Origin of the sequence: Paraburkholderia nodosa, assembly GCF_001718195.1 — a bacterium.
GTDB classification, from domain to species: Bacteria; Pseudomonadota; Gammaproteobacteria; order Burkholderiales; family Burkholderiaceae; genus Paraburkholderia; species Paraburkholderia nodosa_A.
Map to the genome: position 1 here is coordinate 1 of NZ_MCNV01000036.1, position 56,305 is coordinate 56,305.

Below are 56,305 nucleotides of genomic sequence, written 5' to 3' on the forward strand. Positions count from 1 at the left end.
GCGCGCACGGCCGCGATCACGTCTTCGCCCGTGTCGTCGCGGCGCGCAAACACGTCGATCCAGTCAGCGAAGATGCTGCCCGTGCTGTAGTACTTCTCTCCGTTCACCACCCAGCGTGCGCCATCACGTGACACGCGCGTGATCACGTCGCCGATCGCCACGCTGCCGACTTCGGTCCAGGCGTTTCCCACCAGTTCGCCGTCGACAAATCGCCTGAACCAGACGTCGCGCGCCGGGCCTGGCTCCGCGTTGAGCCGGTCCTCGACGAACGCGAAGTGGCCGCGCAGTGCCTGCGGCAGATTCGAATCCGCCTCGGCCAGTTCGATCAGCAGCTGAATCAGTTGCGGCAGCGAAGCCCCCGCACCGCCGTGCTCGACCGGCACGCGAACGGCGCCGAATCCGGCGGCCTTGAGCCATTCGATCTGCTCATAAGGCAGACTGCGATCGCGCTCACGCTCGAGCACGCCCTCTGCGATGCGGGCGAAAACGGGCCGAAAACGTGAAGCGAGACGCTCGTAATCCGTACCGGGAGAAAGAACGGGAGCAAGTGCCACCGTGCTGGCGAGATTCAATGCGGTCATAGGGGCTCCAGGTACCGGCTTGATGGGCGGCCCATGTTCGGGCCTCGTTCCTTACCGATAAAGCAGAAGCCATGCCAATCGTTGGCCGGGGATCAGGTGTGCGCAGGTCGGGAAAACCGCATGCGTGTTGCTGGTTCAGCAACAGCATGCTGCTGATTCACTGCTGGATTTGCAGCGATGCCTGAGCGATCTTGTGATGCCCGGACTGGTCACTGGCGTCATCGCTGCCCCCCTGTTTCGCGACAGTGCGCTGCCGTGCAATCGGCCATCACACATTTATCCAGTCGAGAGTGGCGTGGCGTTCAGGTCAGCCGTATCTTCGGCTGCACGAGGCCGTTGATCTGCTCGGCGGTCCACAGCATCATGGCCTTGCCAAAACCGTGCAAAGCCTGCTGATGTTGCCGGTAGAGCATGGCATGACTGAGCTGCGCGAATCGGCCCTTAATGAATCCGCCTCGGAAGAACCCGAACTGCCCGAGCGTCCCAAAGGCGTTGTAGTCGCTCAGCGATACCAGCGCGCCGAAGTCGTGAAATGCAAAGTCGGGCAACGAGCCGCCGCCGAGCCAGCCCGGCAAGTGCCTGGCGAGATGTTGTGCCTGCTGCGTGGCGACTTGCGCCGTGGGTACGAGAGGACGTTCATTGCCGGCGAGCGTCAACGTGGAGCAATCGCCGAGCGCGAATAGTGTGTCGTCGTCCTGCGCCTGCAGGGTTGGCCTGACGGCGATCTGATTGGAACGATTGATCTCGATCCCATCCAGTTTGCCTGGAAAATCAGGGGCCTTCACGCCCGCCGCCCACACCATCAAATCCGCCGGTTGGTGGCTGCCATCGCCCAACCGGAGTCCATCGGGTTCGGCGGCGATCACTCGCGTGCCCGTTCGCACCTTGAAACCAATATGCCGTAACTGTGCCTCACTGGACTCCGACACCGCCGGCGGAAACGCCGCCAGTACCCGCGGTGCGCTTTCATAAAGGGTGAGGTTCAGACGTGAGCGGATGCCGGGGTCGCCGTAACTCGACGCCACTTCGAGCAAGCGGCTCAATTCTGCTGCCAGTTCGACGCCAGTCGCTCCAGCGCCGACGATCGACACGCGCAACGCGCTATTCGTCACAACACTCTGGAATATGCGGATTCGCAATGCTTCGTTGAAGATTTCAGCCTGAGCCTGGCTGTCAATGAAATGACAATGATCGAGGACGCCTGGGGTGCCGAAGTCGTTGGCGCGACTGCCCAGCGCAAGAATCAGTACGTCGTATTCGACGGTGCGCGGACCGATCACAATTTCACCCGACTTCGAACGCAGCGCAGCCAGCTTTATGATGCGCGCATTGCGGTCCAGGCCTTCCATCTCGCCTGGCTGATAGTTGAAGCCGTGGTCGCGAGCGTGGGCGAGATAGATGACCTGCTGTTGCTGGACATCGCGCGTGCCGGCCGCGATCGTGTGCAGCATGGGCTTCCAGATGTGGGTTGCGCTTTTGTCGATCAACGTGACCTGAGCGCGGCCGCTGCGCCCAAGCGTGTTGCCCAGCCTGGTCGCAAGCAGAAGTCCAGCGATACCGCCACCGACGATGACGATCCGGGTGGTCTGGCGCATGATTAAATATTCTACGAGTGATGAATAAATGCGATACTAAGATTTCGAAGGGTTCATGTCAAACCGGTGCCGCTGCTATTCGCGGTGCGGCACCCGCTAAAATTCTGAGCTTTCCTTGAACACGACCTGTCGTCGCCGATGAAACACGCTCACGATCAAACCCCGTCCGCCACGACGACTTCCACGCCCCGTCGGTCGCGCGGCCGTCCAGCGTGCAGCGACGCGGGCGGCGCCGACGCATTGCTTCGCAGCGCCCGAGGGGCATTCGCGAGGAGCGGCTATGAGGCGACTAGCGTGCGGGAAATCGCCAGGGCATCGGGTGTCGACCCCGCGCTGGTCGCGCATCACTACGGCTCGAAGGAAGCGCTTTGGATTGCCGTGGTGGACCAGATTGCCGACGAAGTGGCTCCCATGGTCGCGAAGACCGCCGCATTGCGGGAGATAACAGGTCCAGGACCGCGAGCGCGCGTCGAGGGTGCCGTGTCGATCCTGATCGATCAGGTGTTTCTGACGCCAGACGTTGGCATGTTTTTTTCGACTGCCGCAACTGAAACTGGAGAGCGCCTTAACCTGCTGATCGAACGGGTGGTGCGGCCGTTTCATGACGTGTTCGTGCCGTTGCTCATCGATGCGATCGACGCAGGTGAGATTTCGCGGCAAGATCCCGACATCCTGTTTACGATGCTCGCCAATGGCATCAGCAAGACTGTCGCCTATAGCCATGTACTGAGTCCGTTCTCTTCCTTACCGCGGCGTCCCAAGGCATTCAAACGCGCCGTTCTGACGACGGCTTTAGCCATGCTTGGCTGAACCGCTGCGCCCGTGACGCTCCGCTCACAAATCTGCCGCAAAGCGATCCTTCAGATATTGTGGGTGAGCGACCGGGTTGGGACGGCGAATTTGGGAAAAGCCAACGGGGTCGAGATTTGCCCTAAGTGCGATTATGCGTATGTCGTTCTAATATTACAATATCGCAAATCCGCTCAAACCAGGTGCAGAATGGCCGGGTTGCTTAACCGGTTACATCATTGCGGTTGGAATATGCGTACCGTCATTGGAATTCATTCAGATCGACTTGTCGGAGGTTGTTGCCCACGGCCAATTGCCAACGGAGCAAGCCGATTCACTTCCCGCTCCTTTTACAAGACTGATAACTTGTGGCAATGACCAAGAGTCGAGGGCGTTCCGGAACAGCGACTGGCTATGTATGCGGCAATGAAACGCGATCTCGAATCATTGCTGCAGCACTCACGCTTTTCGGTTTGCGCGGATTTGAAGGAGCCTCGACGCGAGACATAGCGGAGCTAGCAGGTGTCAATCCACCCGCATTGCGCTACTACTTTTCGAACAAGGAAGGCGTGTATCTGGCGTGTGTCGATCACATCGCCACCACGATTTCTGATCATCTCGCCAGCCCCGTCGACGCGGCACGGGCCGTACTTGATAAAGACGGGGACGACGATCAATTAATCCGCGCGTTCCGTGAAATCCAGAAACATCTTGCTCAATACCTGTTCACCTCGGCTGAGCCCGATAGCTGGAGGCTCTTCATGGCGCGGGAACAGGCGGGCCTGGGACCCCAGTTTCCCGAGGCTCAATTGCGGGATCGTCTTCAGACGCGCCTGATACCTGTGTGCAGCGAAATAGTTGCCCGCCTGATGGGCAGAGATGCCGGCGACGAGGAGGCTTTATTGCGCGCCCTAACCATTACCGGCCAACTCATAGCAATTCACCTCACACGGCGATCGATGATGCTTTCTCTAGGGTGGGAATCCATCGATACACATCGGCTCGGCTGGATCACATCGATCGTTGACCGGCAAACGGCTCTGCTGCTCGAAGAAGTAGTGAGAGAACGGCCCGCCAGGATTGTCAGAGCAGGGGCGAAAGCGCCCTTCCCACAACAGCCGACGCAAGGGCTTGCTCCGCGCCCTGATGCGATGACATAAGCAAACTCAGGTGAAAGCAACCCGTCAATAGTGAGTGAATGTATATCGCTTCCACAGCGTAGTCGACATGATCAGTCGCCACACGATTTGCCGCTGCGAGCCTTAGCGCAGACTCGATAGATGACTGCGCGATTCGCGCAGCTTCCCCCAGCGTCGATGTGGAAACAACGGTATCTCCTTCAGATTTTGCTGTGGAGAATGCGATGGAGTACAGGCGCCGTTGTGTGCCGGAGTGAAGGACGTCGGCCAATCTCCTCTCAAGTTTTGAACGCAAGGCGCCAAGCGTTGCCCCATTAGACTTCTCGGGCGGAATTGTGAACGGGTCCAGAGGCAAAGCTGATCGCTCGAACAAAGCCGTCACGAGGGCCCATTTGTTTGAGAAGTGACCATAGATTGCGCCTCTGGTCATACCAGCCGCGTGAGCGATGTCTTCAAGAGACGTAGCACTGACGCCACGTTCAAAAAATAAAATCTCCGCGCTGTCGAGGATCTTTTCGCGCGTTACGAGTCCCTGTACTTTTCGCTTCATCATGTCCCCTCGGCCTTCCACGCGTTCTCTTGTCGCGCTGCACCTGATCCGCCCTGTTCGCCGCGAGATGTGAGGTCTTGTCCCGCGCGCCTACCCAATATTCGCGAACATCACGTCGCGCTGGCTGGATACAAGATGTTGACCTCCGTCGACGACCAAGGTCGTCCCGGTCACTCCACGTGCCTCGGCAAGATAGACGGCTGCATCGACGATGTCTTCAAGCCGCGACCCGCGCCGAAGCGGGGTCATTCGGTGAGCCGCCTCAAACTGCTCTTGCGTTTGATCGCCGGAGACAAGCGTAAGTCCGGGAGCCAGGCCGAGCACTCTGACCTTTGGCGCTAGCGCCTGCGCAAGCGCTATCGTTGCATTCGCCAACGCTGCTTTCGTTAAGGTATAGGAGATGTAGTCTGGATTCATGTTGTAAAGCTTCTGGTCCAGAACGTTGACAACAACGCCTCGCTGCGCCTCGTCGGCAACTGCACAGTCCGGTATCGCGTCGTAGAGGCCGCGTGCCAAAGCCAGCGGCGCAGCGACGTTGATCTTCATGAGCGCCAGCAGGAGATCGTAGGTAAAAGTCTGTGCCGTATCTTCCTCGAACCGCGACGCGCAATTCAGGACGCAATCGAGACGTCCGAATGCTTGCACACACGCGGGTACAAGCTGCCTCACCTGTTCCTCTTTCGAAAGATCCGCGCAAAGGGAAATTGCCCTTCCGCCTCGCACCGCGATCTGATCGACAACCTCTTGCGCTTCGCGTTTCGACTCGTGATAGTGCAAGGCAACGTCCCATCCTCGCGCGGCAAAGCCAAGGGCGAGCGCGCGACCGATTCGCCGGCCCGCTCCGGTCACAAGCACCGATCGCCTACGAGAGCCGCCGTCGTGAATTGCTGGTTCAGTCATAACGAAACGCCAATGTCAGGCAGGCGCAGTGTGCGCCTTTGAGTTGCGCTCTCGCCCTACCCTCCAGTCACCGTGGCAAGGCATAGCATCAAGGGTTCAAATCTCAAGATTGTCAATAAGGCGTGTACTGCCGAGGCGCGCTGCCGCCAGCACGACCAGCTTTCGATCGACGACATCCTGCTCCATTGGAGAGCGCAAGTCCGCCTGCTTTCGAACCGAGATGTAGTCGGGTTTCCAGCCGCGATCGACCAGCGTTGAGAACACGCGCCGTTCGATTCGCTGGATATCCTGTCGACCGCTCAAAATGTCCTCGCGCGCGCCGTTGAGGAGCCGATATAGCGTGGGGGCCTCCACGCGTTGCTCCGGCGTCAGGAAGCGATTGCGAGAGGACAGCGCAAGTCCGTCGATGTCGCGGATGGTGTCGCCGGCCACGACCTCCGTGGGCATTGCGAACTGTTTGCACATTTCCCGAACTATCATCAATTGTTGATAGTCCTTTTTTCCAAACACTGTCACGCGCGGCTGCGCGCATAACAGCAACTTCATTACGACCGTGCAAACGCCTTGAAAGAAGCCCGGCCGGAACTCCCCCTCTAGCATGTCGCCAAGCCCACCTGGAGGCTGCACGCGATATTCTTGCGGCTGCGGATAGAGGTCCCGTTCCGTAGGGGCGAAGACGACGTAGACACTCTCCTTCTGAAGCTTCTCCAGGTCCGCCTCAAGCGTTCTCGGATAACGCTCGAAATCCTCACCCGGTCCAAACTGCAGCGGATTCACGAAAATGCTGGTAATGACGGGATCTCCATGCTGTCGTGCGAGACGAATCAGCGACAGATGTCCTTCGTGCAGATTGCCCATTGTCGGCACGAATGCCGTGCGGTTTTGCCCGCGCAATTGAGCTCGCAGTTCCTCGACAGACCGAATCAGTTTCATGCTGGATCTTGCCTCTGAGACTTAACCACGTACTGCTTACATGTTCGGATAGTTCGGGCCGCCGCCGCCTTCGGGCGTGACCCACACGATGTTCTGCGTCGGGTCCTTGATATCGCAGGTCTTGCAGTGCACGCAGTTCTGCGCGTTGATCTGCAGACGATCTTCTTCCTGATCGTCTTTTACGAACTCGTACACGCCTGCGGGACAGAAGCGCGCCTCTGGGCCTGCATACGTCGCGAGGTTGATGCCGACCGGCACCGTCATGTCCTTGAGCGTGAGGTGCGCGGGCTGGTTCTCTTCGTGGTTCGTGTTCGAGATGAACACCGAGGAGAGCCGGTCGAACGTGAGCTTGCCATCGGGCTTCGGATACTCGATCGGCTTGCACTGCGAAGCGGGCTTGAGCATCTCGTGGTCGCGATGCTGGTGATGCAGCGTCCACGGCACGTTGCCGCCCAGCAGCTTCTGCTCGATGCCCACCATCAGCGTGCCCAGGTACAGGCCCTTGCTCATCCACTGCTTGAAGTTGCGCGCCCTGTACAGCTCCGTGTGGAGCCACGACTGCTTGAACGCTTCCGGATACGCCGCGAGTTCATCGTTCTGGCGGCCCGCCTGCACGGCTTCGAACGCCGCATCCGCAGCCAGCATGCCGGTCTTGATCGCCGCGTGGCTGCCCTTGATGCGCGAGGCGTTCAGGAAGCCCGCGTCGTCGCCCACGAGCGCGCCGCCCGGGAACACGAGCTTGGGCAGCGACATCAGGCCGCCCGCCGTGATCGCGCGTGCGCCATACGACACGCGCTTGCCGCCTTCGAGGTACTTGCGGATTTCCGGGTGCGTCTTGTAACGCTGGAACTCCTCGAACGGCGAGAGATACGGGTTCTGGTACGCAAGACCGACGACAAAGCCCACCATCACCTGGTTGTTGTCGATGTGGTACAGGAACGAGCCGCCGTACGTATCGGATTCGAGCGGCCAGCCGGCGGTGTGGATCACGAGGCCGGGCTGGTGCTTCGAGGGATCGATCTCCCACAGTTCCTTGATGCCGATGCCGTAGACCTGCGGGTCCGAGTCCTTGCCCAGCTTGAACTTCTCGTTCAGTTGACGGCCCAGGTGCCCGCGGCAGCCTTCGCAGAACAGCGTGTACTTGGCGTGCAGCTCCATGCCGAGCTGGAAGTTTTCGGTGGGCTCGCCGTCCTTGCCCACACCCATGTTGCCGGTGGCGACGCCCTTGACCGAGCCGTCGTCGTTGTAGAGCACCTCGGCAGCCGGAAAGCCGGGGAAGATTTCGACGCCCAGGGCTTCGGCCTGCTGGCCCAGCCAGCGCGTGACGTTGGCGAGGCTGATGACGTAGTTGCCGTGGTTCTTGAAGTTGTCGGGCAGCGCCCAGTTCGGCACAGCCGTAGCCCCCGTTTCGGAAAGAAAAAGGAACTTGTCCTCGGTCACGGGCACGTTCAGCGGTGCGCCTTGCTCTTTCCAGTCTGGCATCAGCTCGTTCAGCGCGCGCGGATCCATGACCGCGCCCGAGAGGATATGCGCCCCGATTTCCGAGCCTTTCTCCAGCACGCAGACGCCGATCTCAGCGCCTTTCTCCGCGGCCAGCTGCTTCAGGCGGATCGCGGCAGACAGCCCGGCTGGGCCGCCACCGACGATCACCACGTCGTATTCCATCGACTCGCGTGGGCCATGCACTTGCTGATTCCCCTCCCCCATCCCCGCTCTCTCCCTGGCCTCGTAACGTCGCCATGCTCGTTGGACTCTCGCCCGTCGAGGGCGCCATCAACACGGGAATCGCTTCCAGCATCTCCCGTAGGTGACAGCGAGGAGTATATATAAATGAATGTCGTATAACAATATGAACGATGGCGAGGGTGAATGCGGCTCAGAGCGGCGACCACTGAAACATCTCAAGGGGACCCGATGTGTGGAGAATGTTCTCCAGGAATTTGCGCGCTCGCGGCTTTATTCGCACGAGAACTCGGCGTCCGTCCGCAGGTCCGGCGTTCGCTTCACAAGGCCCAACTGCTCCGACGTTTGCGCGCTTCGCGATGCCGCCAAGTGTCGTTGTCAGAGGCGTCTGAAGCTGCGTCGGCGACTGTATATACGTGGCCCTGAAACCACCGGTTGGTCCGGCAGCGACAACTCGGCAGCCAGAACGCCCTGGCTTGCAGCTGCCTCTTTGAGCGCCCGGTCGATGTGCGTCGACAGTCGAAGCAGTCGTTGCCCGATAAGATAGACGCTCGCGTCTTCGGCTGGCCGCTCGCGCGCCCACGCGGTGGCCTGTGCGTCGTCTGCTTCAGGGATCGCCGGTGTATGCAACGCGGTGCACCCCGCGAGGAATTGCGCTTCGGCATGCACGCGCTTCGAACAGTGCGCCTCCCCGTTGCCGTCCTGAACCACATCGACCCAGCGTGCCTCATCAAGTGCACTCAGGTGCCTGAGCAAACTCGCGCGATATGTTCAATTCGCGCGCGCAGCACAATAAACGGCGCACGCGCCGAGCGAGTGTGTCCCAACTACTGTCCAACGAGATCGTAAGCAGCAAGTGCCGCAATCTCCGTCACTCCGCCGTCCACCGGCAGGCATGTGCCGGTAATAAACCGCGACTCGTCGCTGGCGAGAAACAGCGCGGCAGACGCAACATCCCACGCGTCTCCTTCCAGCGGAAGTGGTGCGATCTTGCGGCGCCGCTCGCGCGCCTTCTCATTGAGCATGCTCTGCACCATGGGTGTAAAGATGTGCCCCGGCGCGATGGCGTTGGCACGCACATGTTCACGGCCGTACATCACCGCTAATTCGCGCGTGAACGCAACCATGCCTGCCTTCGATGAACCGTACGCGGCTGACCCGTGACTGCGTATGCCGGCAACCGAACTGATATTGACGATTGCCCCGCCTCCGCGCGCCACGATCTTTGGCACGGCACTGCGACTCATCAGGAATGTGCTCTTCAGGTTCACGTCCATCACGCGGTCCCACGACGCCTCGTCGATATCCTGCAACCGTCCCGGTGCGCCTGAAATTCCGACGTTATTCACGAGTATGTCCAGGCCACCATATCGCTCAACGGTCTCTTCGACGATTCGCGCGCACACGGCTGCGTCCGTGATGTCACCCGTACAGACGAACCCCTGACCGCCGGATTCGGTAATCAATGCGAGTGTCTCGGCAGCCCTTTCGTATTGCTGATCGACGAGGCATACGGATGCGCCCTCAGCCGCAAAAAGACAGGCAATAGCCTTTCCCGTGCCGTAACCTTGCCCGAGCGACCCCGCGCCAGTGACGATCGCGATCTTGCCGCTCAAACGCTGATAAAAAACTTTTGGAGAAGGCATGCTGTAGTCGAATGATGTAGTTGCTCGCCACTCAAAGTATTCGCGCGCTCCTGTGCCCTGTGCGGCTGTCCGTACGCGCGCTGGCGTCGGCATTTTCGACCAAGCTTAGTCTCACGAGGCCAATAATGCAACACATAGTTGCATTATTGGCCTTTGCGATCACCCGACCCTACTCTTGCGTGATCCACCAATGCCGCGCCAAAGCGCGCCGCGTAGGCTGTGTTCACCGCCTCCGTCTGGAAGCGAGTCTCGTTGATGGCGAAGATGAAATAGCCGTATGCGAGATCGCGTCGATAGTCTTCCCACGCTTCGTCGAACGAGGGTGCCTCGACTCCGCCAGTTGCCAATTGCGACAAGTAGTGCTCGAGCAGCGGCCGCTCCCACGCGCGACGGTCTTCGATATCGAGCGCGCAGCCTATGTGGTAGGCAACCTCCAGGCTCCACGGCGCCCGGCTTACCTGAGCATCGAAAAAGCCTGGTGTTCCGTCTGGCTCGACGAACAGGTTGCCCAGATGCGTGTCGCCATGAATGAGACACACGGGCTTTCCTTTGTGCTGGCTCGCAATGTCTGCGAGCGCTGCCACCATCCATTCACGATCGTGCAGGTACCGGCTCACGGCGGCCCCTCGCGGAAGCGAGACGTAGTGGGCCCACACATCCGGTTCCAGATAGCGATTCTGATATTCCAGCGACCAGTCGGAAAAACGCTCACCCACCCAATCAAAGCGGCCGCCCATTTCAAATTCGGCGCTGTTCCAGGTTTGCGCGTGATAGCGCGCCATGGCACTCAACCGCCGCTCCACCTCTTCGTAGCGTTGCGATCGCTGCGCCCTGCAAAAGCGAGCCTCGCGCTGCTCCAGGTCTTCCATCACGACGACAGATTGCCATCGATCGGGATCCGCGCCCGCATAAAAGCAGTTCGGCGCGTTCATATTTATGAATGGCAAAACGTCACGATAGAACCGCATTTCATTGCGGTACATGTCCTGCATTAACTCGCTGTGATCCTGAAAGCCACCTTTTACGATCATGCGCGAAGGCAGCGCCATCTCCCTGCCCACATCGTTGTACTCGAGCGCCACGCGCACTTTCGTCGACGTTCCAGGCAGCACGGCCAGGTGGTTGCACGAAGTCACTTCCACGCCCGCGAAGCGAAACGCGAGTGCCGACGTGAGCCACTCTGCGGTCACGCCTTCCACCGTGACCGGCAACGACATGTCACTCACCACAGCTAATGCAGACAAGATTTCCCCCTGGCGATTGAGATAGGCAAGCCGCGTGCGCATCGTCGCGCACAGAGTCGTTCGACCGCAACATGGGGAAAACCACACCTCGTCGAGCGTTGCATATTTTGAATGCCGTGCATATAGTTGCCTCCAGATGCAGATACTTTTTTGGCAGGCACCTGATGAATCTCCTTGACTCACCCACACTGGCCGATGACTTCGCCGGTGCCGCACCAGCAAGAATGCTCGCCCCGGAGGAATACCGAACCGAAGAGAGCGTGGCGTTCAAGATGAATCTGGTTCACCTTCTGCTGGGCAACGAAATCGACCGGAAGCTTGCCGCCAGCGGACTTTCCGCTCTCCAGTGGGGCATCCTGAAAGCGCTCTACGACGAGCGCGCACGCACGCCCACCGCTCTCTGCCGCATCCTTCTCGCGGACAGCAGCGCAATGACCCGGAAGCTCGATTCACTCGAAAAGCGCGGATTGATCGAGCGAATCCGAAGCATTTCCGATAGACGCAGCGTCGAACTCGCATTGACGGCAGACGGCCGTGGATTGCTGCGCGAGACCCTGCCGCACATCGTGGAAACGAGCAACCGCCAGCTTCACGGCTTCACGATGGACGAAGTCGCAACCGTCAAACGTCTTCTCGAGCGAATGATCGTCAACCTGAGCTGAACGGCTAGGTCCATGCCCGAATCGAGCGACGAGTCCGCAAAAGCTCAGTGCTTGACTCAATTGAAAAAGGAGCAGTTCATGGAGCACACCGAAACAACCACACGACCGGCCGAGACATCGACGCAAGCGTCGGATTTTGCGCCGCTGCCGGTTGCGCATGTCTATCGCGGCCGTATGATCACCGGAAACGCGATCAAGCACGTATCGCGAGATCTCGGTCAGGGTTTCTGCACGCCCAAAATCGAACTCGATGATCTCGTCTGGCCGCGTGCGGAGTCGGGTCCTGCGTTCGATGTGCCTGTCGCGCAGATTATTGATTTTCTCGTCGAGCTCGGTCCCCGCCTGCATCTCGACGTCAATCCGCTCATGCAGGCCGCACTCGAATCGATGATCAAGGTTAGTCCCCTGGGACGCCGGATCCTCGAAAACTGCTATCGGGACATACCTAACCTGTTTTTGCGCGAGGTAATCGAAGACGAGTTGCGTGTGAGCCTTGGCGACGCGAGGCTCGTCGACGGCTGGGTAGAACGCACGCTGCGCGGCCGCCCTAGCCGTCTGCGCGCCTTCCCGCCGAGGCTCGTTCATATTCTGGCGGGCAACTCACCGATGGTCGCGGCTATGACCGTCATGCGCGCCGCGCTGACGAAAGGTGTGCATCTGCTCAAGCTGCCGTCGAACGACCTGTTTACGGCCACCGCGATTCTGCGCACGATGGCCGAAATCGATCCGAACCATCCCGTCACGCAGTCCTTTTCCGCTGCCTACTGGCGCGGAGGCGACGAGAACGTCGAGTCCATTCTTTATCGCCCGCAGTACTTCGACAAGATCGTCGTTTGGGGCGGCGAGAGCGCGGTACGCCACGTCATGCGCTACGCCGGGCCGGGTCTGGAACTGGTTGCTTTTGATCCCAAGGTGTCGATCTCCCTGATCGGCCGCGAGGCCTTCAGCTCGAACGAGGTTCTGCGCGAGGTCGCGCGTGCGGGCGCCGCCGATGTGCTGTCGTTCAACCAGGATGCGTGCAACGCAAGCCGCTATCAGTTCATCGAAGGCGACGAAGACGACGCCGACCGCTACTGCGAGCAACTCGCGCTCGCACTCGGCGAGGACTACCGTTATGGCGATGGCCAGGGTCCGCTGGTGCCGAGCGACATTCGCGAAGCCGTCGACGTGCTGCGTGAAATGGAGCCGCTTTATCGCGTGTTCGGTGGCTACGACGGCAAGGGTCTCGTCGTGCGCTCGGACGAAATGGTTGACTTCCATCCGATCTGCAAGACGGTCAACGTCATTCCCGTGGGCAGCTTGCGCGACGGAGCGCGCTACGCGACTGTCGCGACGCAGACCGTCGGTATCTATCCGCCGCATCGGGTAATCGAGGTGCGCGACGCCCTTGCGTGCGCAGGCGTGCAGCGCATGGTCGCTTTGGGCGAATCGATTTCGGATGGCGTTGGCGGCTACCCCCATGACGGCATGTTTCCGATCCACCGATTCATGAAATGGATCTCGGAGGAATCGGGTCCGAACCAGCAGGAGACGCGATAATGCATGCCCTTTCCTCCCTCCTGCAATTCACGGATCTGCAGGACCCCTTTCGCAACGCGCCCGAGAACCTCCATACCGTGCAGCTGCAAGCCGTACGGGAGCGCTTCGCGCAGCGCCGTCAACAAATTCGCATTCTCGACAAACGGGCCAGCGAAGCCGGCGTCACGGAACTTCGCACGCTGGACGACGCTGTTCCGCTGTTATTCGCGGACGCCGTCTACAAGAGCTATCCCGATTCGTTCATCGAAAACGGCAAATGGCGTCACCTCACAGCATGGCTTCAGACCCTTACGACGAACAGGATCGATGGGCTCGACTACAGTAAGGTCGCCAATCTCGACGACTGGATCAACGAGTTGCGCCGCAACGGCCACTATGTGATGAGTTCGAGCGGCACCTCGGGGAAGCAGTCATTCATCTACCAGAGTGAAACCGACCGTGAGCTCGGCTGGCGCCTGCTCGACCAGGGTATTCGCTGGGCGGCAAGCGCCATGCGCGATCGGTCGCGCCGTTATCCCGCGTACCTTTTGACGCCCTCTTCCGGGTCCTACACCGGCACCGAGCGCATGGCGAAGTTCGCCGAGTCGATTGCGCTGCCTGGCGACATTCACTACATGTCGGACGTGCCACAAAGCGCCGCCCAGACCACACGCATGGCGCGCATGCGTCGAGCGATTGCGGACGGCACCGCGTTGCCCAGCGAAATCGAAGCCTTCCAGAACGAAAATCGTGAACGCACCGAGCGTGTGCAAGCCGACTTCCGGCACTTCATCGACGAGTTGCTCGAGCGGCGCCACGAACCGATGTTCATCATGGGCATGATGGGCATGCTCTACCAGATCGTAGCCACGGCGCGCGAACGAGGCATTCCCGACGGCGACTTCCACCCCGACACGATCATCAGTATCGGCGGCGGCAAGAAGGGTGCAAATTTGCCGGGAGATTTCCAGCAGCAGTGCGAACGCTTCTTCAATTTCAACGCGACCAATTTCAACGATGGATACGGCATGGGCGAAGTATCGGGGTTCTGCCCGTGGTTCCATGAAGCGAAGGCGTGGACGGTACCGCCGTGGCTCGTTCCTCTAGTGCTCGATTCCGCCGGCGAGCAGTTGCTGAATCCGCGTGACGGAAAAGGTGTCGTCGAAGGACGGCTTGCGATGATCGATCTGCTCGCCGACGGCCGCTGGGGCGGTGTCATCAGCGGGGACAAGGTCACCATGGAGTTCGGCCATGGCATCGACGGCGTGCGAACGCCCATCATACGCGACGTGGTGCGCTACAAGGATCTGCCCGGCGGCGACGACAAGCTTTCGTGTGCCGGAACGATCGACGCCTATGTCCGCGGAGAAATTGCGGATATGACCGAAGCCCGTATTGCCAATTGAGGCAATTCTTTTCAATATTACGTAGACCTACTCCACAATGACTGAGCAAACGACAAATCCGCCCGTGTGGTTCATCACGGGAGTCTCGTCCGGCTTCGGCCGGTCCCTGGCGGAAGCGGTCCTCGCACGCGGTGACAAGGTGGTGGGCACCGTGCGTAACGACACGCAGATAGCGCCGTTCGAGAATCTCGCGCCCGGGCGCGCCTACGGCGTGTTGCTCGACGTCACCGACGCCGCTTCGGTGCCCCGCGCCGTCGAGCAGGCCATTGGCCGGGCGGGCGCCATCGACGTTCTCGTGAACAATGCCGGCTACGGTCTGTTCGGCGCATTCGAAGAGGTTTCCGACAAGGAAGCGCGTCAGCTCTTCGATACCAACGTGTTCGGCACGGTCAACGTGATCCGCGCCGCACTGCCCCATTTTCGCGAGCGAAAGCGCGGGCATATCGTGAACTTTTCCTCGGTGGCCGGCGTGATCGGCATCGCGGGTTGCAGTTTCTATTGCGCGTCGAAACACGCGATCGAAGGGCTGTCCGAATCGCTCGCGCGAGAACTGAAGCCGTTTGGAATTCACGTGACCATCGTCGAACCCGGCGGTTTTCGCACGAATTTCGCGGGTGGCTCGCTGAAATGGAGCGAGATCGAATCGCCTTCCTACGCTGAAACGGTGGGCAAGATGCGCCAGATGATGGGTGGCTACCACGGCACACAGGCGGGAGATCCAGCCAAGGCCGCCGCCGCCGTCGTGCGCGCGGTGTCTGCGGAGGACCCGCCGTTGCGGTTGCCGCTCGGCCCGGATGCCGTCGACGTCGTCCGAAAGAAGCTCGCGTCCGTACAGGACAATCTTGAAGCGTGGCTCGACGTGTCGAGTTCCACTGACTTTGATCGCTAACGCTGCAGAAGCTCGTTGCCTGGGAGACGACATGTCCGCACTGGACTCATTTTATGCAATGCTTCGCGATAACGCCGATCCGTTCCGCAATCACCCTGAAAACCTTCGCGAGCTTCAACTCGCCGCCATGAAGGAGCGTTTCGCCGGGCGCCGCAACCAGATCAGGCTGCTGCGCCGCCGCGCGGACGATCTGGGCGTTGAAACCATCAACCGCCATGAGGACATGGTTCCTCTCCTGTTCGCGCATCAGATTTACAAGAGCTACCCCGAGCAATTCATCGACAACGGCCGCTGGAAGCATCTGGCGGCCTGGCTGCAGACGCTTTCCAGCACCCCGGTGAGCGAAGTGGATATGACGGGCGTGGAAGACGTCGACGCGTGGATGGGCCGGTTGCGCGAAGCGGGACACTACGTGTTCAGCTCGAGCGGCACATCAGGGAAATGCAGCTTCATCAACCAGACGCAAGCCGATCTCGAGAACGTCACCGAGTCGTGTGTGAAACTCGGCGTTCACGGTAACGAACTGATCCGCCGAGATTTTGGCAAGCGCCCGGTATTCCTGATGATGCCGCCTGCCGGCGCGCACCGTCACATTGAACCGGTACTCGGCGCTGCGAAACGACTTGGCGCCGAAAGCACGCTGATGTTCGACGAACCGGTGCTTGCTTCCGCCACGATCTCGATGGGCCGCATGCGTCGTGCAATCGCCGACGGCTCCGCCAAACCCAGTGAAGTCGCGGCTTTTCAGGAACATGCGGTGGCGCGCCAGCGCCATACTGGCGCGATGATCGACAGATTTCTCGACAAGCTGGTCACACAGCGCGACGTCCCCGTTCTCGTACAGGGCAACTGGTCGCTACACTGGACGCTCGTTGAGCGCGCCCGCCAGCGCGGCATCGCCGATGGAATCTGCCACCCCGACACGGTGATCACGACCGGCGGCGGATTGAAGGGCACCTCGGCACCCACCGACTATCGGGAGCAGATCATACGCTTCTATGGCATTCGCCCGGAGAACGTCCAGAACAGCTATGGCATGTCCGAAATGATCGGGACCGGCCCCTGGTCGGAGGTGGCACAGGGCTACGCAATCTGCCCCTGGATCGTTCCGTTCGTGCTCGACAAAGCCGGTGAGCAGCTACTGAATCCGTCGGATGGGCGCGGCATTGCCGAGGGCCGTTTCGCGTTTTTCGACCTGCTTGCCGAGGGATACTGGGGCGGCTTCATCACCGGCGACAAAGTCACGGTGGACTTCTCGCCGGCGGGGAACACCGACGGCCTCCAGGGACCACTGGTCAGGCGGGTCGGCCGCTATGCCGACCTCGAAGAAGGCGAAGACAAGCTCTCTTGCGCGGGCACGATGGAGTCGTATGTGCGTGGGATGATCAACGTTTGATTTCGGCCGCGAGCAACTGCGGGGCCCAGGGGGCCAGTATTGGCACCCTCTGGCGCTCGTGAGTATACTGATGCCCTAATTCCGTCATCAAAAGCTCAACGATGTCCAAACCTATGGCAGTTCAGGCTCCCGACGGAGCCTCGCGGCTCGCTGCGGCGGGCAAACCTCGAACGGCCGGCCGGCCCACCCACGACGACGCGGTCCAGCTGCGCGAGCGCCTGCTCGACGCCGCCAAAACGGTCTTCATGAGGGAAGGTTTCGGTGCCGCCAGGGTCGATGAAATCGCGTCACTGGCCGGCGTCAGCAAAACTACCGTTTACCGCCAGTTCGGCACGAAGGAAGAGCTTTTTCGCTCTATCGTCTGGCGCGGCATGTCCGACCTGCGCGGCAAGATCGATCAGCACCTGGTGCCCGGCCGCGATTTTTCGACCAGCCTGGCATCCCTGATCGATGCGCTCGTCGAACACATGGCGATACCGGACAGCATTCACACTTCACGCATGGTCATTGGCGAGGCGATACGTTTTCCGGATGTCGCAAGGCAGTTTCTGCAGTTCGTGGTGACGATGCTGGAGCCGCTTACGGCCGTTCTGGAAGCGGCAGCGGCCAATGGAATGATCGACATCGACGATCCTGCGAACGCGGCACGTGATCTTCTCACGCTGGTCACTGGGGCCCCCGAAGTGCACCTTGCGATCCAGACTACGCGCGCTGAACGCAAGCGTAGGGCCGAGAGGATTCATCGGATCCTGTTGACCGCCTGGAAGTATCGCGCAACGCTCGATAAGGCTCGAGCGAGAGCAATGCAGTAACGTTCGCCGCGCGCCTGCCTCGCCCGCAGACTAGCCGCCGACTTCCCCCATCACCTGAAACTGCCCGGATGCCTGGGCAATGCACTTCGCATTGGCCCAGATCCGGCAGTCCGAGAAAATCACCCGTTTCCCAGAACGCAGAACGTCGACATGGGCTTCCACCCAGTCGCCCGGTTCAGCGTTGCCCATGAAGTTGACCGTCAGGCCCGTCGTCAACACCCTTACGGCCGGTTGACGCGAATACTTGCTCGCCCACGTAATGGCCGTATCCGCCAGCATGCAAACGGCGCCGCCGTGCATCATCTGGCCGAGATTCCGATGCGCTTCGCGCACGTACATACCGACGACGTGTCCACGCTCGCTCTTGCGAAAATAAGTAGGACCGAACATCTGATGGAAGGGGCCAAACTCCGGCATCAATGCAAAGCCCTCCGGAATGGGCTTTTCTTCGCTCTCTTCAAGCGCCTCTACCGCCAGTGCGTGTGCGTGTTCCAATGCCACTCTCCTCTTCGCGCCGTAGGTGACCGGCACCAATAAATGCTTTTTCATGGGCGAGACATAGCGTATCATTATTCGCACGCAAGTCAAATATATGAATGAATATGGACATCGGATCGCTCTTTACGCCGCTCGTTGTTCGAGGCGTCACGCTTGCCAACCGCATCGTCATGTCACCCATGACTCGCGGCTTTTCGCCCAATGGACTGCCCGGCAGTGACGTTGCCGCCTACTACAAGCGGCGCGCGCAGGGCGAGACTGGCCTTATCATCACGGAAGGCGTCGGTGTCGATCATCCGGCGGCCCTGGGCGAAGCCGGACTCGGCGAGAATTCGATTCCCGTACTCGCCGGAGCAGAATCGGTTGCCGCGTGGCGGCGAGTGACGAATGAAGTGCATGCGAGCGGCGGCGTTATCTTTCCGCAACTGTGGCACATGGGACCGATGAAAGAGGCGAACACAGGGCCCTTCCCCGCCGCCGCGCCACTACGGCCATCGGGGCTCTGGGGGCCGTCCGGACGCACGACTTCTCTCAACGCGGGCTACATGGAGCGGGTGAGGCCACCAACGCGCCCAATGACCGACACCGAGATCGCGGACGTCATCGCCGCCTACGGTCGAAGCGCGTCGTTTGCGAAGACCGCCGGATTCGACGGCATCGCCATCCACGGAGGGCACGGCTATCTGATCGATGCGTTCCTTTGGGCCGAGACCAATCAACGCACGGACAAATGGGGTAAGGATCTCGTGGCGCGCAGCCGCTTTGCCGCCGAAGTCGTGCGCGCGATACGCGAAGCGATCGGCGATACGATGCCGATTACATTCCGCTTTTCACAGTGGAAACAGCAGGATTTCCGTGCGCGCCTCGCCAACGATCCGCACGAACTCGAACAGATCCTCGCACCGCTCGCAGATGCTGGCGTCGACATCTTCGAGGCGAGTACGCGTTATTTCAATCGCGCGGAATTCCCGGGCTCGGAGATGAATCTCGCAGGCTGGGTAAAGAAAGTGACCGGCCGGTATGCTATGGCGGTGGGCGGAATCGGTATTAATAAGGGTTACTACGATTCCATGGCCGGAGCCGAAACATCGGTGCAACCCGACCTGACACCACTGCTGGATCGTTTCTCGCGCAACGAGTTTGACCTTGTTGGCGTAGGACGTTCGCTTCTGCACGACCCGAACTGGGCCCGGCGTGCCCGCCTTGGCGAGCCGTTTCTCGGATTCAGCAACGATTCGCTCGCGCGCCTCACCTGAAACCCAGTTTTGCAGTTGACGCCCCTGTATCAGGCGTCAACTGCTGTTGGTGGCCTGTTAATCTTCAGGTGCGCCCAGTAACCGGAATCAATGCACCGGTTACCCCCGACGCCGCTTCGGAAGCGAGAAAAAGGATCACGTTCGCGATTTCCTCGGGCCGTACCCAACGTGAAAAGTCTGCATCGGGCATGTCGTTGCGGTTTTGCGGCGTGTCGATAATACCCGGCAGGATCGCGTTCACGGTAATTGACCGATCCTTGAGCTCTTCGGCTAGCGCCTCCGTCAAACGCATCACTCCCGACTTCGACGCCGTGTACGCACCCATTCCCATACCTGCCTTCAGTGCGGCACCAGCGCCGATGTTGACAATGCGACCGCCGTGCGCGCCGACAGCAAGATAGTCCAACGCCGCTTTCGATGCCGTAGCGGCCGTCCGCACGTTCATCTGATACATCAAATCCCACGTCTCGAGGGAGCCGTCCGCCAGTGTTTCCCAGCGAAATCCGCCCGCTATGTTGACGAGGGCATCGAGCTTGCCAAACTGCTCGACAGTCGCCGAAAACGCCGCGCGCGCCGCGTCCAGGTCAGTGAGTTCCACGCCGCCTCGCCACCAGGAGGCGTGTAGCTGCTCCGCGCTCGCGCCCTCCGGCGCGGGCGCCTTGTCGATCAGCGCGACCTTCCAGCCATTGTCGGCAAATACCCGGCCCACCGCGCGTCCCAATGTGCCGAAGCCACCGGTTACCACCACTACCCGTTGCATGTCCGATCACTCCCTCGCCGCTTCGGCGTGAAAAATCAACGTCCCTTGAAAACCGGCTCACGTTTCTCGCGAAACGCGTTGACCGCTTCCTGGTGGTCTTCAGTCAAATTCGACAGCGCCTCGTAGGCGATCGACGCATCGAGAATCGAATGCGCGAGTTGCTTGAGTCCGATGTTGATTGAAGCCTTGGTCCATTGAATCGCACGCGCGGCTCCGTTTGCCAGCCGCTTCGCCATGGCATCGACAACGGCATCGAGTTCGTCAGCCGGCACGGCGTGATTGATGAGCCCCAGACGCGCCGCCTCTTCCGCGGTGAGGAGGTCACCCGTCAGGAGGTATTCCTTGGCCTTCGCGTAGCCGACGAGCTGCGGCCAGATCACCGCGCCGCCATCGCCCGCTACGAAGCCGACTTTCACGTGCGGATCGCCAATCTTCGCGTGATTGGCCGCGTAGCTCAGATCCGAGAACAACGCGATCGTCGCGCCCAGACCAATTGCATGACCATTGATCTTCGCGATGACCGGCTTCGGACAATCGAGCATCGAGAAGACGATTTTTTTGGCGCGCTGCATGCCTTCCAGAAATAACGCCGGGTTGTCGATGACCTGCTGCATGTGCTCGATATCACCGCCCGCGCTGAATGCGCGCCCAGCGCCCGTCAACACGACAACACGGGTCTCGCCGTCCTCCGCGACATCGAGAAAGAGCCGCGACATCTCAATGTCCATTTGCTCGTCAAACGCATTCAGCGTTTCGGGGCGGTTGAGCGTGACGGTCAGGACGCCGCCGTCGCGTTCGAGCAATAACGCCTTATAGTCCGAAATATTCATGGCTTACCTGTTCACAAAGAAGAGACAGCGCGGGACGACGGGTCGCGCCGCCGCGCAAACGCCGGATGCGATTCCCGCTGCACCGGCGCCCCGCGCGACTTCGATTACACCTGCAGCGGAATGAACCTGCGACCGTTGTCGTACATGATCTTGCGCGTGTCTTCTTCGGCAAGCCCATTGAGCGCTTCCGCAGCGAAGTCTTTCGGCTCCGGCACGCCTTCCGCGTGCGGATAGTCGGAGCCCATCAACAGAAAGTCCGACGATCCGGTTTGCGCGATGATCTGGCCGATGTCGTCCTCGGGATACGCGACCACAAACACGTTTTCCTTGAAGATCTGGCTCGGGCGCTTCTTCAGTTGACCGCACGGCCAGTAACCATTCTTCGCCATGCCCCGGCACTTGTCCATTTTCACGAGCAGCGACGGCACCCATTCGGCACCGTTTTCCGCGCTGCACAGCTTGACGCGCGGGAAACGCTCGAAGAAATTGTAGAAGATGAATGACGACAGCGTTTCCATCACCGGACGCTCGCCGTAACCGTGCATCCAGACAAAGGCGGTTTGACGCTGGCGCGACTGCTGCACCGGCTCGCCCCACACCGCCATGTGATCCTTCATGTAGATCGCTTCCGACACGTGGAACGTGACACGCACGCCCGCTTCGTTGAGGATCGACCAGAACGGATCGAAATACGGGTCCGCCGGCGCACGGCCATTGAACGGCCCCATCGGCATCAGGATTACGCGGACGCCGTTCGCGACCAGCCATTTTGCCTCGGCGACGGCGGCGTCGAGATCGTCGAGCGTGACGACCGGCGTCGTGTAGATCCGGTCCTTGTAGTTGAAGCCCCAGTCGTCGAGCATCCACTGGTTATACGCATGCAACACGGCATTTGCGGCGGCAGGCTCGTTGAGGTACGAAATGCACGCGACCATTTCGCCGATGTACATCGTGCAGGCTTCCACGCCGAATTCGTCCATCTTCTTCAGGCGGGCGTCGCGATTGAACATGTCCGGCGTCGGGGCGACACGCATGTCGACGTTGTCCTTGCCGTCCTTCATCGCGCGCAGCCATTCATGCAGCTTGCCCGGCGGCGGCACGTGCCCCTCGGCCGAGGTGTAGCCTTCGCTGATTTCCACCTTGCGGTCGCCGACATACATGCAGCGGTTGCCGTCGGCCGTGACACGGCTGGTGAACGACCAGTCCTTCTTGAACTTCTCGGGCAAATGGCGGCTGTATGCGTCCTCGACTTCGTAGAAGTGCGTGTCCGCGTCGTAGATCTTCCCTTGGTACGCTTGCATGAACTCTCTCCTGATTGTGGGGGAGCGCTGCTCAACGTGCGCCCTTGAGAGAAGTATCGGCTCAAGCCATCAGCCCAAGAACTCTCATATCGAACCCAGAAACGTCGATATCGAATTGATATCGATCGGCGCCCTCGCGATTTCCGAAGCTCGCACATGGCATCCTCCGGAAAACATCAATACGAACATCGTTCGCATATGAGTATACTCGAAACGATACATACAACCGGAGACGCTCATGCAAGTTGAAGTCCTCTCGCAGCAGGCACACCGAGCACAACCCGTAGCCGGTCCGCCGCGCGGGTTCACGATGGCGATCCTGCTGGCCGCAGTGGCCGCCTCGTCGGGAATCACCGTTATCTATACGGTGCTGGTCACACTCTACAAAGCCTTTCCCGCTTCGAACTCCGTGAGCTGGACGGTTACCGCATACTGGCTCGGCTCGGCCGTCTTTGCCGCGGTGAGCGGGCGGCTTGGTGACCTGCTGGGCTACCGTCGCATCCTGCTCGTGGTGATGTCGGTCGCTGCCGCCGGCGCGGTCGTCGCCGCCTGTGCAACCCGTGTCGGCATGCTCGTCGCCGGGTGCGCGATGCAATCGATCGCGGCAGGCATTACACCGCTCTCCATCGGCCTGGTCCGCGAGAACCTGCCGCCAGCGAGGCTGCCTGGCGCGGTGGGCCTGATCAGTGCTGCAGGCATGGTATCCGCGGGGCTGGTCTACATTTGTGCGGGCGTCGTCGTGGATCACTATTCCTGGCAAGGCGGCTTTTGGTTCAAAGTCGCGCTTTGCATCGTGGCAGTCGCTGCCGTACGCGCGTGGACGCCGCCGTCGCCACAGCATCCCAGCGTCCGGATCGACTACCTTCGAGGCCTTGCGTTCGCTCCAGCACTTTGCGCGATCCTCTTCGCGGTGCAACAGATCCGCGCGTGGGGGCTCGGCGATGCGCGGCTTTGGGGTTTGATCGGCGGCGGCATGGTCGTGCTGGGACTATGGGCGCGGCATCAGCTCAAGGCGCGTCATCCGCTCATCAACGTGCGTCTGCTGAAGACGCGCGAGGTCGTCCTGGCGAATGCCTGCATGGCATTCCTCGCGGCAGGCGCCATGCAACTGGGACAGGTTTTCTCGCTGCTCGCCCAGCAGCCTGCCGGCACGCACGCTGGATTCGGACTGAGCGCAACAGCAGCCGGATTACTGATGTTCAGCGTCAACATCGTCGCGATGGTCGCGAGCCCGTGGAGCGGCCGCGTTGCGGCCCGCTACAAGGCGCGTCGCGCCGCCTTGATCGGCATGGTCATCCTGGCCTTTGCCTGGGCCTCACTGATCGCGCTTCATCGCAGCCTGCTGCTCTTCGTTCCAGGCGCGGTCCTGTGCTCGTTCGGGCTCGCCTTCGCGAGCACGGCGCTGTACAACCAGATCGTGGAAACGACGCCTGCGCATCAGACAGGCGAGGCAACGGGCATGCTCTACGTCTTCTTCTCGTGCTTCTTCGCGGTAGGCGCCCAGGTGGTATTCGTGCTGTTACGCGGCGCGACGGGGGGACATGACGGTGCGTCGTTTCCCGCCGACAGTGGCTATGTTTCGGTGTTCGTCTACATCGCCTGCAGTTCGATTGCCGGACTGCTGATCGCTTGCATGCTGCCGAAGCGTCACGCCCGTTGATCGTCGTTGCGAACGACCTGTTACACGCCGGTCCGACGCTTCTTCAAATTCGCCATGCGTGCCGAACATTGAAGCATGTGCTTCAATGCTCGGCACGCTGGCCGGTCACTCATCTTCGGCTTGACCCAATGCAGACGCACGCTGCGCCACCCTGATCATGTTCTGCTCGAGTTGCGGGCGTTCGCGATCGAAACGCTCGAGCGGCGCACCAATCGCCATCGCCGCAATCACGTTACCGTTCGGCCCGAAGATCGGTGACGACACACCCGCGGAGTCCGGCAGCAATTCGCCGCGGCTCACCGACAAACCGGTTTCGAGGATGTGATCGAGTTCGTCACGCAGCGCCTTCTTCGTCGCGACGGTTTGCGGCGTACGGCGCTCGAACTTGACCGTCTTCATGTAGTCGGTGACGAAAGCCTCCGGCGCATGAGCCAGCAGCACGCGCCCCGCAGCCGTGCAGTAGAGCGGACGGCGCAATCCGATGTGCATCGAATAGCGCACGGATTGTTCGCTCTCGATCACATCGACATAGGTGATCTCCTTGTGCTCGTGATCAAGGACGCCGATATAAACGGTTTCATTGGTGCTCTTCGAGAGATCCACCAGAAACGGGCGCAGCATCTTCGAGAAATTCCACGCGGCCATCACGCCGGCGGACAAGCGGAAGATCGAAGGCCCCAGGCGATAGCGGCCTGCGTCGTGCATCAAAAACCCTTCTGCCACGAGAGGCCTCAGCAGATTGAGCAGGCTGCTCTTCGGCGACTCGAGGGCAACATTCAGTTCTGCCAGCGACATCCCTTCCGGAGACTTCGCCAGCACATCGAAAATTCCGAGGAGTCGGGTCAGCGAGCGCGGCCCGCTGACATCCCGGTCCGCCGGCGCTGAGGTCTCTTTCAACATGATTTTCCCCATGAATTGACTGTATCGATTATACGGGAACTATTCACATAGTTTTACAACGATCACAATTTGGCACACTTTTGCACCGCCTGAATTCGGGAATACGCCAGGGCGCCTCCGCATTCAGGTTGAGATATAGTTGAACGGCGTTCATAAAATTGCAATGCAGGAGCAACGCTTTCCGGACCATCCACGCGGCACGCTCGCGCGTCGAACTGCAGCATCAAACTTCACTTCTGGATCACACATGCACACGAAAAAACTGGCAGAAAAGGTCGTCATCGTGACCGGAGGCGGGCAAGGCGTTGGACTCGGCATTGCCCGCGCGCTTGCCACCCAGGGCGCGAGTCTGGTGCTGACTGGCCGCACGGAGAGCAAACTCACGCACGCTGCTGACGAATTGAGTGCCCTCGGCTCGCAAGTGCTCGTCGTGCCTGGTAACACGCGCAATCGAGCCGACGCCGTGCGCACGGTCGAACTTGCCATTGAGCGTTTCGGACGCGTGGACGCGCTTATTGACAACGCACAAAGCAGCAGCCCGGGTGTGCCGCTCGAGTCCGTTACCGACGACGACTGGAGCGACACACTCGAGTCTGGCTTGTACGGCACGCTGTATTTCATGCAGGCCGTATTGCCGCACATGAAGGCACAGGGCCGCGGCACCATCGTCAACTTCGGCTCGCGCACAGGCATCGAAGGGCTCAAGGGATTCGGCGCGTACGCCGCAACCAAGGAGGGCATTCGTGGACTTTCACGTGTTGCCGCGCGCGAATGGGGTGCCTATGGCATCACCGTCAACGTCATTTGCCCGGCAGCGCTCACGCCAGCCGCTGAAGCCTACCTCGAGGCCAATCCCCAGGAACGCACGCGCTATCTCGGTGAAATCGCTCTTGGCCGCTTCGGCGATCCTGAGCTCGATATTGGACGAACAGTTGCATTTCTGTGTAGTGACGACGCTAATTTCATAACCGGGCAGACTATCAGTGTGGACGGCGGACAGTCAATGCTTTAGTGCGTCTTTTTGAACACAGTTGCAATATACGAAACGAGAAGTTGCATTTCTCAGCGGCGCAGAGAATTTAATTGAACTAATAGTTGCATTAACTGAGATACCTCGATCCGAGGGCGAGTTCGCACGAGACGCCTACCAAAACGATCGAAAGTGGTCACATATTTCTCCTCCGGCACACTTCGCGAGAGCGTGTGGAGTTTGACCTTGGCTGCGGGACACCGAGCCAAGGTTTTTTTTGCGCCGTTGTGTCAGGCGATTTTCAACGGGGGCACCGCGACGTCGAGACGCACCCGAAACCGTAAAGCGATGAACGGATTTGGGCGACGGCGAAGAGGACACTCACCACGACAGACCGAATCGGCCTGTGGAAATTGCGATCTCGATGCCGCTTTTCAAGAAAGCAATCAGTACCATTCCGATGTGAAGAACGGCAAGTGCACGTCCATCCAGTCGTATTCGCTGCGGCAGACCGCCCATGCCCACTGGGGTGACTTTCGACGGCCGTGGGCAGCGTCCGATCGTTGATGCAGGCGTGAATGATTTGAAGCATCCCCGCCCGCTTCGAGATACCCGACTTCTACCTCGGTTGTGTCTGCGATACCGCTATTGCTATTCTCAGTCGTCATGATTCGTCCTTTAGCTACCGCTTACTCCACCGCCTTCACCATCTCCTCGATCACCTTCTTCGCGTCGCCGAACACCATCATGGTTTTATCCATGTAGAAGAGTTCGTTGTCGAGGCCCGCGTAGCCGGCCGCCATCGAGCGCTTGTTCACGATGATCGTGCGCGCCTTGTACGCCTCGATGATCGGCATGCCCGCGATCGGCGACTTCGGATCGTTCTTCGCCGCCGGGTTCACCAGGTCGTTCGCGCCGAGCACCAGCACGACGTCGGTCTGGCCGAACTCGTTGTTGATGTCCTCCATTTCGAACACCATGTCGTACGGCACCTCGGCTTCCGCGAGCAGCACGTTCACGGCTTCTCGCTGAACAACGCCATGCTGATCATCGCGGGGTCGCTGGTGGGCTCTTCCGGCGCGATCCTCTCGTACATCATGTGCCACGCGATGAACCGCTCGTGTCTCCGGCGTCGCGGCCACGCAGGTTTCGTTCGCCCGAGTTTCTGCGGGTATTCCAATGTGCATCAAGGAACCCCTGATTGCAAAAGCGTGATACGAAACAAATCAATTGGCTGCCAAGGGTTCGAGCCCCCCGCAACCATCCTCGAATGTCTCGCAACGACAGTGACATTCGTTGTCCTGATTGATATGGATAGTCCGCAATAGAGCGCAGCCCCGAAGGGCTGCGCTTCGCAAGATCGTGCTTTCTAAATTACCTTCTTTTCGCGCAAGGTATCGATATCGGACTGCGACATACCCAGCACATCGTGCAGCACGGCGTCCGTGTGCTGCCCGAGCATCGGCGGCGCGCCGTACGAATCGATCGGCGTGCCCGACATCTTCACCGGATTGGCAACCATACGGACCGCCTCGTCGGTGAGCGGATGCGCGACTTCAACACACATCGCACGCGCCTGCACGTGGGGATCGGCGAACACTTGTTCCAGATTGTTGATCGGCCCCGCCGGCACCCCTGCCGCGTCGAGAGCCGCCAGCAGTTCATCGCTTTGCCATTCGGCGATCAGCGGTTCGAACACTTCGCCGAGCGCGCGGCGATTCTTCACTCGCAGTGCAATCTCGCTGAATCGCGGGTCGCTGGCGAGTTCGGGATGCCCGAGGACCTGGCACATCCGCGCGTATTGTTCGTTGTTGCCCGCAACGATCATGATGTCGCGATCGGCACAGCGGAACATGCGCGACGGCATGCCGCCGTTTCCCTCCGTACCGCGCCGGACCGGAACCTGCCCCGAAACGAGGTACTGGCTCGCATAGTGCGAGGTGGCGGCGATCATCGCGTCCAGCAGCGCCAGGTCGATGTACTGCCCCTCCCCACTGCCGCCTTGCGCCGCGTCGCGATGATAGAGCGCGGCGATGATCGCGGACGCCGCGTACTGTCCACAAAGGATGTCCGCGAGACTGGGCCCGGTTTTCATCGGTCCGCCGCCCGGCACGTCGTCGCCGTTGCCCGTGACGCTCATCAGACCGCCCATCGCCTGGAAAATCGAGTCATATCCGGGGCGGGGACTGTACGGCCCGGTTTGTCCGAACCCCGTTATCGAGCAGTAGATCAAGCGAGGATTGACGAGTTTGAGGCTCTCGTAGTCGAGCCCGTAGCGTTTCAGGTCGCCAACCTTATAGTTCTCGAGCAGCACGTCGCAATGCGCAGCCAGCGAGCGGATCAGCGTCTGCCCGTCGGGCGTCGAAATATCGCACGTGATCGACTTCTTGCCACGGTTCGCGCTGATAAAGAACGTCGATTCGCGCGTAACCTTGCCCTCCCGATCCATGAGAAACGGCGGGCCGAACTGCCGCGAATCGTCCCCTTTGCCCGGACGCTCGACCTTGATGACCTCCGCGCCGAGATCCGCCAGCATCTGCGCCCCCCAGGGCCCCGCGAGAATACGGCTCAGGTCGAGTACGCGAACTCCCGTCAACGCGCCTTTTGTCATATCAAACTGTCCCCTTGAATTCATACCCGCCGCGCCGCAAGCCATGCCTCAGCGTCCGACGAACTTCGCCGTACGTTTTTCGATGAAGGACTGAACGCCTTCCTTTGCATCTTCCGTGTTGTAGAGAAACTGCTGCGTCGACTGAATCGTCGCGTAGGCATCCTGCCAGCCTTGCCCCAGTGAAACACGCGCGTTCTGCATCGTGGCCTGCACGGCGAGCGGCGCCTGCGCGGCGATTCGCTCTGCGATAGCCAGCGCGCGGTCGAATTCCTGGCCCGCCGGCACGACGTCCTGAACGAAGTTCATGCGGCGCGCCTCCTCGGCAGTGAACTCGTCGCCGGTGAGCAGCACCTTCATCGCGTTGCCCCAGCCGGCACGCTGGACCATGCGGAACGTCGCACCACAACCTGCCATGATCCCCCGCTTCACTTCAAGTTGGGAGAAACGGCAGTTATCGGCGGCCACGGCCACTTCCGATGCGAGCATCAATTCGACAGCGACCGTAAAGCAGATTCCCTTGAGAGCGATGACGACCGGCTTGGTGCGCAGCGGCGCGCGCAAATTGAACGGATCGACCTCGCCCTCCGGAAGCAAGGGTTTGCCCTCACGGCGCAGCGGCGCGATCTTCGGCATGTCGAGCCCCGCCGTAAAGTGGTCGCCTTCGGCATAGACCAGACCGCAGAACAGATCGCTGCTGTTCTCCAGCCGCGTGTAAGCGGCGGCCAGTTCCCTGAACATCTTCGGGGTAAAGCCGTTGCGCTTTTCCGGCCGGTCGATGCCTATCAAAAGCAGGTTCCCGCGTTGTTCAACGCGAATCTGTCCGTCCTCGTGACGAGTCGTCATGCACTGTCTCCTCGCGGTGTTTTCCATTAGCGAATCTGACCATTGGCTCAATTGACAAAGCCGGGTCACACATTCAGAATCATAAACGTCGTTCACAAATTTGGCAACGCGCGGCACGACCTGACGCAGTCTGCACGGGGTGCCACAGCCAATACAAGCAAGGCCGGGCAGATACCGATGCTGGCTTAAGTGTTCACCCTGATTCCCGCAAGGAAAGACCATGGCCTACGAGACGATCATCGTCGAAATTCACGGCAAGACAGGCTTGATCAAGCTGAACCGTCCGCATGCCTATAACGCGCTGAACAACCAGTTGATGGACGAGCTGACGGCCGCACTCGACGGCCTCGAGGCCGATCCGGCCATCGGCGCGATCGTGCTCACCGGCAGCGAAAAAGCATTCGCCGCCGGAGCCGACATCAAGATGATGGGCGAATGGACGTACATGGACGTCTACAAGAACCAGTTCATCACTTCGAACTGGGAGCGCACCTCGCGTTGCCGTAAACCGGTCATCGCCGCCGTCGCCGGTCTCGCGTTGGGCGGAGGCTGCGAGCTGGCCATGATGTGCGACTTCATTCTGGCCGCCGACAACGCGCGTTTCGCCCTGCCCGAAATCACGCTCGCAACCATTCCCGGCGCCGGCGGCACGCAGCGCCTCACGCGGGTGCTCGGCAAATCGAAGGCGATGGAGATGATTCTCACCGGCCGCAAGATGGACGCTGTCGAAGCCGAACGATGCGGACTCGTGAGCCGCATCGTTCCTGTCGATACGCTCGTCGGCGAAGCGCTGAAAACAGCCGACGAAATTGCCCGATTCTCGCAACCGGTCGTGGCGATGGCGAAAGAGTGCGTCAACCGTGCTTACGAATCGAGCCTCGCCGAAGGCATCCTGTTCGAGCGGCGCATGGCCTATTCGACCTTCGCCACCCAAGACCGCAAGGAAGGCATGGCGGCCTTCGCCGAAAAACGCAAGCCGCAGTTCCGCGATTGTTGAATCGCTGAAAAAGCCACTTCTGCCGTGGCTAACCGAGCACGCCAGGCCGCGCGCATCCAGCGCCCTCCTCGCACCCACACTCCCTCCCCAGACTACAGGCACGTGATGAAACCCTACGTCAACCGCATTACTGAATTACTCGGCATCCAATACCCCATCATTCAAGGCGGCATGCGCTGGGTGGCGCGCGCCGAACTGGCAGCGGCCGTAGGTAACGCGGGCGGTCTTGGGTTCATCTCCGCGCATACACATGCAAGCGCCGACGCGCTCGCGCGTGAAATCGACAAAGTGCGCTCGCTCACGGACAAGCCGTTCGGTGTGAATCTGACCGTACTCGGCGCGAATGCCGGTCTCGACTATGACGCGTATGTGCGCACCATCGTTTCGCAGGGTGTCAAGGTCGTGGAAACGGCAGGTAGCAATCCCGCGAAATACATTGCCGAATTCAAGGCGCAGGGCGTCAAGGTCGTCCACAAGTGCGTCACGGTCCGCCACGCGGTGAAGGCCGAATCGCTCGGCGCAGACGCCATCAGCATCGACGGGTTCGAATGTGCGGGGCACCCCGGTGAAGACGATATCCCGGGACTGATCCTGATTCCCGCCGCCGCCGACAAGCTGAAGGTGCCGATTCTCGCCTCCGGTGGTTTCGCCGATGGGCGCGGTCTGATGGCGGCTCTGGCGCTCGGTGCGGACGGCATCAATATGGGCACGCGCTTCATGCTCACGCAAGAATCGCAGGTCCACCCGGCGATCAAGCAACGTCTGCTGGAAGCGACGGAGCGCGATACGGTGGTGGTCGGCCGCTCGCTCGGCGATTCAAGCCGTGTGATCAAGAATAGCGTGAGCCTCGCCGCGCTCGAACTCGAGCGCAGCGGGCACGTGACGCATGCCGACCTCTACGCGCTGACCGGAGCCAAGCGTTGGATGGACGCATTCGGCACGGGAGAAGTCGAAGGCGGCGCGTTCCCCGCCGGGATCGTGACCGGTCTCATCCACGACCTGCCGACTTGTGCGGAACTGATCGAACGCATCGTGAAAGAGGCTGCCGCGATCGCGCAACGCCAGCTCGGCTTCGGAGCCGCTCTCGCATGAAACTCACCGGTCTTCGCGTCGTGGACCTGTCACAGTTCCTGCCGGGTCCGTTCCTCGCCGCCAATCTCGCGGAACACGGGGCGCAGGTCATCAAGATCGAACCGGTCACCGGCGACCCCACACGCGGTGCACCGGGCACGGATGGCGCGTTCTTCGCCGCAATCAACCGCGGCAAGCGCAGCATCGCCCTCGACCTGAAGCATCCCGACGGACGCGAGGTGGCGCTCAAGCTGATGAACGAGGCCGACGTGGTGATCGAATCGTCACGGCCGGGAGTGGCCGCCCGCCTTGGCATCGACTACGACACGGTGAGCCGGACGAACCCGCGACTCGTTTATTGCGCGATGACCGCATTTGGACAGAATGGCCCGCTCTCTCAACTGCCCGCCCATGATCCGGTGATTCAAGCGCTCGCGGGCACGCTGCCGCGCGATAGCCGCGGGATGCCCGTTACCACGGGGCCCTCGCTCGCGGCGCTCGCCGGTTCGTTGACGGCGTTGTCCGCTGTGTTGATGGCACTCCTGCGCGCGCGGGAAACCGGGCGCGGCGACTATATCGACGTCTCGCTCTTCGATGCGGCGCTCACGGCGCAGCCGTATCTGAGTGGCCGCTTGCTCAACACGCCGGACGTTTCATCTCAGGAAACGCCAGACGACGACAGCGGTCTCGCACTGCTCAGCAGCTATGAGACCGCCGATTCGAAATGGCTCTGCCTCGGCGGCCGGGAGCGCAGTTTTGCCACTAACCTGCTTACGCCACTCGGCCGCCCGGATCTGGTCGGCGACGCCATCGGTCCGGCCGGCGACGGTCAGACGCGGGTGCGCGCATTCCTGACGCGTACCTTCCTGACCCGCACTCTCGATGAATGGCTCGACTGGTTCGAGGGCCGAAACATCAGCGTCGCGCCGGTGCTCTCGCTCGCCGAAGCGCTCGACCATCCGCATGCGCATGAGCGCGCGATGATTCAAAGCGATCCGTCCGGACGCAAACACGTTGCAAGCCCGATTCATTTCCGCATGGAGCCTGCAGCGCCGCCGCTCGCCGTTGCGCGCCTTGGCCAGCATACGGAAGACGTACTGCGCAGCATCGGATACAGCGAAGAGCGGATCGCGGAAGTCATCGCGTCGGGCGCCGTGCGTGGGCAGCACGACGACACCTATGCCGTTGCGCCAATGACTCAAACTACGCACTGACGCGAACAACATCATGCCTTTACTGCTAGAGGCGGACTCCGTCGACTTCGCATCCATCGTTCGTCCCGGAGATACCGTCGCGTGGGGTCAATCGAACGCGGAGCCCCTCCCGCTCACGAGAAAGTTGCTAGAGCAACGGCACGGCATCGGCGCGTTTCGGATTTTTCTGGGCGCTAGTCGTTTCGACACGTGCCGGCCAGAGCACGCTGACTGCATCGATTTCGTTTCGTACTGCGGCACAGGCGCCAACCGCGCTTTGGCCAAGGCTGGCGCACTCGATATTCTTCCGTGCCACTACTCGCAGTTTCCGCAGATGATGGAGTCGGGCCAGTTTCCCATCGACGTCTTGCTGCTTCAGCTGGCGCCGCCCGATTCACTGGGTCGCTACAGCCTCTCCATTGCGCATGAGTATCTGATTCCGGCACTGAAGCACGCGCGCGTCGTCGTCGCAGAGGTGAATGAGCAGGCGCCCTGGACGTACGGCGAGCGCTACCTTCGCGACGATGAGATCGACTTCATCCTGCCGACGTCGCGCGCTCTTCCCGAAAGTTCGCCCAGCGCAGCAAGCGCAACGGATCTGGCGATCGCGCGGTACACGGCAAGTTTGATCGAAGACGGCGCCACGATTCAACTCGGTCTCGGCGCGATTCCAGAGGCGATCCTTGCGTGCCTCTCCGATCGTCGAAACCTCGGCATTCATTCTGGGACGATCGGAGACAAAGTCGCCGACCTCATGCAAACCGGCGTGATCAACAATGCGCGCAAATCCATCGACATGGGCAAGACCATCGCCGGCGTGATGATGGGCGGCCGCCGCATTCACGAGTTCGCGCACCGCAACGACGCCATCGAGTTTCGTTCGACCCGCTACACGCACGACCCGCATGTGCTCGCGAGCATCGATCGCTTCGTCGCCATCAACTCCGCGGTCGAGGTCGATCTGAGTGGACAGATCAACGCCGAAATTGCGGGGGGCGTGTACGTGGGCGCGGTGGGCGGCGCGCTGGACTTCCTGCGCGGCGCGCGACGCTCTCGTGGCGGCGTTCCCGTCATCGCACTGCCCTCCACGGCTGGCAAGGGCGCCACCCGCATTGTCGCGTCGTTGACCGGGCCGGTCAGCACGCCGCGCAGCGATGCCGGGATCGTGGTGACGGAATATGGCGTTGCCGATCTGCGCGGACTGACGCTGCGGCAACGGCGCGAGCGCATGCTTGCGATTGCCCATCCGGACCATCGTGGCGCTCTCGACCAGATGGCCGGCGCCCCGCCTTCCAATCGGTCCGGAAGTGCGACGCTTGTCGCCTGATTGCCATCGGGCCCGAATCAGAAACTCGAAACCCTGCAAGGAACTGTCCCATGAAACGCGCAGCAATTGTGTCCCCCGTACGAACGCCCGTCGGCACCTTTGGCGGTAGCCTGCGCGGTGTCTCCGTCGAAGAACTCGGCGCACTCGTTGCGAACGAAACGATCCGGCGAGCGAGACTCGATCCCGCTCGCATCGACGACGTCGTGTTCGCACAATCGTACGCGAGCAGCGAAACGCCCTGCGTGGGCCGCTGGATCGCGCTGCAGGCGGGCCTGCCCGTCGAAGTGCCGGGCATGCAACTGGACCGCCGCTGCGGCGGCGGCCTGCAGGCGCTCGCCACCGCAGCGATGATGGTGCAGACTGGCGCCGCCGACGTGGTGCTGGCCGGCGGCGTGGAAAGCATGAGCAACATCGAGTACTACAGCACGGACATGCGCTGGGGCGCCCGTTCGGGCTCCGTTCAGTTTCACGACCGTCTCGCACGCGGCCGCGAGCGCTCGCAGCCCGAATCTCGGTTCGGCTATATCTCCGGCATGATCGAGACGGCGGAAAATCTCGCCACCGACTACGGCATCAGCCGCGAGGCCGCCGATGAATTCGCGCTACGCAGCCATCAGCGCGCGGCGGCGGCGTGGGAGTCGGGCCGCATGGCCGAAGAAGTCGTTGCGGTCAGTGTGCCCCAGAAGAAGGGCGAGCCGCTCCTTTTCTCCAGGGACGAAGGATTCCGGGAGGACGCCAGCATGGAAAGTCTCGGCAAGCTTCGCGCTTTGATGCCGGGCGGCACGGTGACCGCCGGCAACTCCAGCCAGCAGAATGACGCCGCGGCCGCCTGCCTCGTCGTCGCGGAAGACCGTCTCGAAACGCTCGGGCTCGAACCCATCGCCTGGCTGACCGGCTGGGCCGCCGCTGGCTGCGAGCCGTCACGCATGGGCATCGGCCCCGTGCCTGCGGTCCAGAAGCTCATGGCGCGCACGGGCCTCTCGCTCGATCAGATGGATCTCGTCGAAGTGAACGAAGCGTTCGCATGCCAGGTGCTGGCAGTCCTCAAAGGCTGGAACTGGCACGACACCGGCCGGCTCAACGTGAACGGCTCCGGCATATCGCTCGGCCACCCGATTGGCGCAACGGGCGTGCGGATCATGACGACGCTCCTGCACGAACTGACGCGTCGAAAGGGGCGTTATGCGCTCGAGACCATGTGCATCGGCGGCGGCCAGGGTATCGCCGCCGTCTTCGAGCGCGTTTGACACTGGGCGACGCAGCGCACGGCCTGGTGCCGTGCGCGTGCCCTCAGGCCTCCACCTCGACCATCACGAAGTCGGCCCTGGTCGCGCCGCACTCGGGGCATGCCCAGTCATCCGGGATGTCTTCCCAGCGGGTGCCGGGCGCGATGCCCTCCGCCGGAAGTCCCACTGCTTCGTCGTAGTAAAACCCGCAAAAAATGCATTGCCACTTTTTCATGATCGTCTATGAGTCGTTGAGGTGGGGTTGTGTCAGGGCGCTACGTCCCAGGCGAGCGGCAGATAAAGCATGCCGTTGACCGAGCCCGAGCCGCATCGTGGCTTGTCGCCCTCGCAGATGCGGAAATCGGGAATGCGTTTGAGCCATTCCTGCAGGAACACCTTGATCTCCGTGCGCGCGAGAAACGAGCCCGGGCAGCGATGCGGTCCGTTGCCGAAAGCCGCGTGCATCACCGGCTTGCGCGTGAGGTCGACGGCAAGCGGGTTGCTGAACTTGCGGTCGTCGAGGCCGAAAAGAGAGTTCGGCAACTGGATCTGGTCACCCTTTTTGAACTGGACGCCTTTGTATTCCATGTCCTGAGTGATGAGTCGCGCGGTATTCGCCACGCCAAAGCGCCGGATCAATTCGTCGACCGACGACACCATCAGTTCCGGATTCTCGATGAGCTGCCGCCGGTGCGCCGGATTCTCGGCGAGGAAACGCGCGATGAAACCCATCAACGAGGCGACGGTATCCAGACCGCCGAACAGGACGACGATAAACATCCCGAACATGCGCTCGGGGCTGATCGGCTTGCCATCGATCTGCGCGTTGACGATCAGGCTGACCAGATCGCCACCCGCCTGGGCCTTGCGCTTTTCCACCCAGGTGGCGATATAGCCGCCAAGACGGTGCTGGGATTCGATGCGTTCGTCGAGATTGCCGCGTACGGCCCACTCCGCCCATTCGAGCAGTTGCTCGCGATCGCTCAACGGAAGGTCTGCGAGACGCAGGAAAATCACGATCGGCAGGATCTTCGAAAACTCCGAGACGAACTCGCATTCGCCTCGCGGAGCGATCTTTTCGATCAACTCGATTGCGAGGCTGCGCACGTCGCTCTCGAGCGACGCGATTGCCTGCGGAAGAAAGGCGGGCGTGATCAGGTTGCGGTACGCAGTGTGCTCAGGCGGGTCGAGTTCGAGCGGCACCAGCCGCGACTCGTTGAGCGGCGGAATGTTGACGCTTTGATGCGAGAAGCGCGTATGGTCCTTCTGCATCGCCTCGATATCTTCGCCTCGCGTGGCGATCCAGTGGCCGCCATAGTAAGGGGACCATACGATGTCGGGCCCCGCGTGCAGCGACTTCCATGCCAGATGAACATCGTCTTGCGCGCCAGGCGGGTTCATATAGTCGAAATCGACCACGAGTTCTCGCGGAACATGGTCCGGTACGGTCCAGTCTTTCGTATGATTCATCTTGCGTCTCCTTTCATTTCGTCGTCTTCGAATGGATGAATCGCCACACTCCGCGTCAATGGGTCAGCGTTCATATTATGCAACGTCGTTCAGTTTTGCTATTATACCGAGGCGAGCTTTTCTACATCAACGCCTGTATCGAACGGAGACAAGAGTGAGCGATTTCGTCAAGGACAAGGTGGTAGTGGTAACGGGTGCGGGTGCCGGCATCGGGCGCGACTTCGCGCTGCAATTCGCGGCGAACGGCGCCAAGGTCGTCGTCAACGACCTCGGTCGTAACGCCGAAACCGGCGAATTCGCCGCACAGCGCGTTGTCGCGGAAATCAAGGAGGCCGGCGGACAAGCGGTTGCCTCGATGGACAGCGTCGCCGAATGGGATTCGGCGCAGAAGATCGTGCAGGCCGCGCTGGACACGTTCGGCCGCATCGACTGTGTGGTCAACAACGCCGGCATCGTGCGCGACCGCATGTTCTTCAACATGAGCCTCGACGAGTGGAAGGCCGTGGTCGACGTCCACCTGAACGGGTCGTTTTTCGTGGCGCGTGCTGCGGCTCCGCACTTCAAGGCCCAAAACGGCGGCAGCTTCGTTCATATGACCTCCACGTCGGGTCTGATCGGCAATATCGGGCAAGCCAACTACTCGGCCGCCAAGATGGGTGTCGTCGGTCTGTCGAAGTCCATCGCGCTCGACATGGCCAAATTCAACGTGCGCTCTAACTGCATCGCGCCGTGGGCATGGACTGCGATGACTGCCTCGATTCCCTCGGAAACGCCCGAGCAAAAGGCACGCGTCGAGATTCTCAAGCGCATGGAATCGCGCAAGATTGCGCCGCTCGCCGTGTACCTTGCCTCCGACCAGGCCACCAAGGTTTCGGGGCAGATCTTCGGTGTGCGCGCCAACGAAATCTACTTCTTCAACCAGATCCGCATGATCCGCTCGCTGCATCGCGACGGCGGCTGGACGCCCGAAGCGATTGCCGAGCAGGTCATGCCGGCGTTCGAATCGAGCTTCTTCCCGAACGTGCCCTCCATGGCGCTGACGCCGTGGGATCCGGTGTAAATTCAATCGGACCATGCCCGCGCCACATCATGCGGTGGCGGCGCGGGCGCCCCGCAGTTCTCCTTACGCTTCTGCCGAACCGCGCACGCTTTCGGTCTTTTCGGACAGACCGACTATGCGTCTTGCCTTGAGCAAGACCGGCAAGTCCACCATCCGTCCATCCATGGACACTGCCCCGCCTTCAGCGCGCTCGTACGCCTCGACGATTCGCCGCGCCTTGGCAATTTCATCTGCGCTCGGGCTGAACGCGGCATTGACCGCTTCAACCTGGCGTGGATGAATGCACAGCTTGCCGCCGAAACCCAGCGATCTTGCCTTCGATGAGTCCTCCGCAAGTTGCTGTTCGTCATTGATCGCCACGGTTACGCCATCCACCGGAGACTGAATTCCGGCTACACGCGAGGCCAGCACGATGCGCGAACGCGCGTGCAGCAACGCGTCCCATGAACCATCGCAATCGAGATCGAGTTCGAAGTCCACCGAGCCGAAAATGAGCCGCTCGACACCGGGCATGCGCGCCACTTCCAACGCGTTCCAGACGCCCTCGGCGGATTCGATGATCGGCCATATCGGCTTCTGCGTTGCCGTGGCGACAGCGGACAGCGCTGCCGAATTCTCCGCCTTGGGCAGCACGATGCCATCGATACCGTCGAGCGCTGCAAGCGAGAGGTCATCCTCGAACCACTGAGTGCCAGCGCCATTGATGCGCAACAGCACGCGAACAGGCGCAGCCACAAATGTTCGCGCGGCATCGGCAACATGTGCGCGTGCTGACGCCTTATCCGCGTCAGCGACGGCGTCTTCGAGGTCCACGATCACTGCATCGGCGCCTGCCGCGAGCGCCTTGGCGAATCGCTCGGGTTTGCTCCCAGGCACAAAAAGAAACGAACGCATAAAACTCCAGTTCAGAGAACCGGGCCGCGGAAGTTAAAACACGTTGGCGGACCGGATTCAACACATCAGGCGAGCACGGCCGATGCTTCCATGCGCAACGACCCATCGCTACCCGAAATCCACAACATCACCTTGCCGGGGTCCGATTCATCCCGCTTCCCGCAGACGTAGAAAGGTGACGTGTCCATCACCGGCTTGATCGCGCGGAACGAAAACGATCGCACGCGCGCGCCCGGCAGCTCGGATCTCAGCGAGTCCATAAGTAGCGTGGCGAGCAGAGGGCCGTGCACGACGAGCCCCTCATATCCCTCTTCGCCGGTCGCGTATGGCCGATCGTAGTGAATACGATGACCATTCAAGGTGAGCGCCGAATAGCGAAACAGCAGCACGGGATCGGGAGCGACCTCGCGCGCCCACTGAGCGCTCGCGGGCGCGGCCTGTGGCGCAGCCGGCTTTTCACTCACAGCCGGATGATCGCGATAAACGATATCCTGGCGTTCGACGATCGCAACGCCGGCCACGTCGCCAACCTCGTGCTTGACGTTGACGAACACCAGGTCGCCGGTGCGTCCCTGCTTGTGCGCAACGCTTTCGATGCGCGAAAGACGCGTAATCGCACTGCCCGCCTTCAGCGGCCGCAGAAACTCGAGCTGACTGCCCGCCCACATACGCCGCGGCAAGTCGACAGGCGGCAGGAAACCTCCACGCTTTGGATGACCGTCCGACCCGACCATCGACTGACGATGAACCGGCAGAAAATAAAGCCAGTGCCACAACGGCGGCAAGTCATCGCCCGCCGCAGCAGACGGGTCGTCGCGGTCGAGCATGGCGCCGAGCGCCGCCATCGGCGTGAGAGTGACCTGGTCCCGCACTTCCTCGGTGCGTCCGGTCCATTGCTGCAAATACGTGATATCCATGACCATTGCGGTGATCACTCCAGATCGAGCGCTTCACGAATCGCAACAGCAATCGGGAGCAGTGGATCTTCTTCCGGCGTGGTCGGATTGAACAGCTTGTTGTGGCAGATTGCCACCGCGAGCCCCGTGTCCGGGTCCGCCCAGCCGATCGAATTGCCCTGCCCCGGATGACACAATGCGCGCGGCGAACGCGCCGCCGTCACCGGCGGATGATTGCCGCCGAACCAGAAGCCGCCGATCGTGATCGGAATCGGAAAGCCGAACATCACGGGGTCCGGCTCTTCGCTGTTGGCGCGGGGCGTATTCAGCGTGGCCACGCGTTCCTTCGAAAGGACCCTCACCCCGTCCAGCTCACCACCGCACGCAAGCATCGCCCAGAAACGCGCTTCACTACGCGCATTGAAGATCCCGCCCACGCCCGCCACCTCGGCGCGCCGTACGTCCGGGCGCTCGAACACATGCGGCGTCAGTGCGACCTGCTGCGGCATCGAGCGCAAGAACAGCGGCGGCAGGTATTCCGCGGGAACCGGCACCATTGCATCGGTAAGACGAGCAATGCGTGGCTCGACTTCATCAGGAATGCCAATCCAGAGATCGTGTATACCGAGCGGCTTCGCAATCTCCTCCTGAACGAAGCGGCCGAGCGAGCGCTTCTTCGGGTCGGCGCGTCGGACCAGTTCCCCAACGATCCAGCCGAAGGTCATCGAAAGATAAAGCGTCTTCGTGCCCGGCTCGGCGAGCGGCTCCAGGTTCGCGATGGCGCGCGTCATCCATTGCCAATCGCACATCAGTTCCGGCGTCACGCCGTCCGGCATCTGCGGCACGCAGGCGCGGTGAGTCAGCACATCGCGTACCGTCGTCTTGTCTTTCCCGTGCGCACCGTACTCCGGCCAATAGCGCGCGACCGGCGCGTCGTATTCGATGAGCCCGCGGTCCGCCAGAATGTGCAGCGCGGTTGCCGCGACTGCCTTCGTCACCGAATAGACGTTGAAGAGCGTATCGCCGTCAACGAGGCGGCCGGTGGCCGGATCGGCCACGCCGCTCCATGCGTCGATCACGAGTTTGCCATTGAGATAGGCCGCCACCTGCACGCCGATCTCGCCACCCTCCCGCGTCGCACGGTCGAGCGCCTTTTGAACGATCGCGTTTCGCCCGGTTAATGTTTGCACTGCCAGGTCCATATCGTGTCTCCCATTCGTGAACATGTCGCTTTGACGGGCTAGGTCTTGCCAGACTGCGCGGCAATACCGGCGAGCCCTTCGAGCGCGAGTCCGTAGCCCAGTTCGTCGGCCATGCGGCGCTTGAACGGCTGAGCAAAGACCGCGCGGGTATAGCGCAGGGTTTCGATCGGCTTCGCCGCGAGGCTGCGGGCGATCTCCCAGGCGCGATCGAGCAGCGCTTCCTGCGTGACGACTTCGCCGACCACGCCAAGCTCCCACGCGCGTTGCGCCGTCATGCGCTCGCCGGTGAGCAGAAAGTGGCGTGCGCGGTTATGGCCGACCAACATCGGCCAGACGATCTGCACACCATCCGCCGGCACGACGCCGTGAACGAAGTGCGCCTGATCCGAGATTTCAGCGTGACTGGACGCGAGCACGATATCGGACAGCACGAGCAACTCGGCGTGAATGAGCGCCGGGCCGTTGATCGCGCCGATAACGGGAACCGGAATGTCCAGCAGTTCCATGAGCAAGTCCTGCCCCTCGCGCTGAAGGCGCGGCCAGATTTGCGCAAGCGGTTCCGCCGGCAGCTCGGCGTAGTTCATGGCGTCGCAGAACGCATCGCCGGTGCCCGTCAGGATCACTACGCGATTTTCGAGGTCGCGTGCAATCTGATAGAACGCCTCGCCCAGCTGACCGTGAATGCTGCCGTCGAGCGCGCCCCACTTGAGCGGGCCGCCATCCGTGTGCAGGCGTACCAGAAGAACGCCATCGCGCCGCTCGAATTCGATGTTCGCAAAGCGCTTGCCGTAGTCCTCGAGGTGGCTCATCGCGCATCCTCGAGGATCAGGCCGGCGGCACGCCATGCCATCGCCATCATGGGGCCATTGGTGTTGCCGGAGATCATCGTGGGCGTCACGGAGAGATCCATCACGCGCAGGCCTTCAACGCCCCGCACCCGCAAGCGCGAATCGAGCACGGCAAGCGGACCGGAGCCCATCTTGCAGGTGCCGCAGGCGTGATAGCCGGACTGCCCCTCGCGCCGGTAGAGGTCGAGGATCTCGGCGTCGGTCTGAACGGCGGAACCTGGACGCGTTTCTCCTTCCAGCAGGCCGGCTAGCGGCTCGGCGGCCAGCACGTTGCGCATGAGCCGGAATGCGCTGACGGCCATCCGCTGGTCGTACGAATCGGCAAGGTAGTTCGCAACGACCTCGGGCGGCACACGGGGGTCCGCCGACTGAATCCTCACATGTCCTTCACTGCGCGGACGCAGTGGATAGCTGAAGAGCTGCATGCCAGGGAACCTCTCGAACGCGTAGCCGGCTGCGCCGAAATCCATCGAGTACGGCGCCATCATCAACTGAACGTCGGGGCGCTTCGCGTCGGGAGCAGTCTTGACGAAGCCGCCCACCTGATACGAGCCGAGCGACATCACGCCACGGCGGAACAGGAAATACTGCATCGCGTTGCGCCACAAGCGCAGGCCGCTGAACTGCCGGTTCTGCGAGTCGCGCCAATGCCGCAAACGCACCTGCACCATATACAGATAGTGCTCGCGCATGTTCAGCCCGACACCCGGGATCGCTGCAACGATCGGGATGCCAAGCGACTGCAGATGACCGGGATCGCCAATGCCCGACAACTGCAAAAGCCGCGGCGACTCGATCGCTCCGGCCGACAGAATCAGTTCGCGGCGTGCACGATAGACGATCTGCTGCCCCGCGCTTTCGCATTGCACGCCTGTTGCGCGCGTGCCGTCAAAAACGATTCGCACAGCCTGCGTCGCAGTAACGACCGTGAGATTCTTGCGCGAACGAACGGGCTTCAGAAACGCTTCGGCCGAGCTTTGCCGCCGCCCGTTGCGTATCGTGTAGATCAGATAAGCCACGCCCTCGTGATCGAGCCGGTTGATATCCTCCACGCGCCGAATACCAAGCGACCGGCACGCCTCGAGAACAGCGTCGCCAATGCGGTTGCGCTGCGCATACGGCGAGACCTTCAGTGGGCCGCCCGATCCCCGCAGTTCGTCGGCGCCCAGCGCGTGATCTTCGATCTGCCTGAAGCACGGCGCCAGGTTTTGCCAGCTCCAGCCCTCCACGCCCAGTTCGCTCCATCCGTCGTAGTCCTCGGGATGTCCGCGCATGTACACCATGCCGTTGATGCTGCTCGAACCTCCGAGCATCTTGCCGCGCAGCCAGATTTCATTGCGGTGCCCGTTGCCGTCGTCGGGCTGCACGGGGATGAACCAGGCGTGAGCCGGATCGCCCAGCAGCTTTCCGAATCCCTTTGGCATCCGGATCAAGGGACTGCGGTCCTCGGGCCCTGCTTCAATGAGCAGCACCGTATGGCGCCCGCTTTGCGAAAGACGGTTGGCGAGCACGCAACCTGCGGCGCCCGCGCCAACCACGACATAGTCAAACTCCGTCATCAATGCGTTCTCCACCGTCGGTGCGCGCCGGGCAACTCAATATGCGAGCTGGCCAGCGGCACCTGTCTTGTCGGTCGGCCTCGTGAAAAGCCCATGAGGCCGGCTTTGTTCTGATTAGCCGAAGACGACGGGAATCGAATGCGGAACGCGCATCATGATGCCGTTGATCTGCGGAGCCTGCGCGGCCGGATCGAGACGAAGATTGGGCAGTCGGTCGAGGATCGCGTTGAGCGCGCGCGTCATCTCCACACGCGCGAGATGTTGACCAATGCACACGTGCGGTCCATACGCAAACGCGAAATGGCGGTGAGCCGGTTTGCGATAGATGTCGAACTTGTCCGGATCGGGGAAGCGGCTGGGATCGCGATTGGCGCTGCCCGCCAGCACGTCCAGAAATGCGCCCGCGGGAATCTCGACGCCACCGAGCGTGACGTCACGCGTCGCCATGCGCGACTGCATCAACACCGGACCGTCCCAGCGCAGGGCCTCTTCGATCGCCTGGGCGACCAGCGTACGATCCTGGCGCACCGCTTCGAGCTGTGCCGGATCGCGCAGCAGTGCGAGCAGCAGCACGCTGGTTGCGCGATAAGTGGTGTCGCCGCCCGCATTCACGAGTTGGCGCAGGAACGAAATGACGACCTCGTCCGGCAACAATTCGCCATCGACTTCCGCGGTGGCCAGCGCGCTGACGAGATCGTCGCCTGGATTGCCGCGGCGCGCCTCGACGAGTTGCGCGAAATAAGCGCCCAGCTTCGTCGATGCCTCCACGCCGTGCGCCACGTCGATCGAAACCAGCGTTTGCGCGATCGCCAGCTTGTGGAAGATCTTCACGTCCTCCGGCGGCAATGCGAGCTGGCGGTAGATGATATTGAACGGATAGTGAAGCGTGAACTCGTTGACGAGATCCGCATGCCCGCGATCCACGAACTTCGACATCAGTTCGTTTACCACAGGATCGACCAATGTGTCGCCCCATGCCGCCACCGTGTGCGGCAAGAACGCTTTCTGGAAAATGCGGCGGTAGCGCGGGTGCTCTGGCGCATCCATCGTCGAAATGCTGCGTCCGAAGCTGATGCCGATATTGCGCTCGTAAGACTTGTTCGAGAACGTCGCCGGATCACCCAGCACCTGCGATACCTCGTCGTATCCGAATACGCAGTAGTGCGCGACATCGGACATCGTCAGGTCCGCGGCACCGCCCATCAGCACACGATAGTCCCCTTCCTGAACCATGCCTTTTTCGCGCAGCTCGGCAATGCGCGGATACGGGTTGGCATCGGCTCCGTAAGCGAGCGAATCCTCGAAAAAGGGGTTGAACGTCGGATCGTCGAAGTCTTCAAGTCGCAGCGCGCCAGCCATGGTTCCAGTCTCCATTAGTCGTTCGATTGCAGGTGCACGGCCTTGCCGTTTGTACCTATAGTTGAACTATGTTCGATTTTGCACGATTGTGCAAGAACGTTTTATTATTCGGTTGAAGGGCCTCCGGCGCTTGACCGGTTTGCGCCTGTAATGAAAGGGAAACTATGTCGTCGAGCAATACCCAGGCCGCCAGCAGCCCGGCAGCCGATAACAAGGAACCGCGCGCTTCGGCTCGCAGCACAACGCCCGAGCGCATTCTCGATACAGCCGAAAGGCTGTTCGCGATGCATGGTTACTTTGGTACGTCGATTCGCGACATCATGCAGAGCTGCGGCATGGAGCTGAGCCTCGCGCGCTACCACTTCGGCAGCAAGGACGCCCTGTTCCAGCAGGCGATAGGCCGCCGCGCAGCCGTGATCAGCCAGCAGGTGATCGAATCGCTGGAAGCGGCGCTCGCGCCGCAACATGGCGAGCGCCCCGATGTGGAAGCCATCGTGACCGCGCTTTCCGCGCCGGCCTTCGCGCATCTGAAAAGCGGCGACCCGGGGTGGCGAAACTACCTGCGCCTGCTGACCCAGATCGGCTGCCTGCTGGAGCGCCCCGACCTCACGGCGCCGTTCTACGACCAATACGCGCCGGCCGCGGCGCGCTACCGCGACGCCTTCGCGAAGGCACTGCCCGGCACGACGCGGGAAACCGTCGAACTCGTGCAGCATTTCGTCGAGTCCGTGTTTCACTTGGTGCTCAACGAGCTGTACGCGAAAGAAGCCCGATCCGGAACGCGCGCACTGACGTCACCACATATCGAGCGCATGCGCACCTATTTGATCCGCTTTGCGGTTGGCGGCATCGAGGCGATGGTCAACGCCGCGCGGGACCAACGGGGTGCGTGAGCGGGGTTGATGAGCATTGACAGCCGCGGCGACCGTCGTTCACAATTTAGAACATTATTCAAAATAACTGAGGCCGCAGCGAGCGCGGCCGTGCGAGACGGAGTTCGCCTTATGACAGCTGTAGACGCAGAAAACACCGCGCTGATCGTTGGAGCGGGTCACGCTGCGGGAGAATGCGCGACCGCGATCCGCGAACAGGGTTGGACGGGACGCATCGTGATGGTGGGAGAAGAACCGCATTTGCCGTACCAGCGGCCACCGCTTTCGAAGGCATTCCTGTCGGGCGAATCGACCGCCGAGCAGCTCTACCTGAAACCGCTTTCGACTTACGACAAGGCACGCGTCGAGTTCATTCCGAATACGCGCGCGGAGCGCATCGACCGTGAGGCGAAACGGGTCACACTCTCCAATGGCAGCGAGATCAGCTACGCGAAGCTCGTTCTGGCCACCGGCGGCCGCGCGCGGCGACTCGCGTTGCCGGGTATCGAAGCCATCGAGAAGCTGCAGAACTTTCACTACCTTCGCACGCTCGATCACGTCGCGCGCATTCGTAACCAGTTTCATGCGGGCTCGCGCCTCGTGATCATCGGCGGCGGATATGTCGGCCTCGAAGTGGCTGCCGTGGCCGTGAAGCGCGGCTTGCACGTCACTGTGCTCGAGGCATTGCCGCGTGTGCTCGCGCGCGTCACCGCGCCCGAGCTTTCCACGTTCTACGAGAAAGTGCACCGCGAGGCCGGTGTCGACATCCGCACGAAAGCGATCGTGAGCGGATTCGAACTCGACGCGTCCGGCGACGCCGTCGCCGCAGTCTGCTGCGCGGACGGCACGCGTGTCGCGGCGGATCTCGTCATCGTCGGCGTGGGACTGGAGCCCGCCACCGAACTCGCGCAGGCCGCGGGTCTCGCCGTCGACAACGGCATTGTGGTGGACGAGCATACGCGTACCTCCGATCCGGATATTTTCGCGGTCGGCGATTGCACCAATCATCCCAATCCCGCACTCGGCCGGCGGCTGCGCCTGGAGTCGGTGCCGAACGCACTCGAGCAGGCCCGCACCGCCGCGGCGTCGCTGTGCGGCAAGGAGCGCGTCTATAACAGCGTGCCGTGGTTCTGGTCCGATCAATACGATCTGAAGCTCAAGATGGTCGGGCTGTCCCAGGGCTACGACGAACTCGTCTTGCGCGGCAGTCCCGAGACCCGCTCGTTTTCGGCGTTTTATCTCAAGGATGGCGTGATGCTCGCAGCCGACACGGTGAGCCGCGCGCCCGAATTCATGCTGGCAAAGCGGTTCGTCGCCGAGAAAATTCCGGTTCGTGCGGCCGATCTCGCCGACGAGTCGATTCCGTTGAAAAGTCTGCTTCCCCAGCCCAACTAAATTTTCAGAGGTCCAGAAGCCATGCCGCTCATTCGATTCATCCAGCCGGACGGCAGCGAAGCCAGCGTAAGCGCCAACGTTGGCGACTCGGTCATGCAAACCGCCGTGAACAACCAGGTCCCGGGCATTCTCGGAGATTGTGGCGGCAGTTGCAGTTGCGCGACCTGTCACGCCTACGTCGACGAAGCCTGGCGCGGCCACATGCCAGCGGCCGAGTCCTACGAAGTCGACATGCTCACCTGCGCGATGGACGTGCGCGAAAACAGCCGTCTGACGTGCCAGATCTTCATGACGCCGGAACTGGACGGCCTGGTGGTGCGTCTGCCCGGCTCGGCGGCTTGAGCGTCATGACCACGACTGCCCCACGCACGACGCTAATCACCGGCGCGGCATCCGGCATGGGCGCCGCCCTCGCCCGGCATTTGTCCGCACTCGGCGAACGGGTGATTGGCGTCGATCTGAACAACGCCGAAGTGTGTTCGGACCTCTCCGACCCGGCGGAACGTGCAGCGCTCGTCGCGCGCGTGCAGGAGATTGCGCCATCGATCGACGCGGTGGTCGCGTGCGCCGGCGTATCTCCCCCCGTCGCCGGCGATACGCTCGTGTCGGTCAACTACTTCGGCGTTGCGGACCTGCTGCCGCGCCTGTTGCCGCTCCTGCAGCGTGGAAAGCAGCCCCGCGTTGTGGTGATCTCTTCACTGGCCTCGCTTCATCCCGTCGATACGCGGCTCGTCGAGTTATGCCTCCACGGCGACGAAACCGCCGCGCGGGAACAGGCCGCGAAAATCAGCGCGCAATGCTATGCGTCGTCCAAACGCGCGCTGACCCAATGGATACGGCGCACGGCCGTGCTGCCTGGCTGGGCCGACCAAGGGGTGCTGCTGAACGGCATCGCGCCGGGCATTGTGAAAACGCCGATGGTCGCGCCGCTGCTGGAAACCGCCGAGGGCCGCGAGGCGCTTGCAGCGGGTGTACCCACCGCCGTGCGGGACTATGCGAGCGCGGAGCAGATCGTTCCGCTCCTTGCGTTCCTCGCCGGTCCGGCCAACGCCTACATGGTGGGCCAGGTACCCTTCGCGGACGGTGGCGCCGACGTGCTCCTGCGCGGGGAAGCGGCGCTTTGATGCACACGCCCGCGCGCTAGAGCCAAAAGCGCAACCGCGCTTACGGCGCCTTCGTCAACGCGTCGATGGCGTGTTGTTCGCTCCTGCTCCAGAACGCCGCCCACGTCGGAAAGCCCTGAGGAAGACGCGGCTGGTACCGATCACCCTCATATTTGCCAGGCCAGTTCTGGAAGCGCGGCGCGCCGGGACGTGCGAGCCAGTCCGTCGAATACCAGTGCTGCTCTTCGCGCCGCTCGAAATACCACTGCCCGTCGCGCCGCACATAGTGATCGAAGTAACAGATCGCCATCACCACCCACGAGCCGTTGTCCTCGTGCTCCGCGCGGCAATATACGCTACCCGTCGCGTGGTCGGCGTCGATGAAATCGACTGCGTGGCCGCAAATCTGGTGGATACTGCGATAAAACCCGCGCAGGATATGTTCGGACCCGTAGAACGTTTTCAGCGCAGCGCGCCCCACGCCCCAGCGGCCGCAATCGACGTCCTCGGCGAACAGTTGCACGAGGCTGTCCAGATCGCGCGAATCGACCGCGAGCGCGTATCGCACCGGCAACTGCTGAATGGCGAGCTGCGCCTCGATGCGTTCGACACGCGCAAGAAGGCTGAGGTCCGTCGTCATGCCGCCCCCTTGGCCGCGATGGCCGCGTTGGCCGAGCGTGCGCGGATTTCATCGGCATAGTACGGCTGGTGCGAAAGCAGTCCACCGTCAACGTTGAATACCTGGCCCGTGACGAACGCGGCTTCGTCCGAAGCGAGATACACGACCGCGTGCGCAATGTCTTCGGGCTGCCCAAGGCGAGGCGTGAGATGGTGGCTCAGCATCATTTCCCCGAGTTCGCCCACGTAGTAAGCCTCAGTCACCGGCGTGACGATCAGCCCGGGAGCAATCGCGTTGCACCGGATGCCCTCCTTGCCGTGCTGCGCGGCTAGGTAGCGCGTCAAATTCTCGATGCCTGCCTTGCAGACGCCATAGGCGCTGTACCCGAGCGCACCTGCCTGAGCCGAGCCCGAAGAGGTATTGATGATCGAACCGCCGCCGCGCGAGCGCATGAGCGGCAGCGCGCGCCGCGAAGCCAGCATCGTGCCGCGAAGATTGATGCGCATCGTGTCGTCCCACACCGCGACGTCGACCGCCTCGACCGCCGCATCGACCGTACTGGAAAGCGACGTGGCGGCGGCGTTGTTGTGCAGGATATCGAGGCCGCCCCACGTCTCGAGCGTGAGATCGAACAACGCCTCGATCGAGCTTTCGTCGCCGATATCGACACGCGCCGCAACCGCCTGGCCGCCCGACTCCTTGATACGGCGAACCTGCTCCTGCGCGCCTTCGAGATTCAGATCCGCCACCACCAGCAACGCGCCTTCCTGCGCGAGCCTCGCGGCACAGGCGGCGCCGATACCCGATGCGGCCCCGGTCACAATCGCAATCTTGTCTTTCACGCGTTGCACGATCTGCTCCTCCGGGCTCACACCGTTACCGGTGTGCGGTTACTTGCCGCAACGCGGTCGAGATGAAAGTCGATATCGCCGAACATCTTTTCCATCATCGCCATCTTGCGGAAGTAATGGCCGATCGGATATTCCTCGGTCAGCCCCATGCCGCCGTGCAACTGGATGCCCTGCGCGCAAACGAAGCGATTGGCACGCGCGGCAACGGCCTTGGCCGCCGAGATGGCCCGGCTGCGTTCGGCCGCGGGACGGTCCAGGTGCGCGATCCCGCAGTACAACATCGAGCGCGCTTCCTGCGTAGCGACGAACATCTCCGCCATGCGGTGCTGCAATGCCTGGAACTTGCCGATGGGCTGGCCGAACTGCGATCGCCCCTTGATGTACTCCGAAGTGATGGCCATCACCGCCTCCATCATGCCGAGGCTCTCGGCCACGCTCGCCAGGGCGGCGAGTTCCGTTGCCTGCGTGAGCACCTCCAGCGCGCGCTCCGGTCCGACGATCAGCGCATCGTCGCCGACCTCGACGTCGTGCAAGTCGATATCCGCCGCACGGGAGCCGTCGAGCAGGCGATATGACCGGCACGTGACGCCCGGAGCACGACGGTCGACAAGAAACACGGCCACGCCTTGCGATGCGGTTTCCACTCGCGCGGTCACGAGCAGTTGATCTGCCGACTCACCGGCCACCACCAGCGTCTTCGCACCGCTGACCAGGTAACCCGAGGAGGTTTTACGAGCATGGGTTCGCCCATGGCAACCCACCTTGTAGCGGCTGCCCGCTTCACTATCCGCGAGCGAAAGCAGCAGCTTGCCTTCGATGACGGCGGGCAGCAGCGTTTCGCGCTGTGACTGCGCGTCGCCCCGCTCGATGATCGTGGCGCACAGCAGTGCCGTTTGCACGACCGGCTCGAGCGCCATGCCGCGGCCGAGCGCCTCCATCAGAATCGCCATTTCGACAAACGAACAACCCAGGCCGCCAACATCTTCCGGCATGGTCAGCCCAAGCCAGCCAAGCTCCGCGTATGCGCGCCAATGCTCGCGGCTGAAGCCCTCCTGCTGCGCCGCGATGTGCGTGCGCGCCTCGAATCCGTACTCCTGATGGACGTAGCGCTCGGCGCCATCCTTCAGCATCAATTGTTCTTCGGAGAAGTTGAAGTCCATGGCTACAGTCCGAATGCGAGTTTCGCAATGATGTTCTTCTGCACTTCGCGCGCACCGCCGTAAATGGTGGATGCGCGCGCGATGAGATAGCCCGACGTGCGGCCGCCCACGTAATCTGGCCAGTTTTCGTCGACCGCGGGATCGGCGTGCGCGACGCTGTGGTCGTCGAAGCGCATCACGCGAGGACCCAGCGCGTCCATCTGGAGTTGCGTCACGCGCTGCTGCATTTCCGAGCCGCTGATCTTCAGCGCGGACACCACGGCGTCGAGGTTGCGCTCGCTCTTCTCTTCGGCGAGGATGCGCAGCACCGACCACTCGAGCGCCATGAGATCCGTTTCGATCTCCGCAACCTTGCGCGCGAACCCGGGCGTATCGATCAGCCGCACGCCGTCGACCATCTCCTGAGCGGCAATGTCCTTCGCGCGTTGCAACTCACGTTTGTTGAAGTACAGGAACGCGCTCGTCGTGCGCTCCTTCTCCAGCAGGTACTTCGCATAGGTCCAACCCATGCCCGCCTCACCCACGAGATGCGCCTTCGGCACACGGACGTTCTCGAGGAACACCTCGTTCAGTCCCCTGCCGCCTTCGATCGACACGATCGGACGCACGGTAATGCCCGGCGTGTCCATCTTGACGAGCAGGAACGAGATGCCACGCTGCGGCTTGACCGTCGTATCGGTCTTGACGAGAAAGAATCCCCAGTCGGCAATCGTGGCGTCGCTCGTCCAGATCTTCTGGCCGTTGATGACGTACTCGTCGCCATCGAGTACCGCCGTGGTTCTCAGTCCGGCGAGGTCGGAGCCCGCGTTCGGTTCCGAGAATCCCTGGCACCAAAATTCGTCGCCACGCAGGAGCGGCTTCAGGAAGCGCTCCTTTTGCCAGGCCGAGCCGAACGCGATGATGACGGGCGCGACCATATGCGTGGACTGCCAGCTGTAGTCCATGGCATCGGCGTTGTACAGCTCTTCCATGAAGATATGCTTGCGAAACCCGCTCCAGTCGGTGCCGCCATGCTCGACCGGCAAATGGGGCGCGCCCCAGCCACGCTCGTACAGAATGCCCTGCCACTTGCGAATATCATCGCGCGCAGGCGGATGCACGCCCACGCGCCACCGGCGTGAAATATCGGCGGGTGCATGCTCCTTGAAGAACTGCATCACTTCCTGGCGAAACGCTTCGTCTTCCTTGCTATAAGCAAAATTCATGTTTCCCGACTCCTGAATCCTTTACGCACCCGTATATCAGACCGGCCGGGCTCGCCCTGCTCGTGGAGGAGCCCCTTTAGCGGCCACGGAAGGCAGGCGCTCGTTTTTCTCTCGCGGCCAGCCGGCCCTCCGCTGCGTCTTCCGAATTTACCGCGAGCGCTACAGCATTCAGCTCCTGGGCCAGAAACTCTTCCATGCTTGCGGCGTTCAACCGGAACAATTGCTTCGTCAGGCCAAGCGAAAAGGTCGGGCCGGCCGCCAGTTCGCCGGCCAGCTTCGCGGCTGCCGCGTCGAGTTCGCCGTCCTCGACGAAGTGGCTGGCAAGGCCCATATCGAGCGCTTCCTGGCCTGTCAGCCGGCGATTCAGATACATGATTTCCTTGGCGCGAAACTCGCCGCAATGACGCGCAAGCAGATGCACCATGCCGCCTTCGGGCAGCGTGGCGCGCATCAGGAACGCGGGAATGAACTGCGCCGTGTCGGAAACGACCAGCTGGTCCGCGCAGAGCGCGAAGCTCCACGCGATACCCACCGCAACGCCCCGCACAGCCGCGACCATCGGCTTGTTCAGGTTGTACAGCCTGAGCGCGATCTTCTGATAGACGGCCATCGAAGCACGAGCATGGGCAACGCTCATCTGCGGCGGCGCGGCGCCGCTGCCTTTGATATCGGCGCCCGCGCAGAAAGCGCGGCCTGCGCCGGTGAGAATGACCGCGCGAATCTCCGGGTCCTGCTCGATGCGATCGAGGTGGCCGAGAATCAGTTGCAGCATTTCCGGCGTCAGCGCATTGAGCTTCTCGGGGCGGTTCAGGCACAGCGTCGCAACCGCGCCGTTCAATGTGAGTTCAACGTCCATGATGTTCGGATCTTCGTTCGAGTTCGGTTCGTCAACTGCCACGAGCGTGCAGGCGGATCATTCCGTCGCCGAATGGCTCGTCGCGGCGCTTGAGCGCTTCCTTCAGCCCAACCGCTTCCATATCTGCCTTGAACTGCGCGCGGCGCGGTCCCTGGCTCTGGTGAGCCCGCGAGTCGTTCTCCACGGCGAGCCGCTGAAGCGTGCGCGAACCGGCCAGTTCCAAGCCGATGTTGACGATGCGCTTGTTGGCCGCCAGCAGATCGGCGTCGACGAAAGACAGACGGCGCGCCAGTTCGCCCACCTCCGCTTCGAGTTGCTCCGCCGGCACCGCGTCCATGACGAGGCCGATTTTCGCCGCGTCTCTTCCTGACAGCGAATCTCCGGAAAGCAGCAGACGTTTCGCCCACTGAGGGCCGACGTGATAGAACCACATATGCGCGGGGGGGGAGCCGTTGGCGCGCGTGGCGGGAAAACCGATTCTCGCGTTGTCGGCGGCGATCACCATGTCGCATGCGAGCGCGAGATCCGTTCCGCCTGCAAGACAGTTGCCGTGAACCTGCGCGATGATCGGCTTGTGGATCTCGGCCATCAGATTGACCGTCTCTGCCTGCCGCTCCATCGACCAGCAGTCGTCGTCGAAACTGCGGATCGTGCCACGATACTCACCCGGATCGATGGCTTCCGCCGCCCGGTCCGTATACGTCGTCACGAGGTCGTATCCCGCGCAGAAGTCACGGCCCGCCCCCGAAAGCACGATCACGTTGACCGACTTCAAATCGTCGGCTTCCAGCAGCGCCGCCTTGAGTTCCTGCAGCAGCGGATTGTTGATGGCATTGCGCTTGTCCGGGCGATTCAGCGTGATGCGTGCAACGCGCTCCGCGACTTCGAACTGTACGCACTCCGTACTTTTTAGCCATTTTGCCATGATCGGTTCTCTCTGAATGAAGCGATTGCCGGTTCAACTACGCAAACTGCTTGCGCAGAATCACCTTGCTGATCTTGCCTGTCGGCAACCTCGGTAGCTCGTCGACGAACGCAATGGCTTTCGGGCACTTGTAGCTCGCGATCAGGTCGCGACAAAATTCGATCAGCTCGGCTTCGCTCGCTTGTTCGCCCCGACGCAAAACGACGATCGCCTTGACGCATTCGCCCCACTTCTCATGCGGAACCCCGATCACGGCCACGTCGACGACGGCGGGATGCTGCACCAGTGCGTCCTCGACTTCACGGCTGTAAATGTTCTCCCCGCCCGAAATGATCATGTCCTTCTTGCGGTCGACGAGGAAGATGTAGCCGTCCTTGTCCTGATAGCCCATGTCGCCGGATCGATACCAGCCGTCTCGCAGCGCTTCCACCGTCGCGACGCTGTTATTCCAGTAGCCGCTCAATTGCGTCTGCGAGCGCAGCCATACCTCGCCCGTCCGGCCTTGCGGCAAGTCGTTGCCGTGGTCGTCGACGATGCGTAGTTCGATGCCGGGACACGGGCGCCCGACCGATGCGAGGCGCCGAACCTGTTCCGGCGAGCCGTGCGGCTTGACCTCGTGAGAAGGCAACCAGCAGGCGTTGCTTTCGGTCATGCCGTATTGGACCGAAAACACGGGGCCGAGCACCCGAATGCCACGCGAAAGCAGCGGCGCAGGCACGGGTGCCGCCGCGGTGACGATGTTCTCGATGCTCGATACGTCGTAGCTCGACAGTTCCGGCACGTCGAGCACCGCCTGAAGCATGGCTGCCACCATGAACGTGAAGGTGATACGCTCCTCGGCGATCGTTTCCAGCATCTGCTTCGGCTCGAAGCCGCGATGCACGACCGTCGTGCCGCCCATCCAGGCCACAGAATTGACGAAGCCAATGCCGCCGACATGGAACGCCGGCGTGGTTTGCAGCACGCGCGTGTTGCCGGAAAACTCCGTGACGAGCGCGCAGCTTTCCGCGGTGACGCACATGGCGTGGTGCGTGCGAACGACGCCCTTGGGACGCCCCGTGGTGCCGCTGGTGTACATCAGGTAAGCGTAGTCTTCCGGGTTCGATCGGATCGGCGGCCCTTCCAGCGGGCCCTCGTCCATCACCGCTTCGAATGAAACGGCCCACTGCGGCGTGTCGCCGATGCAGATGTACTGCTCGATTTCCGGCAATTGCGAACGCAGCTCATCCACGACATCCGCGTACTGCGCCTCGAAGACAAGCGCCTTGGGGGCCGCATCCTTGAGGATATAAAGAATCTCCGCTGGCGCCAGCCGGAAGTTGACGGTTGCCAGAATGAAGCCTGCCCACTCGCATGCGCGGTAACTCTCGTAGTACTCCGCACAATTCATCGCGAGGATCGCAACCCGATCCTGACGCCGCAGGCCGCGCTCATAGAGCGCCCCAGAGAAGCGGCGCGCGCGCTCGGCCAACTGAGCGTGCGTCAAACGGCGCTCAGCGTACACGAGCGCCGTGTGGTCGGCATGCAAGCGAGCGTTTCGCTCAATCATCTCGCCAAGGGTTCTCATTTCAGTCCCGTCGTTGTTTGTCACTTCGTTCTTTTAGCCTGCGAGCGCCTGCGGATCGGCCAGCACGGTCCCGATGAATGCGGCGAAGCGCGCCGCATCGGCTCCGTTGATCACGCGATGGTCGTAGCTCAGCGAGAGGGGTAACATCTTGCGCCAGCTAATACCGCCACCGCCGTCTTCCGCGGGTGCGGCCGCCAGCCGTGTTTTGGTCACGCCGAGAATCGCCACCTCCGGCGCATTGACGATAGGCGTGAAGCCGGTGCCCCCAAAGCCGCCGAGCGAGCTGATCGAAAAGCAACCGCCAGACATCTCCGCCATCGAAAGGCCCTTTTCGCGCGCCTTCAGGGAAATCGCCGCGAGTTCGGTTGCGAGTTCCTCGACGCTCTTCTTGTCGCAGTCACGCAGCACCGGCACGAGCAGTCCAAAGCGGGTGTCGACCGCGACCCCAATGTGGAAATACTTCTTGAGGACGATGTTCTTGCCATCCCCGTCGAGCGAAGCGTTGAATTGCGGAAACTCCTGCAAAGCGCGCACCACCGCTTTGATGAGAAACACGAGCGGTGTGAGCTTCACTGCCGCATTCGCCTCGTTGCGCGCCTTGCGCCAGGTTTCGAGCGATGTGATATCCGCGTCGTCGTGGTGCGTCACATGCGGAATCGTGAGCCAGTTGCGCGACAGGAAGGCCCCCGTGAGTTTCTGGATGCGCGAGACCGGCTTGATCTCCACCTCGCCGAATTCGGCGAAGTCGACCTGCGGCCAGGGCGGCAAATTGGCACCCAATGCAGGCGTTACGGGTTCGCCGGGTCCGGCATTCGCATTGGCCTGCGACCGGTTAGCAACGGATTCGACACTCATCGCGGATGCCTCTTCAAACGACCTTTGGGTACTTGACGGCGTGAAGCCGATCAGACGATTTCCGCCAGCAGCGTGCCGACGGGATACACCTCGCCAACCTGTGCGACGATGCGCAGCTTGCCCGACGCCGGCGACTCGACTTCCTGAATCGACTTGTCGCTCTCCAGCGCGTAGAGAATCTGGCCTTCGTTGACGGTCGCGCCGTCTTCGGCCAGCCATTCGGCCAGCGTGCCTTCGTTCATCGAAAAGCCCAGTTTGGGAAGCAGAACTTGTGTGGTCATGACATTGCTCTATTGATGATGAAAATCCTTGGGGTGCGCCGCTGTTATTTCAACGTGGCGCGAACCGCCGCTTCGATATCGGCCACGCCCGGAACGAAGGCGTCCTCAAGCGGCTTGGAGAACGGCACAGGGCAGAATTGCG

55 protein-coding genes and 2 pseudogenes (1 of these 57 cut by a window edge) are annotated in these 56,305 nt (G+C 61.6%); 22 read left to right on the plus strand and 35 right to left on the minus strand.

Going from position 1 to position 56,305, the window contains the following annotated elements:
• Both BFD71_RS34780 and BFD71_RS34785 read right to left on the minus strand, forming a co-directional pair.
• The coding region (locus BFD71_RS34780) for an acyl-CoA dehydrogenase family protein (RefSeq protein WP_256095041.1) at positions 1 to 581 on the minus strand (581 nt) is incomplete at its 3' end.
• A gap of 302 nt (positions 582 to 883) precedes the next feature.
• Positions 884 to 2,176, minus strand: coding sequence for an NAD(P)/FAD-dependent oxidoreductase (locus BFD71_RS34785; RefSeq protein WP_069268757.1), 1,293 nt, complete (start codon positions 2,174 to 2,176; stop codon positions 884 to 886).
• Positions 2,177 to 2,314: 138 nt separating this feature from the next.
• On the opposite strand from BFD71_RS34785, the gene BFD71_RS34790 reads away from it, so the two are divergent.
• Positions 2,315 to 2,986, plus strand: coding sequence for a TetR/AcrR family transcriptional regulator (locus BFD71_RS34790; RefSeq protein WP_069268758.1), 672 nt, complete (start codon positions 2,315 to 2,317; stop codon positions 2,984 to 2,986).
• A gap of 353 nt (positions 2,987 to 3,339) precedes the next feature.
• Entirely contained in the window at positions 3,340 to 4,125 is a 786-nt protein-coding gene (locus tag BFD71_RS34795; RefSeq protein WP_069268759.1) for a CerR family C-terminal domain-containing protein, read from the plus strand.
• Here BFD71_RS34795 and BFD71_RS39730 read toward each other — a convergent pair.
• The 7 genes from BFD71_RS39730 to BFD71_RS34825 all read right to left on the minus strand — a co-directional run bounded on the left by BFD71_RS39730 (position 4,049) and on the right by BFD71_RS34825 (position 11,102).
• On the minus strand, positions 4,049 to 4,657 hold the full coding sequence (locus BFD71_RS39730; protein WP_083245638.1) for a TetR family transcriptional regulator: 609 nt from the start codon (positions 4,655 to 4,657) through the stop codon (positions 4,049 to 4,051). The genes BFD71_RS34795 and BFD71_RS39730 overlap by 77 nt on opposite strands.
• Positions 4,658 to 4,744: 87 nt before the next feature.
• Positions 4,745 to 5,554 carry an SDR family oxidoreductase gene (locus tag BFD71_RS34800; RefSeq protein ID WP_069268760.1) on the minus strand — a complete coding sequence of 270 codons (810 nt, stop codon included), beginning with the start codon at positions 5,552 to 5,554 and terminating at the stop codon, positions 4,745 to 4,747.
• A gap of 96 nt (positions 5,555 to 5,650) precedes the next feature.
• A complete protein-coding gene (panC, locus tag BFD71_RS34805) occupies positions 5,651 to 6,487 on the minus strand; it encodes a pantoate--beta-alanine ligase (protein ID WP_069268761.1) in 837 nt (278 codons plus the stop codon).
• 36 nt (positions 6,488 to 6,523) lie between these two features.
• Positions 6,524 to 8,194 (minus strand): electron transfer flavoprotein-ubiquinone oxidoreductase, encoded by a 1,671-nt coding sequence (locus BFD71_RS34810; RefSeq protein ID WP_069268762.1) that lies wholly within the window; start codon positions 8,192 to 8,194, stop codon positions 6,524 to 6,526.
• A gap of 354 nt (positions 8,195 to 8,548) precedes the next feature.
• On the minus strand, positions 8,549 to 8,926 hold the full coding sequence (locus BFD71_RS34815; protein ID WP_069268763.1) for a hypothetical protein: 378 nt from the start codon (positions 8,924 to 8,926) through the stop codon (positions 8,549 to 8,551).
• 71 nt (positions 8,927 to 8,997) lie between these two features.
• Positions 8,998 to 9,816, minus strand: a complete 819-nt coding sequence (locus tag BFD71_RS34820) for an SDR family NAD(P)-dependent oxidoreductase (RefSeq protein WP_069268764.1) — start codon at positions 9,814 to 9,816, stop codon at positions 8,998 to 9,000.
• Positions 9,817 to 9,959: 143 nt separating this feature from the next.
• Complete coding sequence (locus BFD71_RS34825; RefSeq protein ID WP_256095042.1) at positions 9,960 to 11,102, minus strand: phosphotransferase; 1,143 nt, start codon at positions 11,100 to 11,102, stop codon at positions 9,960 to 9,962.
• Between the two features lie 122 nt (positions 11,103 to 11,224).
• On the opposite strand from BFD71_RS34825, the gene BFD71_RS34830 reads away from it, so the two are divergent.
• The 6 genes from BFD71_RS34830 (at position 11,225) to BFD71_RS34855 (ending at position 17,743) form a co-directional block, all read left to right on the plus strand.
• Positions 11,225 to 11,722 (plus strand): MarR family winged helix-turn-helix transcriptional regulator, encoded by a 498-nt coding sequence (locus BFD71_RS34830; RefSeq protein ID WP_069268766.1) that lies wholly within the window; start codon positions 11,225 to 11,227, stop codon positions 11,720 to 11,722.
• Between the two features lie 78 nt (positions 11,723 to 11,800).
• On the plus strand, positions 11,801 to 13,261 hold the full coding sequence (locus BFD71_RS34835) for an acyl-CoA reductase (protein ID WP_069268767.1): 1,461 nt from the start codon (positions 11,801 to 11,803) through the stop codon (positions 13,259 to 13,261).
• On the plus strand, positions 13,261 to 14,646 hold the full coding sequence (locus BFD71_RS34840; RefSeq protein ID WP_069268768.1) for a hypothetical protein: 1,386 nt from the start codon (positions 13,261 to 13,263) through the stop codon (positions 14,644 to 14,646). The genes BFD71_RS34835 and BFD71_RS34840 overlap by 1 nt, the downstream gene beginning before the upstream one ends.
• A gap of 37 nt (positions 14,647 to 14,683) precedes the next feature.
• A complete protein-coding gene (locus tag BFD71_RS34845) occupies positions 14,684 to 15,535 on the plus strand; it encodes an oxidoreductase (RefSeq protein WP_069268769.1) in 852 nt (283 codons plus the stop codon).
• Positions 15,525 to 16,931: a hypothetical protein gene (locus BFD71_RS34850; protein ID WP_256095043.1), complete on the plus strand. Its 1,407-nt coding sequence runs from the start codon at positions 15,525 to 15,527 to the stop codon at positions 16,929 to 16,931. The genes BFD71_RS34845 and BFD71_RS34850 overlap by 11 nt, the downstream gene beginning before the upstream one ends.
• Positions 16,932 to 17,044: 113 nt before the next feature.
• Entirely contained in the window at positions 17,045 to 17,743 is a 699-nt protein-coding gene (locus BFD71_RS34855) for a TetR/AcrR family transcriptional regulator (protein ID WP_256095044.1), read from the plus strand.
• A gap of 30 nt (positions 17,744 to 17,773) precedes the next feature.
• On the opposite strand, the gene BFD71_RS34860 is transcribed toward BFD71_RS34855, so the two are convergent.
• A complete protein-coding gene (locus BFD71_RS34860) occupies positions 17,774 to 18,292 on the minus strand; it encodes a PaaI family thioesterase (protein WP_256095045.1) in 519 nt (172 codons plus the stop codon).
• Positions 18,293 to 18,345: 53 nt separating this feature from the next.
• On the opposite strand from BFD71_RS34860, the gene BFD71_RS34865 reads away from it, so the two are divergent.
• A complete protein-coding gene (locus BFD71_RS34865) occupies positions 18,346 to 19,497 on the plus strand; it encodes an NADH:flavin oxidoreductase (protein ID WP_141710899.1) in 1,152 nt (383 codons plus the stop codon).
• Positions 19,498 to 19,561: 64 nt separating this feature from the next.
• Here the strand turns inward: BFD71_RS34865 and BFD71_RS34870 are convergent, their stop codons facing one another.
• The 3 genes from BFD71_RS34870 to BFD71_RS34880 form a co-directional block, all read right to left on the minus strand.
• Positions 19,562 to 20,257 (minus strand): SDR family NAD(P)-dependent oxidoreductase, encoded by a 696-nt coding sequence (locus tag BFD71_RS34870; RefSeq protein ID WP_069268773.1) that lies wholly within the window; start codon positions 20,255 to 20,257, stop codon positions 19,562 to 19,564.
• 35 nt (positions 20,258 to 20,292) lie between these two features.
• Positions 20,293 to 21,087: an enoyl-CoA hydratase/isomerase family protein gene (locus BFD71_RS34875; RefSeq protein WP_069268774.1), complete on the minus strand. Its 795-nt coding sequence runs from the start codon at positions 21,085 to 21,087 to the stop codon at positions 20,293 to 20,295.
• 104 nt (positions 21,088 to 21,191) lie between these two features.
• A complete protein-coding gene (locus BFD71_RS34880) occupies positions 21,192 to 22,388 on the minus strand; it encodes an amidohydrolase family protein (RefSeq protein WP_069268775.1) in 1,197 nt (398 codons plus the stop codon).
• A 238-nt stretch (positions 22,389 to 22,626) separates the two neighbouring features.
• Here BFD71_RS34880 and BFD71_RS34885 point away from each other — a divergent pair, with 238 nt between their 5' ends.
• On the plus strand, positions 22,627 to 24,048 hold the full coding sequence (locus tag BFD71_RS34885; protein WP_256095046.1) for an MFS transporter: 1,422 nt from the start codon (positions 22,627 to 22,629) through the stop codon (positions 24,046 to 24,048).
• A gap of 105 nt (positions 24,049 to 24,153) precedes the next feature.
• Here the strand turns inward: BFD71_RS34885 and BFD71_RS34890 are convergent, their stop codons facing one another.
• Positions 24,154 to 24,948 carry an IclR family transcriptional regulator gene (locus BFD71_RS34890; RefSeq protein WP_069268816.1) on the minus strand — a complete coding sequence of 265 codons (795 nt, stop codon included), beginning with the start codon at positions 24,946 to 24,948 and terminating at the stop codon, positions 24,154 to 24,156.
• 139 nt (positions 24,949 to 25,087) lie between these two features.
• Between BFD71_RS34890 and BFD71_RS34895 the strand changes: the two genes are divergently transcribed.
• A complete protein-coding gene (locus BFD71_RS34895) occupies positions 25,088 to 25,960 on the plus strand; it encodes an SDR family NAD(P)-dependent oxidoreductase (RefSeq protein ID WP_256095047.1) in 873 nt (290 codons plus the stop codon).
• 647 nt (positions 25,961 to 26,607) lie between these two features.
• Here BFD71_RS34895 and BFD71_RS42445 read toward each other — a convergent pair.
• Positions 26,608 to 26,937: pseudogene (locus BFD71_RS42445) on the minus strand (NAD(P)(+) transhydrogenase (Re/Si-specific) subunit beta); the annotation flags it as partial.
• On the opposite strand from BFD71_RS42445, the pseudogene BFD71_RS42915 reads away from it, so the two are divergent.
• A pseudogene (locus BFD71_RS42915) lies at positions 26,938 to 27,039 on the plus strand (NAD(P)(+) transhydrogenase (Re/Si-specific) subunit beta); the annotation flags it as partial.
• Between the two features lie 248 nt (positions 27,040 to 27,287).
• Here BFD71_RS42915 and BFD71_RS34905 read toward each other — a convergent pair.
• Positions 27,288 to 28,529 carry a CaiB/BaiF CoA transferase family protein gene (locus BFD71_RS34905; protein WP_069268778.1) on the minus strand — a complete coding sequence of 414 codons (1,242 nt, stop codon included), beginning with the start codon at positions 28,527 to 28,529 and terminating at the stop codon, positions 27,288 to 27,290.
• Between the two features lie 48 nt (positions 28,530 to 28,577).
• A complete protein-coding gene (locus BFD71_RS34910) occupies positions 28,578 to 29,372 on the minus strand; it encodes a crotonase/enoyl-CoA hydratase family protein (RefSeq protein WP_069268779.1) in 795 nt (264 codons plus the stop codon).
• A 220-nt stretch (positions 29,373 to 29,592) separates the two neighbouring features.
• On the opposite strand from BFD71_RS34910, the gene BFD71_RS34915 reads away from it, so the two are divergent.
• The 5 genes from BFD71_RS34915 to BFD71_RS34935 all read left to right on the plus strand — a co-directional run bounded on the left by BFD71_RS34915 (position 29,593) and on the right by BFD71_RS34935 (position 35,207).
• Entirely contained in the window at positions 29,593 to 30,369 is a 777-nt protein-coding gene (locus BFD71_RS34915; protein ID WP_069268780.1) for an enoyl-CoA hydratase, read from the plus strand.
• A gap of 105 nt (positions 30,370 to 30,474) precedes the next feature.
• Positions 30,475 to 31,461, plus strand: coding sequence for an NAD(P)H-dependent flavin oxidoreductase (locus BFD71_RS34920; protein WP_069268781.1), 987 nt, complete (start codon positions 30,475 to 30,477; stop codon positions 31,459 to 31,461).
• Positions 31,458 to 32,654: a CaiB/BaiF CoA transferase family protein gene (locus BFD71_RS34925; RefSeq protein WP_069268782.1), complete on the plus strand. Its 1,197-nt coding sequence runs from the start codon at positions 31,458 to 31,460 to the stop codon at positions 32,652 to 32,654. Before BFD71_RS34920 ends, BFD71_RS34925 begins: the two co-directional genes overlap by 4 nt.
• A gap of 13 nt (positions 32,655 to 32,667) precedes the next feature.
• Positions 32,668 to 33,960 carry an acetyl-CoA hydrolase/transferase family protein gene (locus BFD71_RS34930; protein WP_069268783.1) on the plus strand — a complete coding sequence of 431 codons (1,293 nt, stop codon included), beginning with the start codon at positions 32,668 to 32,670 and terminating at the stop codon, positions 33,958 to 33,960.
• A 50-nt stretch (positions 33,961 to 34,010) separates the two neighbouring features.
• Positions 34,011 to 35,207, plus strand: coding sequence for an acetyl-CoA C-acetyltransferase (locus BFD71_RS34935; RefSeq protein WP_069268784.1), 1,197 nt, complete (start codon positions 34,011 to 34,013; stop codon positions 35,205 to 35,207).
• A gap of 43 nt (positions 35,208 to 35,250) precedes the next feature.
• Here the strand turns inward: BFD71_RS34935 and BFD71_RS34940 are convergent, their stop codons facing one another.
• Entirely contained in the window at positions 35,251 to 35,421 is a 171-nt protein-coding gene (locus BFD71_RS34940; protein WP_069268785.1) for a rubredoxin, read from the minus strand.
• 32 nt (positions 35,422 to 35,453) lie between these two features.
• Positions 35,454 to 36,656 (minus strand): cytochrome P450, encoded by a 1,203-nt coding sequence (locus BFD71_RS34945; protein WP_069268786.1) that lies wholly within the window; start codon positions 36,654 to 36,656, stop codon positions 35,454 to 35,456.
• Between the two features lie 154 nt (positions 36,657 to 36,810).
• Between BFD71_RS34945 and BFD71_RS34950 the strand changes: the two genes are divergently transcribed.
• Complete coding sequence (locus BFD71_RS34950) at positions 36,811 to 37,716, plus strand: SDR family NAD(P)-dependent oxidoreductase (protein ID WP_069268787.1); 906 nt, start codon at positions 36,811 to 36,813, stop codon at positions 37,714 to 37,716.
• Positions 37,717 to 37,779: 63 nt separating this feature from the next.
• On the opposite strand, the gene BFD71_RS34955 is transcribed toward BFD71_RS34950, so the two are convergent.
• The 6 genes from BFD71_RS34955 to BFD71_RS34980 all read right to left on the minus strand — a co-directional run bounded on the left by BFD71_RS34955 (position 37,780) and on the right by BFD71_RS34980 (position 44,474).
• On the minus strand, positions 37,780 to 38,610 hold the full coding sequence (locus BFD71_RS34955; RefSeq protein ID WP_069268788.1) for an HpcH/HpaI aldolase/citrate lyase family protein: 831 nt from the start codon (positions 38,608 to 38,610) through the stop codon (positions 37,780 to 37,782).
• 65 nt (positions 38,611 to 38,675) lie between these two features.
• Positions 38,676 to 39,533: an FAS1-like dehydratase domain-containing protein gene (locus BFD71_RS34960; protein WP_069268789.1), complete on the minus strand. Its 858-nt coding sequence runs from the start codon at positions 39,531 to 39,533 to the stop codon at positions 38,676 to 38,678.
• A gap of 8 nt (positions 39,534 to 39,541) precedes the next feature.
• A complete protein-coding gene (locus tag BFD71_RS34965) occupies positions 39,542 to 40,696 on the minus strand; it encodes a serine hydrolase domain-containing protein (protein ID WP_256095048.1) in 1,155 nt (384 codons plus the stop codon).
• A 50-nt stretch (positions 40,697 to 40,746) separates the two neighbouring features.
• Positions 40,747 to 41,517, minus strand: coding sequence for an enoyl-CoA hydratase/isomerase family protein (locus BFD71_RS34970; RefSeq protein WP_069268791.1), 771 nt, complete (start codon positions 41,515 to 41,517; stop codon positions 40,747 to 40,749).
• Entirely contained in the window at positions 41,514 to 43,115 is a 1,602-nt protein-coding gene (locus tag BFD71_RS34975; RefSeq protein ID WP_069268792.1) for a GMC family oxidoreductase, read from the minus strand. The genes BFD71_RS34970 and BFD71_RS34975 overlap by 4 nt, the downstream gene beginning before the upstream one ends.
• Before the next feature lie 114 nt (positions 43,116 to 43,229).
• A complete protein-coding gene (locus BFD71_RS34980) occupies positions 43,230 to 44,474 on the minus strand; it encodes a cytochrome P450 (protein WP_069268793.1) in 1,245 nt (414 codons plus the stop codon).
• A gap of 164 nt (positions 44,475 to 44,638) precedes the next feature.
• On the opposite strand from BFD71_RS34980, the gene BFD71_RS34985 reads away from it, so the two are divergent.
• The 4 genes from BFD71_RS34985 (at position 44,639) to BFD71_RS35000 (ending at position 47,865) form a co-directional block, all read left to right on the plus strand.
• Entirely contained in the window at positions 44,639 to 45,367 is a 729-nt protein-coding gene (locus BFD71_RS34985; RefSeq protein WP_069268794.1) for a TetR/AcrR family transcriptional regulator, read from the plus strand.
• 111 nt (positions 45,368 to 45,478) lie between these two features.
• Complete coding sequence (locus tag BFD71_RS34990) at positions 45,479 to 46,741, plus strand: NAD(P)/FAD-dependent oxidoreductase (RefSeq protein WP_069268795.1); 1,263 nt, start codon at positions 45,479 to 45,481, stop codon at positions 46,739 to 46,741.
• 21 nt (positions 46,742 to 46,762) lie between these two features.
• On the plus strand, positions 46,763 to 47,083 hold the full coding sequence (locus tag BFD71_RS34995; protein WP_069268796.1) for a 2Fe-2S iron-sulfur cluster-binding protein: 321 nt from the start codon (positions 46,763 to 46,765) through the stop codon (positions 47,081 to 47,083).
• 5 nt (positions 47,084 to 47,088) lie between these two features.
• Positions 47,089 to 47,865 carry an SDR family oxidoreductase gene (locus tag BFD71_RS35000; protein WP_069268797.1) on the plus strand — a complete coding sequence of 259 codons (777 nt, stop codon included), beginning with the start codon at positions 47,089 to 47,091 and terminating at the stop codon, positions 47,863 to 47,865.
• Between the two features lie 40 nt (positions 47,866 to 47,905).
• Here the strand turns inward: BFD71_RS35000 and BFD71_RS35005 are convergent, their stop codons facing one another.
• The 10 genes from BFD71_RS35005 to BFD71_RS35050 form a co-directional block, all read right to left on the minus strand.
• The gene (locus tag BFD71_RS35005; protein WP_069268798.1) at positions 47,906 to 48,484 is read right to left on the minus strand and encodes a nuclear transport factor 2 family protein; all 579 of its coding nucleotides are present in this window, start codon (positions 48,482 to 48,484) and stop codon (positions 47,906 to 47,908) included.
• Complete coding sequence (locus BFD71_RS35010) at positions 48,481 to 49,314, minus strand: SDR family oxidoreductase (RefSeq protein ID WP_069268817.1); 834 nt, start codon at positions 49,312 to 49,314, stop codon at positions 48,481 to 48,483. The genes BFD71_RS35005 and BFD71_RS35010 overlap by 4 nt, the downstream gene beginning before the upstream one ends.
• Before the next feature lie 17 nt (positions 49,315 to 49,331).
• A complete protein-coding gene (locus BFD71_RS35015) occupies positions 49,332 to 50,474 on the minus strand; it encodes an acyl-CoA dehydrogenase family protein (protein ID WP_069268799.1) in 1,143 nt (380 codons plus the stop codon).
• A 2-nt stretch (positions 50,475 to 50,476) separates the two neighbouring features.
• Entirely contained in the window at positions 50,477 to 51,679 is a 1,203-nt protein-coding gene (locus BFD71_RS35020; RefSeq protein WP_069268800.1) for an acyl-CoA dehydrogenase family protein, read from the minus strand.
• A 76-nt stretch (positions 51,680 to 51,755) separates the two neighbouring features.
• Positions 51,756 to 52,577, minus strand: coding sequence for an enoyl-CoA hydratase/isomerase family protein (locus BFD71_RS35025; protein WP_256095050.1), 822 nt, complete (start codon positions 52,575 to 52,577; stop codon positions 51,756 to 51,758).
• Entirely contained in the window at positions 52,567 to 53,460 is an 894-nt protein-coding gene (locus BFD71_RS35030; protein ID WP_069268801.1) for a crotonase/enoyl-CoA hydratase family protein, read from the minus strand. The genes BFD71_RS35025 and BFD71_RS35030 overlap by 11 nt, the downstream gene beginning before the upstream one ends.
• Positions 53,461 to 53,497: 37 nt before the next feature.
• A complete protein-coding gene (locus tag BFD71_RS35035; RefSeq protein ID WP_069268802.1) occupies positions 53,498 to 55,027 on the minus strand; it encodes a class I adenylate-forming enzyme family protein in 1,530 nt (509 codons plus the stop codon).
• Positions 55,028 to 55,060: 33 nt separating this feature from the next.
• On the minus strand, positions 55,061 to 55,882 hold the full coding sequence (locus tag BFD71_RS35040) for a 2-oxo acid dehydrogenase subunit E2 (protein ID WP_083245640.1): 822 nt from the start codon (positions 55,880 to 55,882) through the stop codon (positions 55,061 to 55,063).
• A 50-nt stretch (positions 55,883 to 55,932) separates the two neighbouring features.
• The gene (locus BFD71_RS35045; RefSeq protein ID WP_069268804.1) at positions 55,933 to 56,163 is read right to left on the minus strand and encodes a biotin/lipoyl-containing protein; all 231 of its coding nucleotides are present in this window, start codon (positions 56,161 to 56,163) and stop codon (positions 55,933 to 55,935) included.
• Between the two features lie 44 nt (positions 56,164 to 56,207).
• Positions 56,208 to 56,305: the final stretch of an alpha-ketoacid dehydrogenase subunit beta gene (locus tag BFD71_RS35050; protein WP_069268805.1), read on the minus strand. Its footprint extends 895 nt past the window's final position; the window shows 98 of its 993 coding nt (coding positions 896–993); its start codon lies off the right edge, out of view — the gene reads right to left on this strand; the stop codon is at positions 56,208 to 56,210.

Excerpts from the sequence above, each read along its gene's own strand:
- BFD71_RS34785 (WP_069268757.1), bottom strand. The coding sequence starts at position 2,176 with ATGCGCCAGACCACCCGGATCGTCATCGTCGGTGGCGGTATCGCTGGA.
- BFD71_RS34790 (WP_069268758.1), top strand. The coding sequence starts at position 2,315 with ATGAAACACGCTCACGATCAAACCCCGTCCGCCACGACGACTTCCACG.
- BFD71_RS34795 (WP_069268759.1), top strand. The coding sequence starts at position 3,340 with ATGACCAAGAGTCGAGGGCGTTCCGGAACAGCGACTGGCTATGTATGC.
- BFD71_RS39730 (WP_083245638.1), bottom strand. The coding sequence starts at position 4,657 with ATGATGAAGCGAAAAGTACAGGGACTCGTAACGCGCGAAAAGATCCTC.
- BFD71_RS34800 (WP_069268760.1), bottom strand. The coding sequence starts at position 5,554 with ATGACTGAACCAGCAATTCACGACGGCGGCTCTCGTAGGCGATCGGTG.
- panC (WP_069268761.1), bottom strand. The coding sequence starts at position 6,487 with ATGAAACTGATTCGGTCTGTCGAGGAACTGCGAGCTCAATTGCGCGGG.
- BFD71_RS34810 (WP_069268762.1), bottom strand. The coding sequence starts at position 8,194 with ATGGGGGAGGGGAATCAGCAAGTGCATGGCCCACGCGAGTCGATGGAA.
- BFD71_RS34820 (WP_069268764.1), bottom strand. The coding sequence starts at position 9,816 with ATGCCTTCTCCAAAAGTTTTTTATCAGCGTTTGAGCGGCAAGATCGCG.
- BFD71_RS34825 (WP_256095042.1), bottom strand. The coding sequence starts at position 11,102 with ATGCGCACGCGGCTTGCCTATCTCAATCGCCAGGGGGAAATCTTGTCT.
- BFD71_RS34830 (WP_069268766.1), top strand. The coding sequence starts at position 11,225 with ATGAATCTCCTTGACTCACCCACACTGGCCGATGACTTCGCCGGTGCC.
- BFD71_RS34835 (WP_069268767.1), top strand. The coding sequence starts at position 11,801 with ATGGAGCACACCGAAACAACCACACGACCGGCCGAGACATCGACGCAA.
- BFD71_RS34840 (WP_069268768.1), top strand. The coding sequence starts at position 13,261 with ATGCATGCCCTTTCCTCCCTCCTGCAATTCACGGATCTGCAGGACCCC.
- BFD71_RS34845 (WP_069268769.1), top strand. The coding sequence starts at position 14,684 with ATGACTGAGCAAACGACAAATCCGCCCGTGTGGTTCATCACGGGAGTC.
- BFD71_RS34855 (WP_256095044.1), top strand. The coding sequence starts at position 17,045 with ATGGCAGTTCAGGCTCCCGACGGAGCCTCGCGGCTCGCTGCGGCGGGC.
- BFD71_RS34860 (WP_256095045.1), bottom strand. The coding sequence starts at position 18,292 with ATGAAAAAGCATTTATTGGTGCCGGTCACCTACGGCGCGAAGAGGAGA.
- BFD71_RS34865 (WP_141710899.1), top strand. The coding sequence starts at position 18,346 with ATGGACATCGGATCGCTCTTTACGCCGCTCGTTGTTCGAGGCGTCACG.
- BFD71_RS34870 (WP_069268773.1), bottom strand. The coding sequence starts at position 20,257 with ATGCAACGGGTAGTGGTGGTAACCGGTGGCTTCGGCACATTGGGACGC.
- BFD71_RS34875 (WP_069268774.1), bottom strand. The coding sequence starts at position 21,087 with ATGAATATTTCGGACTATAAGGCGTTATTGCTCGAACGCGACGGCGGC.
- BFD71_RS34880 (WP_069268775.1), bottom strand. The coding sequence starts at position 22,388 with ATGCAAGCGTACCAAGGGAAGATCTACGACGCGGACACGCACTTCTAC.
- BFD71_RS34885 (WP_256095046.1), top strand. The coding sequence starts at position 22,627 with ATGCAAGTTGAAGTCCTCTCGCAGCAGGCACACCGAGCACAACCCGTA.
- BFD71_RS34890 (WP_069268816.1), bottom strand. The coding sequence starts at position 24,948 with ATGTTGAAAGAGACCTCAGCGCCGGCGGACCGGGATGTCAGCGGGCCG.
- BFD71_RS34905 (WP_069268778.1), bottom strand. The coding sequence starts at position 28,529 with ATGACAAAAGGCGCGTTGACGGGAGTTCGCGTACTCGACCTGAGCCGT.
- BFD71_RS34910 (WP_069268779.1), bottom strand. The coding sequence starts at position 29,372 with ATGACGACTCGTCACGAGGACGGACAGATTCGCGTTGAACAACGCGGG.
- BFD71_RS34915 (WP_069268780.1), top strand. The coding sequence starts at position 29,593 with ATGGCCTACGAGACGATCATCGTCGAAATTCACGGCAAGACAGGCTTG.
- BFD71_RS34920 (WP_069268781.1), top strand. The coding sequence starts at position 30,475 with ATGAAACCCTACGTCAACCGCATTACTGAATTACTCGGCATCCAATAC.
- BFD71_RS34925 (WP_069268782.1), top strand. The coding sequence starts at position 31,458 with ATGAAACTCACCGGTCTTCGCGTCGTGGACCTGTCACAGTTCCTGCCG.
- BFD71_RS34930 (WP_069268783.1), top strand. The coding sequence starts at position 32,668 with ATGCCTTTACTGCTAGAGGCGGACTCCGTCGACTTCGCATCCATCGTT.
- BFD71_RS34935 (WP_069268784.1), top strand. The coding sequence starts at position 34,011 with ATGAAACGCGCAGCAATTGTGTCCCCCGTACGAACGCCCGTCGGCACC.
- BFD71_RS34940 (WP_069268785.1), bottom strand. The coding sequence starts at position 35,421 with ATGAAAAAGTGGCAATGCATTTTTTGCGGGTTTTACTACGACGAAGCA.
- BFD71_RS34945 (WP_069268786.1), bottom strand. The coding sequence starts at position 36,656 with ATGAATCATACGAAAGACTGGACCGTACCGGACCATGTTCCGCGAGAA.
- BFD71_RS34955 (WP_069268788.1), bottom strand. The coding sequence starts at position 38,610 with ATGCGTTCGTTTCTTTTTGTGCCTGGGAGCAAACCCGAGCGATTCGCC.
- BFD71_RS34960 (WP_069268789.1), bottom strand. The coding sequence starts at position 39,533 with ATGGTCATGGATATCACGTATTTGCAGCAATGGACCGGACGCACCGAG.
- BFD71_RS34970 (WP_069268791.1), bottom strand. The coding sequence starts at position 41,517 with ATGAGCCACCTCGAGGACTACGGCAAGCGCTTTGCGAACATCGAATTC.
- BFD71_RS34975 (WP_069268792.1), bottom strand. The coding sequence starts at position 43,115 with ATGACGGAGTTTGACTATGTCGTGGTTGGCGCGGGCGCCGCAGGTTGC.
- BFD71_RS34980 (WP_069268793.1), bottom strand. The coding sequence starts at position 44,474 with ATGGCTGGCGCGCTGCGACTTGAAGACTTCGACGATCCGACGTTCAAC.
- BFD71_RS34985 (WP_069268794.1), top strand. The coding sequence starts at position 44,639 with ATGTCGTCGAGCAATACCCAGGCCGCCAGCAGCCCGGCAGCCGATAAC.
- BFD71_RS34990 (WP_069268795.1), top strand. The coding sequence starts at position 45,479 with ATGACAGCTGTAGACGCAGAAAACACCGCGCTGATCGTTGGAGCGGGT.
- BFD71_RS34995 (WP_069268796.1), top strand. The coding sequence starts at position 46,763 with ATGCCGCTCATTCGATTCATCCAGCCGGACGGCAGCGAAGCCAGCGTA.
- BFD71_RS35000 (WP_069268797.1), top strand. The coding sequence starts at position 47,089 with ATGACCACGACTGCCCCACGCACGACGCTAATCACCGGCGCGGCATCC.
- BFD71_RS35005 (WP_069268798.1), bottom strand. The coding sequence starts at position 48,484 with ATGACGACGGACCTCAGCCTTCTTGCGCGTGTCGAACGCATCGAGGCG.
- BFD71_RS35015 (WP_069268799.1), bottom strand. The coding sequence starts at position 50,474 with ATGGACTTCAACTTCTCCGAAGAACAATTGATGCTGAAGGATGGCGCC.
- BFD71_RS35020 (WP_069268800.1), bottom strand. The coding sequence starts at position 51,679 with ATGAATTTTGCTTATAGCAAGGAAGACGAAGCGTTTCGCCAGGAAGTG.
- BFD71_RS35030 (WP_069268801.1), bottom strand. The coding sequence starts at position 53,460 with ATGGCAAAATGGCTAAAAAGTACGGAGTGCGTACAGTTCGAAGTCGCG.
- BFD71_RS35035 (WP_069268802.1), bottom strand. The coding sequence starts at position 55,027 with ATGAGAACCCTTGGCGAGATGATTGAGCGAAACGCTCGCTTGCATGCC.
- BFD71_RS35040 (WP_083245640.1), bottom strand. The coding sequence starts at position 55,882 with ATGAGTGTCGAATCCGTTGCTAACCGGTCGCAGGCCAATGCGAATGCC.
- BFD71_RS35045 (WP_069268804.1), bottom strand. The coding sequence starts at position 56,163 with ATGACCACACAAGTTCTGCTTCCCAAACTGGGCTTTTCGATGAACGAA.